42 protein-coding genes and 1 pseudogene (2 of these 43 running past the window's edge) are annotated in these 57,671 nt (G+C 41.1%); 24 read left to right on the forward strand and 19 right to left on the reverse strand.

All coding sequences use genetic code 11. The features are described from left to right. The 3 genes from MSTHT_RS02980 to MSTHT_RS02990 all read left to right on the forward strand — a co-directional run. On the forward strand, nt 1–117 hold the 3' end of the coding sequence (locus MSTHT_RS02980) for a DUF367 family protein (RefSeq protein ID WP_048166502.1). The gene continues 405 nt to the left of window position 1, outside the view; only the last 117 of its 522 coding nucleotides appear in the window; its start codon lies off the left edge, out of view; it ends in the stop codon at nt 115–117. A 35-nt stretch (nt 118–152) separates the two neighbouring features. Beyond that, complete coding sequence (locus MSTHT_RS02985; protein ID WP_048168335.1) at nt 153–644, forward strand: TIGR00725 family protein; 492 nt, start codon at nt 153–155, stop codon at nt 642–644. A gap of 290 nt (nt 645–934) precedes the next feature. Further along, nucleotides 935–3,229 (forward strand): DNA topoisomerase I, encoded by a 2,295-nt coding sequence (locus tag MSTHT_RS02990; RefSeq protein ID WP_048166503.1) that lies wholly within the window; start codon nt 935–937, stop codon nt 3,227–3,229. A 341-nt stretch (nt 3,230–3,570) separates the two neighbouring features. Here MSTHT_RS02990 and MSTHT_RS02995 read toward each other — a convergent pair whose 3' ends face one another. Then, nucleotides 3,571–4,413 carry a hypothetical protein gene (locus MSTHT_RS02995; RefSeq protein ID WP_048166504.1) on the reverse strand — a complete coding sequence of 281 codons (843 nt, stop codon included), beginning with the start codon at nt 4,411–4,413 and terminating at the stop codon, nt 3,571–3,573. A 365-nt stretch (nt 4,414–4,778) separates the two neighbouring features. Here MSTHT_RS02995 and MSTHT_RS03005 point away from each other — a divergent pair, with 365 nt between their 5' ends. Together MSTHT_RS03005 and MSTHT_RS03010 are read left to right on the forward strand one after the other, a co-directional pair. Then, nucleotides 4,779–6,020: an MBL fold metallo-hydrolase gene (locus MSTHT_RS03005; protein WP_048166506.1), complete on the forward strand. Its 1,242-nt coding sequence runs from the start codon at nt 4,779–4,781 to the stop codon at nt 6,018–6,020. A gap of 63 nt (nt 6,021–6,083) precedes the next feature. Then, complete coding sequence (locus MSTHT_RS03010; protein ID WP_048166507.1) at nt 6,084–6,629, forward strand: ferredoxin domain-containing protein; 546 nt, start codon at nt 6,084–6,086, stop codon at nt 6,627–6,629. 173 nt (nt 6,630–6,802) lie between these two features. Here MSTHT_RS03010 and MSTHT_RS03015 read toward each other — a convergent pair whose 3' ends face one another. Continuing rightward, nucleotides 6,803–7,960 carry an LL-diaminopimelate aminotransferase gene (locus MSTHT_RS03015; protein WP_048166508.1) on the reverse strand — a complete coding sequence of 386 codons (1,158 nt, stop codon included), beginning with the start codon at nt 7,958–7,960 and terminating at the stop codon, nt 6,803–6,805. A 374-nt stretch (nt 7,961–8,334) separates the two neighbouring features. On the opposite strand from MSTHT_RS03015, the gene MSTHT_RS03020 reads away from it, so the two are divergent. Further along, complete coding sequence (locus MSTHT_RS03020) at nt 8,335–8,856, forward strand: protein-tyrosine phosphatase family protein (RefSeq protein WP_181952231.1); 522 nt, start codon at nt 8,335–8,337, stop codon at nt 8,854–8,856. Nucleotides 8,857–8,931: 75 nt separating this feature from the next. Here MSTHT_RS03020 and MSTHT_RS03025 read toward each other — a convergent pair whose 3' ends face one another. After that, nucleotides 8,932–9,144 (reverse strand): hypothetical protein, encoded by a 213-nt coding sequence (locus MSTHT_RS03025; protein WP_048166510.1) that lies wholly within the window; start codon nt 9,142–9,144, stop codon nt 8,932–8,934. Between the two features lie 207 nt (nt 9,145–9,351). After that, nucleotides 9,352–9,549, reverse strand: a pseudogene (locus MSTHT_RS15480) (hypothetical protein); the annotation flags it as partial. A 321-nt stretch (nt 9,550–9,870) separates the two neighbouring features. Here MSTHT_RS15480 and MSTHT_RS03030 point away from each other — a divergent pair. Next, the gene (locus tag MSTHT_RS03030) at nt 9,871–11,295 is read left to right on the forward strand and encodes a hypothetical protein (RefSeq protein WP_048166511.1); all 1,425 of its coding nucleotides are present in this window, start codon (nt 9,871–9,873) and stop codon (nt 11,293–11,295) included. Nucleotides 11,296–11,435: 140 nt separating this feature from the next. After that, nucleotides 11,436–12,629: a tetratricopeptide repeat protein gene (locus tag MSTHT_RS03035; protein WP_048166512.1), complete on the forward strand. Its 1,194-nt coding sequence runs from the start codon at nt 11,436–11,438 to the stop codon at nt 12,627–12,629. A gap of 46 nt (nt 12,630–12,675) precedes the next feature. On the opposite strand, the gene MSTHT_RS03040 is transcribed toward MSTHT_RS03035, so the two are convergent. After that, complete coding sequence (locus tag MSTHT_RS03040; RefSeq protein ID WP_048166513.1) at nt 12,676–13,560, reverse strand: type II CAAX prenyl endopeptidase Rce1 family protein; 885 nt, start codon at nt 13,558–13,560, stop codon at nt 12,676–12,678. Nucleotides 13,561–14,089: 529 nt separating this feature from the next. On the opposite strand from MSTHT_RS03040, the gene MSTHT_RS14965 reads away from it, so the two are divergent. Beyond that, entirely contained in the window at nt 14,090–15,721 is a 1,632-nt protein-coding gene (locus MSTHT_RS14965) for a LamG-like jellyroll fold domain-containing protein (RefSeq protein ID WP_231588169.1), read from the forward strand. Next, nucleotides 15,681–16,994 (forward strand): PGF-pre-PGF domain-containing protein, encoded by a 1,314-nt coding sequence (locus MSTHT_RS14970; protein WP_231588170.1) that lies wholly within the window; start codon nt 15,681–15,683, stop codon nt 16,992–16,994. The genes MSTHT_RS14965 and MSTHT_RS14970 overlap by 41 nt, the downstream gene beginning before the upstream one ends. A 428-nt stretch (nt 16,995–17,422) precedes the next feature. On the opposite strand, the gene MSTHT_RS14305 is transcribed toward MSTHT_RS14970, so the two are convergent. The 3 genes from MSTHT_RS14305 to glgP all read right to left on the reverse strand — a co-directional run bounded on the left by MSTHT_RS14305 (nt 17,423) and on the right by glgP (nt 21,465). Then, nucleotides 17,423–17,560, reverse strand: a complete 138-nt coding sequence (locus MSTHT_RS14305; protein WP_156149699.1) for a hypothetical protein — start codon at nt 17,558–17,560, stop codon at nt 17,423–17,425. 32 nt (nt 17,561–17,592) lie between these two features. Further along, entirely contained in the window at nt 17,593–19,047 is a 1,455-nt protein-coding gene (locus tag MSTHT_RS03050) for a right-handed parallel beta-helix repeat-containing protein (RefSeq protein ID WP_048166514.1), read from the reverse strand. A 741-nt stretch (nt 19,048–19,788) separates the two neighbouring features. Continuing rightward, nucleotides 19,789–21,465 (reverse strand): alpha-glucan family phosphorylase, encoded by a 1,677-nt coding sequence (glgP, locus tag MSTHT_RS03055; RefSeq protein ID WP_048166515.1) that lies wholly within the window; start codon nt 21,463–21,465, stop codon nt 19,789–19,791. A gap of 270 nt (nt 21,466–21,735) precedes the next feature. Between glgP and MSTHT_RS03060 the strand changes: the two genes are divergently transcribed. The 3 genes from MSTHT_RS03060 to MSTHT_RS03070 all read left to right on the forward strand — a co-directional run bounded on the left by MSTHT_RS03060 (nt 21,736) and on the right by MSTHT_RS03070 (nt 24,964). After that, entirely contained in the window at nt 21,736–22,647 is a 912-nt protein-coding gene (locus MSTHT_RS03060) for a carotenoid biosynthesis protein (protein ID WP_082086739.1), read from the forward strand. Between the two features lie 267 nt (nt 22,648–22,914). Beyond that, nucleotides 22,915–23,922 (forward strand): GAF domain-containing protein, encoded by a 1,008-nt coding sequence (locus MSTHT_RS03065; RefSeq protein ID WP_048166516.1) that lies wholly within the window; start codon nt 22,915–22,917, stop codon nt 23,920–23,922. Nucleotides 23,923–24,523: 601 nt separating this feature from the next. Beyond that, the gene (locus MSTHT_RS03070) at nt 24,524–24,964 is read left to right on the forward strand and encodes a pyridoxamine 5'-phosphate oxidase family protein (RefSeq protein WP_048168337.1); all 441 of its coding nucleotides are present in this window, start codon (nt 24,524–24,526) and stop codon (nt 24,962–24,964) included. 277 nt (nt 24,965–25,241) lie between these two features. Here the strand turns inward: MSTHT_RS03070 and MSTHT_RS13940 are convergent, their stop codons facing one another. After that, nucleotides 25,242–25,913, reverse strand: a complete 672-nt coding sequence (locus MSTHT_RS13940) for a fasciclin domain-containing protein (RefSeq protein WP_231588171.1) — start codon at nt 25,911–25,913, stop codon at nt 25,242–25,244. Nucleotides 25,914–26,578: 665 nt separating this feature from the next. Here MSTHT_RS13940 and MSTHT_RS03080 point away from each other — a divergent pair. The 3 genes from MSTHT_RS03080 to MSTHT_RS03090 all read left to right on the forward strand — a co-directional run bounded on the left by MSTHT_RS03080 (nt 26,579) and on the right by MSTHT_RS03090 (nt 30,241). Beyond that, a complete protein-coding gene (locus MSTHT_RS03080) occupies nt 26,579–26,791 on the forward strand; it encodes a hypothetical protein (protein WP_048168339.1) in 213 nt (70 codons plus the stop codon). Between the two features lie 229 nt (nt 26,792–27,020). Further along, nucleotides 27,021–27,875, forward strand: coding sequence for a DUF1638 domain-containing protein (locus tag MSTHT_RS03085; RefSeq protein ID WP_048166517.1), 855 nt, complete (start codon nt 27,021–27,023; stop codon nt 27,873–27,875). Between the two features lie 287 nt (nt 27,876–28,162). Continuing rightward, entirely contained in the window at nt 28,163–30,241 is a 2,079-nt protein-coding gene (locus MSTHT_RS03090; protein WP_148704301.1) for a sensor histidine kinase, read from the forward strand. A gap of 170 nt (nt 30,242–30,411) precedes the next feature. Here MSTHT_RS03090 and MSTHT_RS03095 read toward each other — a convergent pair whose 3' ends face one another. The 8 genes from MSTHT_RS03095 to MSTHT_RS03130 all read right to left on the reverse strand — a co-directional run bounded on the left by MSTHT_RS03095 (nt 30,412) and on the right by MSTHT_RS03130 (nt 42,279). Continuing rightward, the gene (locus MSTHT_RS03095) at nt 30,412–31,068 is read right to left on the reverse strand and encodes a YkgJ family cysteine cluster protein (RefSeq protein ID WP_048166519.1); all 657 of its coding nucleotides are present in this window, start codon (nt 31,066–31,068) and stop codon (nt 30,412–30,414) included. A gap of 689 nt (nt 31,069–31,757) precedes the next feature. After that, nucleotides 31,758–32,993: an ABC transporter permease gene (locus MSTHT_RS03100; protein WP_048168340.1), complete on the reverse strand. Its 1,236-nt coding sequence runs from the start codon at nt 32,991–32,993 to the stop codon at nt 31,758–31,760. A 36-nt stretch (nt 32,994–33,029) separates the two neighbouring features. Then, the gene (locus tag MSTHT_RS03105) at nt 33,030–34,412 is read right to left on the reverse strand and encodes a COG1361 S-layer family protein (RefSeq protein WP_048166520.1); all 1,383 of its coding nucleotides are present in this window, start codon (nt 34,410–34,412) and stop codon (nt 33,030–33,032) included. Then, the gene (locus MSTHT_RS03110; RefSeq protein ID WP_181952230.1) at nt 34,409–35,365 is read right to left on the reverse strand and encodes an ABC transporter ATP-binding protein; all 957 of its coding nucleotides are present in this window, start codon (nt 35,363–35,365) and stop codon (nt 34,409–34,411) included. The genes MSTHT_RS03105 and MSTHT_RS03110 overlap by 4 nt, the downstream gene beginning before the upstream one ends. Nucleotides 35,366–36,086: 721 nt before the next feature. Next, complete coding sequence (locus tag MSTHT_RS03115) at nt 36,087–37,448, reverse strand: helix-turn-helix transcriptional regulator (protein ID WP_048166521.1); 1,362 nt, start codon at nt 37,446–37,448, stop codon at nt 36,087–36,089. A gap of 161 nt (nt 37,449–37,609) precedes the next feature. Beyond that, entirely contained in the window at nt 37,610–38,692 is a 1,083-nt protein-coding gene (locus tag MSTHT_RS03120; RefSeq protein WP_052721818.1) for a hypothetical protein, read from the reverse strand. Between the two features lie 772 nt (nt 38,693–39,464). Then, on the reverse strand, nt 39,465–41,108 hold the full coding sequence (locus MSTHT_RS03125) for a HEAT repeat domain-containing protein (RefSeq protein WP_048166522.1): 1,644 nt from the start codon (nt 41,106–41,108) through the stop codon (nt 39,465–39,467). A 472-nt stretch (nt 41,109–41,580) separates the two neighbouring features. Then, nucleotides 41,581–42,279 carry a hypothetical protein gene (locus MSTHT_RS03130; RefSeq protein ID WP_048166523.1) on the reverse strand — a complete coding sequence of 233 codons (699 nt, stop codon included), beginning with the start codon at nt 42,277–42,279 and terminating at the stop codon, nt 41,581–41,583. 215 nt (nt 42,280–42,494) lie between these two features. Here MSTHT_RS03130 and MSTHT_RS03135 point away from each other — a divergent pair, with 215 nt between their 5' ends. Next, complete coding sequence (locus MSTHT_RS03135) at nt 42,495–43,238, forward strand: carbonic anhydrase (protein WP_052721819.1); 744 nt, start codon at nt 42,495–42,497, stop codon at nt 43,236–43,238. A 362-nt stretch (nt 43,239–43,600) separates the two neighbouring features. Continuing rightward, nucleotides 43,601–44,830: a TolB family protein gene (locus MSTHT_RS03140; RefSeq protein WP_082086741.1), complete on the forward strand. Its 1,230-nt coding sequence runs from the start codon at nt 43,601–43,603 to the stop codon at nt 44,828–44,830. A 266-nt stretch (nt 44,831–45,096) separates the two neighbouring features. Here the strand turns inward: MSTHT_RS03140 and pncB are convergent, their stop codons facing one another. After that, nucleotides 45,097–46,302 (reverse strand): nicotinate phosphoribosyltransferase, encoded by a 1,206-nt coding sequence (pncB, locus tag MSTHT_RS03145; RefSeq protein ID WP_048166524.1) that lies wholly within the window; start codon nt 46,300–46,302, stop codon nt 45,097–45,099. 590 nt (nt 46,303–46,892) lie between these two features. Between pncB and MSTHT_RS03150 the strand changes: the two genes are divergently transcribed. The 6 genes from MSTHT_RS03150 to MSTHT_RS03175 all read left to right on the forward strand — a co-directional run bounded on the left by MSTHT_RS03150 (nt 46,893) and on the right by MSTHT_RS03175 (nt 56,323). Continuing rightward, entirely contained in the window at nt 46,893–47,396 is a 504-nt protein-coding gene (locus MSTHT_RS03150) for a type 1 glutamine amidotransferase domain-containing protein (RefSeq protein WP_048166525.1), read from the forward strand. Nucleotides 47,397–47,624: 228 nt separating this feature from the next. Further along, entirely contained in the window at nt 47,625–48,755 is a 1,131-nt protein-coding gene (locus tag MSTHT_RS03155; RefSeq protein ID WP_048166526.1) for a serine/threonine-protein kinase RIO2, read from the forward strand. A 298-nt stretch (nt 48,756–49,053) separates the two neighbouring features. Then, nucleotides 49,054–51,036 (forward strand): DUF460 domain-containing protein, encoded by a 1,983-nt coding sequence (locus MSTHT_RS03160; protein ID WP_048166527.1) that lies wholly within the window; start codon nt 49,054–49,056, stop codon nt 51,034–51,036. A gap of 200 nt (nt 51,037–51,236) precedes the next feature. Continuing rightward, nucleotides 51,237–51,998: a UPF0280 family protein gene (locus MSTHT_RS03165; protein ID WP_048166528.1), complete on the forward strand. Its 762-nt coding sequence runs from the start codon at nt 51,237–51,239 to the stop codon at nt 51,996–51,998. Between the two features lie 333 nt (nt 51,999–52,331). Then, nucleotides 52,332–55,526: a PocR ligand-binding domain-containing protein gene (locus MSTHT_RS03170; RefSeq protein WP_082086742.1), complete on the forward strand. Its 3,195-nt coding sequence runs from the start codon at nt 52,332–52,334 to the stop codon at nt 55,524–55,526. 167 nt (nt 55,527–55,693) lie between these two features. Further along, entirely contained in the window at nt 55,694–56,323 is a 630-nt protein-coding gene (locus MSTHT_RS03175; RefSeq protein ID WP_231588172.1) for a cysteine hydrolase family protein, read from the forward strand. Between the two features lie 95 nt (nt 56,324–56,418). Here the strand turns inward: MSTHT_RS03175 and MSTHT_RS03180 are convergent, their stop codons facing one another. Continuing rightward, on the reverse strand, nt 56,419–57,671 hold the 3' portion of the coding sequence (locus tag MSTHT_RS03180; RefSeq protein ID WP_231588173.1) for a M3 family oligoendopeptidase. 718 nt of this gene lie beyond the right edge of the window; 1,253 of the gene's 1,971 nt are visible here — the last part of the coding sequence; its start codon lies off the right edge, out of view; the stop codon is at nt 56,419–56,421.

A 57,671-nucleotide genomic window follows, 5' to 3' on the forward strand; every position in this document is an offset into this window, starting at 1 on the left:
CTTTCCAAGTTTAACTGGGGACATAGCTTTCTCGAGCTTAATAAGGAGCCGCTCGAAGAGTATGCAAGCGCGAAGAATAGCGCTGAGATTGTGGAAATCCAGAGTCATTATATTTGATTATCCCTGAAGAACATCTGCCAGGTGGAGAAACGGTGAAAAGAGTGACCAGAAAACAGATTGGAGTTATAGGTGCAGGAGCTTGCTGCAGCGAAACAAGGCTCCTTGCAGAAATGGTAGGAAGAGAAGTAGCAAAGCGAGGGGCAGTTTTACTCTGTGGAGGTCTGGGAGGAGTTATGGAGGCTGCAGCATACGGAGCAAAGCAGGAAGGAGGGATAACTCTTGGAATTCTGCCCGGAACCCGGAGAGAGGAAGCAAATCCCTGGATAGATCTTGCGGTCGTCAGTGGAATGGGACATGCCAGAAACGCGCTCATAGCCCAGTCTTCGGATGCTTTGATCGCGGTCAGTGGGGAATACGGAACACTTTCCGAGATAGCTCTCGGCCTGAAAATGGGAAAGCCTGTGGTCGTGCTTGAACCAAACTGGGAAATCAAAGGTGTTCACAGAGCGAAGAGTCCTGAAGAAGCTGTAGAACTCGCTTTCAGGCTAATTAAAGGTAACTTAAAAACTGAAAAGATTGCCTGAGAGAAATCCATGAAAGCTCAAGATATTAAAAGGGAATTAACTGGAAAAGGGCTCAAGAGAGGCTATAATGGAGAAATGATTTTCGCTCAAGCCTTTTTTTAAAAGGCTTGTGATAAAGAGTTATATGCCTAATTTTAATTACGGATGACAGCATATCTTGAGAGTCGATCCAAAAATTTATATCACAAAAGGAAACTTCATGAATTGAGGGGCAGGCTTTATCTCAGACTGGCAGGAGTTTTGGGGTAAACTAATTATCACTTAGAAAATAAAGTATACCGGAGTTTTAGATGCACCTTATCGTAACGGAAAAAAATATAGCAGCAAAGAGGATTGCTGCGATTCTGGCTCCAAAGAATCCGAAAAAGGATAGAGTCAGCGGAGTGGACGTGTACCGGTACGAGACCGTGTCCTCCGATGGGAAAAAGCAGGAGACTGCTGTTATAGGATTGTCGGGCCATATTGTAGGGATAGATTTTCCCAAGGAGTACAATAACTGGCAGAAGGTCGATGCTAAAGCCCTTATTGATGCCGAGATCGTAACAACTCCTATTAACCGGAAGATTGTAACTGCCCTGAGAAGCCTGGGAAAAAAGGCAAGCAGGGTTACAATTGCCACTGACTACGACCGAGAAGGCGAACTGATAGGAGTTGAAGCACTCAATATTATAAAAAAGGTAAATCCAGATGTTCCTTTTGACCGGGTCCGCTACAGTGCAATAACCCCAAAAGCAATAGAAGTTGCTTTTTCAAACCCGACAAATGTAGATTTCAATCTCGCGGATGCAGGCCATTCAAGGCAGGTCATAGACCTTGTATGGGGTGCAGCTCTCACCCGCTACATTTCTCTTGCTGCAGGCAGGCTTGGGAAAATGTTTCTCTCGGTAGGCAGAGTACAGTCGCCTACGCTTTCTCTTATTGTTGACAGGGAAAAAGAAAGGAATATTTTTGTCCCGACTCCTTACTGGGAGATCCATGTCGAACTTCAAAATGCTAAAGGAGAGACTTTTTCAGCTCAGCACTCAACCCGCCGCTTCTTGGATAAAAAGGAGGCAGAAAAGGTCTTCAAGAAACTGGGAAAACAGGCGAAGTTAAAAGAAATTGAGAAAGGGAAAAAGACGGATCAGCCGCCGATTCCTTTCAATACAACAGGTTTCATAAGCGCAGCTAATTCAATCGGGCTTAGTCCCGCAAATGCGATGCGCATAGCCGAATCCCTTTACACTAACGGTTATATCTCATACCCGAGAACTGACAATACGGTTTATCCTGATACCCTTGACCTGAAAGCCCAGATTGAGATTTTCAGGGAGGGTCCTTTTAAAGAATACGCAAACGCCCTGCTTGAGAAAGCCGAACTTTCCCCCACGCGAGGCAAAAAAGAGACTACTGACCATCCACCGATTTTTCCGGTTTCCCTTGCAAAAAAGACCGACTTAAAAGAGGATGAATGGAAGGTTTATGAGCTTGTAGTCAGGCGGTTTTTTGCAACTTTCGCCGGACCGAGCGAATGGGAAACCATGCGTTTGAAACTTGATATTCAGGGGGAGGAATTCAGAGCAAACGGAGCAAGGCTTGTAGAGCCGGGCTGGAGATGGTACTATCCTTACAATGCGCCTGAAGACAGGCTCTTACCCGAACTCCGCGAAGGCGATTCCCTGGAAGTTATAAAGAAAGAGATACTGGACAAAGAAACCCAGCCTCCGGGCCGCTACGGGCAGGGAAAGCTTATCAATATTATGGAGGAGCTGGGGCTTGGGACAAAAGCCACCAGGCACGAGATAATCAGCAAGCTTTATTCCAGAGCTTACATTCACGGAAATCCGGTACAGCCCACGAATACATCTTTTGCAGTAGTGGATACCCTTGAGAAATATTCTCCTGCCATCACAAAGCCGGACATGACAAGGCAGCTTGAAGAAAACATGGACCTGATTGCTGAGGGCAAGATCAAAGAGGCTGAGGTGCTTGAGGAATCGCGGAAGATGTTAAAGCAGGTCTTCTCAGAACTTGACAAAAACCGGGACAAAATCGTGGAATCCCTCCAGGCAGGCCTCAGGGAAGACAAGATTATAGGCATCTGCTCAGGCTGTGGAAACGAACTTATGATCCGGCGTTCAAAAAGAGGAGGCCGTTTTATAGGCTGCAGCAACTATCCAAACTGTACCTTTTCCCTCCCCCTGCCAAAAAGCGGACAGATCGTGGTCATTGACAAAATGTGTGAAACCCACGGCTTGCACCATATCCGCATAATCAATTCAGGTAAACGTCCCTGGGATCTCGGCTGCCCACAGTGCAATTTCATAGAATGGCAGAAAATCCAAGAGGAAGAGCAGGCTCAGCAGCCGAAAAAAGAGCGCCCGAAATCAATCCAGGATCTCGAAGGTGTGGGAAAAGCCACAGCCGGGAAACTGGAAGAAGCCGGAATTACAAGCGTGGAAGCCCTGGCAGAAGCCGATCCTGTAGAACTTGCAAGAACAATCAAGACCAGCGTAAAAAAGGTTAAAAACTGGCAGGTTTCATGTAACGGCACAGTTAAAGACACCGGCACTGTTGAGGACAGCAGCGCAATTGAAGACGCGTGAAAATAGTCTTTGACGTCAGCTTTTTCACTGTTGGCTGTTTTCAGAGTGGGTTATAAATTCGAATTTCAATTCAACCGATTATAATTTGAACCTTAATTCTTGATCCGTACAACCTTATTTGCCTTATCTGGTCGTTTTTATTACGCTCGACGGAGGAGAGCGGCTTTTACAGAAAATAGAGAAAAAAAGAAAAGCATAATAGAAAGGTTCCTTAGCTGAATAGGTCATGGAAATGTGGACTTCTATAATATGAAATCAGAGAGATTTTATACCCAGAAGTTGTAATGTTAACACTAAGAAACTAAATCAGATTTAAATCAACTTTATGATTAACTTCTCAATTACTTATACTTTCTTTTTTCAAAAGTTAAAGCTATAGTTGTAATTGCAATAATTGCTAGTACAAAGCCTCTAAACGGCAATTTTTGAGTTGAACCATTTATTGTATTGTTTTCTAGATCAGCAACATGAATATTTTCTTTAACATTTGAATTTTTGATATTGTCTAATATACTCTTCCTATTAGAGCTATCTGTCTCATACTCTATACTATTTGAACTATTATAGTCTGCTTCATGGCTGTTTATCGGGAAAGTCCCGTTAAGAGATGGTTGTTCTTCAACCCCACAATAAACGAATTCCTCATTTTCATGTTTTTTTACGTCATCAGAACTATAAACAACAAGAACTACTTTTCCATCTACTGTTTTGTTAGTTAGCTCAATTGCATAACAGATATTCTCTATCTCAATTTGTCCGATAACAACCTCGTCCGATACAGCAAATCCTGCACTACTGTTTTCTTCTCCAATAACTTTTCCACGGTATGTATTAATTTTTGCTGCTGGTATAATATAAGTTCCAGTTTCGTTCTCTATGAAAACTTTAGCATCATCACTTAATATGTGAGTATTCTCAAGTTCCAGATCAAACTCTTTCCCAAGCAGCTTCAACTTTACTTTACCATCAGCAACGTCGTTTAGAAAAACATCAGGATTTGAAGTAACTGTCTCAAAATTATCCAGTATTTCGGCAAAACGAAGAGAATCTTTGTCATAACTTATATTTTCTAAAATATCTGAACTGGAATCAGTTGCTAGTGCGGTTCCTGGTAAAATTAAGGTATTCATCAGCAGTGCTACAACAAGAAACGTATATGCTCTAAACTTTGTCCCTACTATCATTCATTTACCTTCTCTTTGCTCAAGATAAAGAATTAAAAAAGTCTGAATATTCAAAATGGAATTACGCCTCCTAGCAAGTTGGGCTTAAATTTACTTTGCAACTTTTTTAATTAATACATTGTATCTACCCGTATTCTTTATGAATTTTATTGTGATTTTTCTGTCAATCATAGATTAGAAATAATTACATATTTGAGGATTAGAGATTGAATGAGAATCGAAAAGTTACTTGACAATTTTCTGATTCTAGAACAAACGAAAAAAATTTCTTATCCCTGGCTCACAGAAGAATTTAACAAATATTATAGCAAATATTATATCAGATATTATAGTAAAGTTTTAATAGATTTTAAGAGGGTTTTATTCTGGAGCTTACTTTTAAAGGCGGATGCAGGGAAGTCGGACGTTCGGGGTTTCTTGTAAATGGGGAGGTTCTGCTGGATTATGGGATAAAGGCAGGAGATATCCCGGAATATCCTCTCAATAGCATGGAGCCGAAGGTTGTGCTTGTTTCACATGGGCACCTTGACCACTGCGGGGCTGTGCCCAACCTGATGTACCAGAATCCCGATGTTTTTATGACCCCGCCGACGGCAGAGTTTACTTTTCTTCTCGGCAGGGACACCCTGAAGCTTGCAGAGAGTACACTTTCAGGCGTACCGCCTTTTGATCCGGATGACCTGCAAAAGCTTGGCAGGCGGACACAGAGAATAGACTATAACAAGCCTTTCAAAAGCCACGGATACAGAATTTGCTTTTACAATGCAGGACACATCCCTGGGGCATCTGGTATCTTCCTAGAATCCGAAGCCGGGGAGAGCCTGTTTTATACCGGGGATTTCAACCTTCAGGAAACAAGGCTAGTGCCCGGGGCGGCTGAATTTCCCGAAGCTGATACGCTTATTCTTGAGAGCACGTATTTCGGGGAGGAACATGTCCCGCGAAAGGAGACTGAAGAAAGGTTCATCGAATCAATACTGGATACTGTGGATAGGGGAGGTACTGCTCTTATCCCTTCTTTTGCAATAGGCAGGACGCAGGAAATACTTATGCTGCTTGATGCTCACGGAATTCAGGCGTATGTGGACGGCATGGGCAGGGATGTGTACAAGATACTTAAAAAGTACCCCGAATATCTGAAGGATCCGAAGCGGCTTGATCGGGCTTTCGAGCATGCTATTCTCGTAAAAGACCATCAGCGGGACTCGATCCTTAAAGAACCTTCAGTCATTGTTACCACGGCTGGGATGCTGAATGGAGGTCCGGTACTGTATTACCTGAGCCGGCTTTACAAAGATCCCAGATCAAAAGTCTTGCTTACAGGCTACCAGGTTGAGGGGACAAACGGCAGGCTGGCTCTTGAGCACGGGTTTATCGAGACCACAGCAGATATCCTTACTCTGAAGCCCAGGGTAGAAAAGTATGACTTTTCCGCCCACAGCGGAGATAGCGAGCTCAAAAAGGTTGTGAAGGATTTTTGCAAAAAAGGCGCTGAGAGAGTCTTTGTAATTCATGGGGATAGAACCGAAGCTTTTGCAGAATGGATTCTGGAAGAGATCGGTGTGGATGCGTATGCACCTGCAAACGGACATACTTTTAGCTTTTAAACGAGAAAAAAGACGTTAAAAACCTGCGAAATATTTAAACCCGGATAGCTCCAATATCTGAGCATGATTCTCAATCCTGAATCCGAAGTGCTTGAAGAACTTGCAAAGAGCATACTCCTGGCTGCACGGACTGCACCCAAAGCCAAGGGAGTAGACGATATTGTAACTGCACTGCTTGAGAAAGAAGACATTGAAGGGCTTGCCTCGGAAATGGAAAGGCTTGCAGATGAAAAAGGATCAAGTTTTGCTTTTCTGAAAAGAGATGCTGCAAATCTTCGAGATGCTGGGGCTGCAATTCTTATAGGGGTTAAAACCAGTGGTGCTGCTGGCCTGGATTGTGGAGCCTGCGGATTTAAAACCTGTGCCGAGATGCTGGACCAGCAGAAAGTAGAAGTGGAGTTCAGGGGTCCTAACTGCATGCTCAAATATGTGGATCTTGGAATTGCAATCGGTGCAGCAGCTGCAAAAGCTAAAGACCTCTGTATAGACAACAGGGTTATGTATTCGATTGGCGCAGCTGCAAGGACGGCGCGCTTGATGGATGCAGATGTCGTTTTTGGAATTCCACTCAGTATAACCGGGAAAAATATATTTTTTGATAGAAAATGAGAGTTTTAAAGGCTTCTAAGCTCTTATAAAGATGATTAAAGCCTTTTAGAATGTTTCAGAGTTTAAGAAAAAGAAGGTAAGAGAGAAGGTACACTTATAAAAAGGAAATTTTCTGGCCATGTATTCCATATGTCTGGCCAGAGCTATTTTTTAAAATCTTTTAAACTCAGCAGTTAGAACTGCAGAGTTTTCATCCTTTCGACAGCTTCTTTAATCCTCTCGACCGGTTTTGTAAGGGCAAACCTGATGTAGCCTTCGCCGGCATCTCCAAACCCGACTCCAGGGGTTGCAACGATTCCGACTTCTTCAAGAAGGAGTTTAGCAAAGCTCATTGAGGTAAAGCCCTTCGGGACAGGTGCCCAGATGTAGAAAGTGGCTTTTGGAGGCTTTACCTCAATCCCCATAGCCCTGAGCCCTTCGATAAGAGCATCGCGCCTTTCCTTATAGATTTTATTTGATTCTTCAACACAGGCCTGGGAGGAGGACAGAGCTGCAATGCCTGCTATCTGGATGGCATCAAAGACGCCTGAATCCACATTGGATTTTACCTTACCGAGCCCCTTTATAAGATCCTTATTTCCAACCGCAAATCCGAGCCTCCAGCCTGTCATATTATAGGTTTTGGAATGCGAATAGAGTTCCATACCAATATCCATTGCCCCATCAGCAGCAAGGAAAGAGGGGGCTTCGTACCCATCATAAGTAATCTGGCAGTAAGCATTGTCGTGCACGGCGATGATATTGTGCTTTTTGCAGAACTCAACAACCTTTTCAAAGAACTGCATGTCCGCAGTTGCAGCCGTCGGGTTGTTTGGATAATTGAAGAAAAACAGCTTTGCCCTTTTAAGGACGTCCTCCGGAATCGAGTCCAGGTCAGGCAGGAAATCATTCTCGGCAGTCAGCGGCAGTGGATACGGCTCTCCACCGGCAAAAAGCGCCCCTATTTTATAAACCGGATACCCCGGATCGGTATAAAGCACAACATCCCCCGGATTGACAAAAGCAAGCGGAATGTGTGCAACCGCTTCCTTTGACCCTATAAGGGAAAGCACTTCAGTGGCAGGTTCGAGCTCAATTCCCTTATATTTCTTACACCAGTCCGCTGCCGCCTTCCTGAAATCCGCCATTCCGGCATAAGAAGGATACTGGTGCGTTTTCGGATCACAAACAGCCTCCCGCATAGCCTCTACAATATGCGGATGCGTCGGCATGTCAGGGTCTCCCACGCCAAGGTCGATCACGTCAACTCCCCTGGCAATTAATTCGTCCCTAGCTTCGTCTATAGCCTCAAAAAGGTATGGGGGTAATGCATTGATTCGGTCAGAATACATTGATAAAGTCACCTGAAGATGATTGGCATGAATAGTTTTCATAGTTACGGTAGTGGGAATATTAAAAGGTATGGGATAAGGAATTATAAGTAGTTGAGTGATTTTTTATTTTAGAAAATCAAATTAATTCAAAATTTTAACTTCTAGTGTTTTAATCTGTTTCTAGAAAAATTAGCCGTAAGATTGGTGACCTGGATTGCCCGTATATTTGTGTCTTCTGCATTTAAGGAACTGGAAGAATGCGTAGATAAATTGTTCAATGAGTAAATGGAAAGAACCCAATTTTAATATTCTAACGTTTTGAGCTCTTTTCTTCCTCAGATCTTCTAACCTGACTAATTAAATTTTATATCTCCAAACCCAATATTCTTCTCATGTCATCCTCATTACTTACTCCCCTCGCAATGCCCATAATCGAAGGCATCCGAATTCCCCTGAATTTCTATGTCGTGCTCAAAGAACCTGCACTTCTGGCTGGCATGTCCTATCCAGCCGTGCGCACCCCCTGGGAGAAAATAGGTGATGCGGGTTTCTCAGGCGTTGTATGTCTCTGTGATTCTGAGGTATCTTATGACCCCTATCCTCTCAAAGTACTTTTTTCTGAGGAACTGGAAGACCTGCACTATGGTAATGCTCCGTATGATCCTGATACGCTGGAACGGCTTGTCAGAAAAGCAGCTGGTGTTGTAAGAAGAGAAATGGATGCAGGAAAAGGTGTTGTTGTCCACTGCGTGGGCGGGATAGGCAGGACTGGCACGGTGATTGGGTGTGTGCTCAGAGATCTTGGTTTTCCAGCGGATGAAGTAATAGATTACCTAGACAGGATAAACAAATCAAGGGGTTTCAGAGGATGGCCTGAAACGGAATGGCAGGCTGAAATGGTACGAAGATATTGATCTTATTCTATTCTATTCTATTCTATTCTATTCTATTCTATTCTATTCTATTCTAGTGTCATTCAATCTTTTTATTCAGGCATTGTAGGCATCATAAAGCTGCCAGACCCATATAATCAGCCATATTAAATATCCAATCCCGAAAATGTGCAAGGCGCTGGTAACGACAAAGGCTATCCAGATGCCCAACGCCTTGAGCAAATCTCCTTTTACAAGCTGACCAAGCCCAGGAATGAAAAAAGAAAATAAAGCTGGAATTCCGTGTGTTTTCTTGCAGTAATAGTTCATAGAGCTTACCTTTTTAAACGCTTAATAGGAGTGAAATATAAGTAATTTTAGTAATTCAAACAATTTTAGTAATTCAAACAATTTGAGTAATTAACTTCTTGAAGTAATTTGAGCAATTAACTTGAAAAATCACTCTCCTTTAAAAAAATCCCCTGTAAAACGACTTTCTTGACCTGTTAACTTGTTTCCTCACGCATTACCTGTTTTTCATGCATTATAAGCATCGTATACCTGTGCAATCCACACAACGAGACCCATCAGTAATCCAATTCCTACAATGCTCATAAATGCACAGATTATCAGGGCTCCCCAGATGCCAAAAGCCTTGGCTACATCGCCCTTTACAAGCTGACCCAGACCCGGGACGAAAAAAGAAAATAGGGCAGGAACACCGTGTTTTTGCTTGCAGTGAACGTTCGTGTAATCGCCTCTATAATTCGCCTATTATATGCCTCTATAATTCACCTATTATAATTCCATTCAAAATAATACTATTAGACAGAGCATATAAATAGCTTGACCCTCGGGTTTTTTCTTTTTAACTTTCTGAAAATATATCCCAAAATTAATATATATTATACTATTAAACTACGAGATATATTTTAACTGCAATCCAAAAAAGAAACCAGTGTTTAACCTAGCTTTTCAGGCGAACTTTCCTGAAAAACATTCCAACCTGCTAGCGGTATGGTTAGTTCTAATTTACAGTTTGTGTGGAGTGTGGTTATGGATAAAGAAGACAGTAAAAAATCAATGTGGGATCGTGTAAAATACATATGGTCCTCATTGCCAGAAGCGATAAGATTAGTTGCTACAATTCTGAGCATAGCCATTGCTCTTAAGGCGCTTTTCCCCGCAGCTGCGCTAGAAATCAGCAGTTTTAATGCAGACCCAGAAATTATCGAGCCTGGTGGATCTTCAGTTTTGAGCTGGGAAGTATCAGGAGCGGACAATATCACAATAGAGCCTGATATAGGTCCTGTAAGTTCGAATGGATCCGTATCTGTATCCCCTTCAGAAACTACAGCTTATAAATTGACAGCTACCGATAAAGAAAAGGAAAAAGTGGCTATGTGTACGGTCACGGTTAGTAATGGCTCGGAAGAGCCCTTAATCATTAACTCATTTGATTCAAATCCCGATTCCATCAAACAGGGCGAAAGTGCAGTCCTGAACTGGCACGTTACCGGGGTTTCAAATGTTACCATAGAGCCTGATATCGGAGTTACTGAACCTACAGGGACACTGAACGTAACCCCTGCCAGTACCACTACATACAAGCTTACAGCCTCAAACGGGGATAAAGAAGATGTTGCTTACTGCACCATTGCTGTTGAGGAAAACGCTTCATCCTCCGAGAATGTCCCGTCTTCAGAGCTTCCATCTTCGGAGGAAAGCCTGACCCCTCAGAAAGATACAGCGCCTCAAGAAAATTCGGCATCTGAGAAAAGTCCGGCGCCTGGAGAGAACCCATCATCAGAAAATCCAGTACCAGTAGAGAACTCTGTTTCTCAAGTAAATGCAGGATCTCAGGAAAATCGGGAATCTCAAGAAAACCTGCCATCCATAGACTCTTTTAATGCAGTTCCAGATGCTATCAGGCAGGGAGAAAATTCAGTTCTAACATGGAGTGTATCCAGGGCTTCGAGAGTTTCAATATATCCCGAAATAGGTACTGTAGGTCCCACTGGAAGCCAGCGTATCTCCCCTGGTGAAACCACGACTTATACCCTGACAGCCACAAATGAATTTGGGAGTGTGGATGCAACCAGAGTCGTATCTGTACAGAAGGCTTCTGCACCTGCTTCTGAGGAACAGGTTTCTACGCCCTCTCCTGAGTTCATTTCAAAACCAGAGCAACTTTCGCCTGCTGATGGTACCGTATTTGACGATTCTACATCAGGGATTACACTGGAATGGAAACCTGTTCCAGGCGCGATAAGCTATACGGTAGAAATCGATGAAAATGATCCGAGTTCCGGTTTATGGCTTTCGGAATCAACCGGATCCAGGATAGAATCCGGCATAACAGGAACGAGCTATTCATTTGAACCTCAGTTTAAGGCACAGGGGCGCTGGCGTGTATGGGCTGTCGGTTCTGATGGTCAGGAAAGTGAGAAAAGCAGCTGGTGGAATTTTAACTACACATGAACCCAGATACATAAGCAATATTAAAAATTTTGCCCAGTATGGTTATATAACCTATGCTAAATATATAACCTGCGGGATGCCGGAAATTTAGATACATAATTCCAATAAAAAACATAAGTAAGTAGAAGATCTGCCAGGATATGATTTACAGAAAACAACCCTTAAATTCCCCCGAATGGGACCCCCCTGCCCCTTCAACAGTCTATATCAAAATAAAAAATATTCCATACGAGACATTTAAAATACGGCTTAACGAGGGGCTGGTTACTACGGAGCTTGAACAGATCAGGTATCGGCTGGAAAGGCGAATTTACTGCTGTGGGATCTGTTCCAAGCATGTTAACGGATACTGTGTTATTAGAAACAGGAAAGTTAAGCCTGAATGGATTTGCAAGGCTTTTATGCCGAAAGAGGAATTTATATACCTTGATGTCAGGCCTGGCTCTGAAGAATCACCAGATTTCAGGTACCTTTCGGAAACCAGGCTTTGGAAAAATCGCCCTGAAGACGAAACTCCGGGAGAAAGCTGCCAGGAACGCACAGAAAGTCTCTATGAGGAAGGAGTGGCTCTTTACAGGCAGGGCAGGCTCAGGCTCGCACTTGAGGCTTTCGATACGATTCTTTCCGAAAATCCCAGGCATTTTCCAGCCCTTTTTCATAAAGGAAATACCCTGTTGAAACTCAAACGCTATGAAGAAGCTCTTGAGACATTTGAAAGAGCTTCACTGATAAATCCGAATCATCCGGGTCTCTGGACCAATAAGGGATTTGTATTCTTGAAGCTCGAGCGTTTCAGGCAGGCACTTGATGCTTTCGAGAAATCTATCCTCCTGAATCCGGTACAGAAAAACGCCTTGGAAGGAAAAGACGCCGTGCTTGCCCGGATGCGCCAGTGTGAAGAAGAGTTAAGAGAATCTGAAAAAGCTCTGGAAAAGAATCCTGAGGATGCAGGCATCTGGTTCGAGAAAGGCAAACTGCATTTAAAGCTCGGAGAGCTTGAGAAATCCGGGGAGGCTTTTGAGAAAGCTCTTGAAGAGAAGCCCGGGAATGCAGAAGCCTGGCATCTCAGGGGAAAAGTACTTTTCGAGACCGGCTCGGAAAAAGCAGCCCTGCACGCATTTGAAAAAGCAACCCGACAGAAACCGGATTTTCCAGACGCCTGGTATGAAAAAGGAAGGGTTTTTCTGAAGCTTGATAACCCGAAGGGTGCGGAAAACGCTTTTAAGATCGCAGCTGCTCTGTGGGAGAGCAAGGGAGCCAAAGCAAAGGCTGAAACAGCCCGCACGAAGGCTAAAAGCCTGGCTTTGGGGAAAGATGAATTTTCCAGGAATTGAGAATTATGTATTAGCAAATATTATTATCAATTAACTGATTTTGTATTCAAATATTATTATCCATTGACTGATTTTTATTCACTGATTCTCCATCAACTAGAGGCATTCTGCTTGCCTGTAATCTATAAGTTCTTATCCCAAGTCCGATTAACAAATAAAGAATTGTAGTGATAATTCCGGCTATTGGGGAAATAAGAATTTCTTTTCCTGCTGCAATACTGATGAAACCTGATATAACTAAAGGATTTATTAGCGAATCCTCTACCATATGCAACACAACGCCCGACCAAATCGATTTTGTTACCCTGAAAAGCTCAATAAACATCACTGCCCAGCATACAATTATCATAATCATGAAAACGGGAATTACAGCTCGGCTGCCCGGTAATACTGCCTGGAGATCGGTTTCAGGTAAAAAGACAAGATAATATGGAAGATGCCAGGTTCCCCAGGTACCGCCAACAATGAGATATATTTTCCAATCGTTTTGATTTAATTTTATTAGTTGAGAAGTTAGATAACTATGTAAAGGGGCGCCGTCAAAAATATTTTTAAAGAAATTAAATAATAGTGTACTGGAAAAAACTATGGTTAGAGTCCTGAGGTCGAAAGTCGATAAGTCAATCCACTTTGCTGTAACTCCGATTATCAGAACGAATGCTGTTACAACAGGAAAAATCAAAACAGCAATCAAGTACCATTTTATGTTTCCTTTGATATTAGGCTTGAAACCAAAATCTTTCCAGCTGCCCTTTGAGAAGATAGTGATTACAACTGCAATCAACATGGGCAATACCAGCCATATCCCCATGCCAAGAGAATTGTCATCTGGTTGCTCGGGAAGAATAGAGTCTACAAGAACACCTATCCAGCCACTGAGAAGAACAAGAATAATAAATATGACAGTATTACGAAGAACTTTTCTATCCAAATAAATTTCCCCATTAAGCAAGTTAAATATTTTTATTGCGAAACATCTCACAATTAAAAACTAAATTGTACTAATGTCCTCGTTTTTTATCCTACCAAGCTCACTGAACGGATTTTTCATGTTTTTCTGTTGGCAGCAGTTATAATAACATTAGCCAGCTTAATGCAAGTGCTCTTACCTGAGAGTATATAATTTTTTCTATTGTATATCCAACAAAATCATGCTGATTTTTTAGTGAGACCATTTGTTCAGAGCATTAAAGGCGCAGTTAACTTAATTACAAATATCAGTAATTTATAATAACTCTAATTAATAATATTTATACTGTTTATTAACCGGGTCAACTTCCCAAAATGCTCGTATAAGGAACAGTAGGAAAATAAAAAATAAGTCGTAACCAGTTAAAAAGAAAAAATTCTTGCTTGTTGATTGAACATGGAGGCTTTGCGCCACAGTGAGAAAAAGAGGTTTTAGACCCTGATAAAGAGGAAAAAATTAGTATTGTCTTCATTAAAAAAGGGGTCTGACAATGGGGTACCATATTCTTAAAACATGTATAAAATATATATTATTTATTATATTTTTAATAAGTCTGGTTGGCAATGCGCATGCAAATACAGACCAACTTGTACATTACAACTGGACTGCAGATAATGGAAATACCATAATTGACAATTCGGGGCATGGGAATAACGGAATAAACAATGGCACTACAACCTTTACTTTGCCAACTGGGGGGACAGCCAGACATTTCAACGGACAAAGCAGAATAACAATACCCAACGATGATCAACTGGCATTTACCGATCCGCATATTACATTTGGGGTATTCTTCCGTTATAATTCCAGCAACCCGGCTGGCAATACATATCTGGTTTCCAGAGGAAATACTGCGTTCAGGATCAGCATTGACCATACAAATTCTATGCTGACATATAGTGTTTATGCCGATGGTCATACTATTCACGCCAGAAGTGGAACCCGCATACAGCCCAACAAAGATTATGAAGCTATTGTCACATATGATGGGTCTCATGCTCAATTATACCTCAATGGACTTGCTAACGGGCTAGGGGTAGATTATGCAGCAGCGGCTTTAGGTCCGAGCTATATAACGGAGAACTGGACAATAGGGTCCTCCTCCGACAATACATACGGGCTAAACGGTACAGTATATGCTTTTCATTTATATAACCGAACACTAAATTCGTCAGAGATATTAGATTTATACGCAAAAGACCTCCGCAGTATACAGCATTTGAGACCAGGAGGCATTGCTCTATCCTGGGACGATTCAGGGCATATTCAATCCTGTTATCGATATTTAGAAATTTTCCAGAAGTATAATGCCACGTGCACAATTAATGTAAATGCTATAAGTACTCGGGCTGAGGCTGCCCGTGAGTTAGAAGAACTGGACGCGCTACATTCGGCAGGATGGGAAATAGCTCTGCACGGGTACAATCACAAAGACTCAGTTAGATTTTTAAGTAATAATACTCCTGCAACATGGTTAGATCAGGAGATATTCCCTAATATCGTAGAAATCACTCGTTATGGCTATCCGGTTTACTCCTTCGCATATCCCTATTCTAGCAGAAATGCAGTTACTGATGCATCAATAGCTCCTTATTTCCGGACAATAAGGACGAGAACCCCCACGTTAGTAAACGGCAATATAAATGAAACAACAGAAGCTTACTATAATTGGGATGATACTCAGCTTCTGTATGGCGTAGAGATTGACGACCAAGCTGTTGGTGCCAGCCTGCCGTCTATAGAAAACGGAATAGACTATGCAATAAAAACTGGAAGCGTGCTAGTACTGTTTGGGCATGCGATTACTCCAAATGTCACCGGACCATACCAGGTCTCAACTGCAAGGCTGGAATCAATCCTGAACTATACCTGTCAAAATGGTGGAGTATTTTATCGTATGGGAGATCTTGGAAACTCATCCTGGAAACAGGTGCCTAGGTTTTCTAATGTGACTGCAAATTTCACTGTCTCTAAAAATCGAATATTTGCCGGGGAAAATGTGACGTTTACAGATTACAGTAAAAACCATACAACCGGACTTCTTGATTTCGGGGACAATTCGCCTGCAAGCAGTGTTACAAATGTTACTCACACATATATCACCTGGTATTTACACATCTAATCTAACGGTAGCAAATGACGTTTCCACAGATTCCATGCTCAAGAAAATCACGGTTGTGCAGGCTGCTGCTCCGGTCCCAGATTTCACCAGTAATTGCACAACAGGACCCAGGCCTTTGACTGTGACTTTCAATGATACATCAACAGGACTTCCGGAAACCTGGTCATGGGATTTCGGGGACGGAAATAAGTCAGCGATCCAGAACCCGACTCATGAGTATTCGAAAGCTGGAAACTATTCAGTTACTTTGACCGTAGCAAACAGAATAGGATCGAACTCTATAAAGAAAGTAGATTACATAACAGTATTGCCACAACCCCCTTCATCTAATTTCTGCTCAAATGTAACGAACGGAGTTATTCCATTAACGGTTCAGTTTAATGACACCAGTACAGGATCTCCGACTGCATGGAGATGGGATTTTGGAGATGGAAATGCTTCATTCGAGCAAAATCCAGTGAATACATATTTTTCAGCAGGAACCTACAACGTTAACCTGATAGTTAGTAATATCGATGGAAGCTCTTCAAAAACGGCTACAATAACAGCATTTGGAAGTGATAATTCAGGCGGAGGGAGAAGCAGTTCAGGCGGATGGGGGAGTGGTTCCCCTGAACCTGCAAAGAATATAAAAGTAAAGGAACTTTCCCAGGCTTACATTACAGGCGGAAAGCCTGTAAGGTTTGAGTTCCAAAGGAACGTTACTGCTATTGTTTATTTAAACTTTGATGCAAAGAAGACGGCTGGCAGGACAACGACTATTGTTGAGATGTTGAAAGATAAATCCACGCTTACACCCAACGCACCCGAAGGCGAAGTCTGCGATTACTTTAATATCTGGGTAGGAAATGGTGGATATGGAAGTGATGAAGAAAATTTCGAAAATGCAGTCATATGTTTCAAAGTTGACAAATCCTGGATTCAGGAGAAAGGCATTGACAAGACTTCAATTTCCCTTAATAGGTACGATGACAAAAAATGGAGTGAACTTCCAGCTATCTTGCTTAGAGAAGATAACAGATACCTGTATTTCACAGCCGAAACCCCTGGATTTTCACCTTTTGCAATAACAGGCAAGCTCATAGCAAAAGAACATTCATTTGAAATTCTGTCTGAGCCTGAAACTAAAAATCCAGAATATCATACGCCGAATATAACAGCAGATGCTGAACACGCTCCAGGGAAAAAGGAAAAAATCGCAGGCATTCCTGGGTTTGAATGGATTTACTGTATTATCGGGCTGCTTGCAGGATTTGTGTATATGAGAAAGTAAATAAACAGAAATAGTTTGAATTAGATTGCAAGGATAATAAATCCTGCTGTCTAATTTTACTATTTAACTAATCATTTTTAGGTTATTCAAGTTTGTCAAGGTCTTGTTTTCAAAATCTGCGCAAGAAATTTATCAGCTCTAGCTTTATTATTTATTGTATCAGACAAAGATATGTTTTTCTCGGAAGAAAACCTTGCCTCTCAGGTTAGTTCAGTGGCAATAGATAGTATTGCTTAGTTTAGTATTGTTTAATTCTTTATTTATTGAGCTTGCCCGCAAAATGGAGTAAAGCCAACATGCAAAAAAATGAATTCTCGGCTTAAGATCTTCACTCATGGCAAGATTGTGCTTCATATCTAATCCGAAACAATAACCATCAAGCAACCGTATTGGAGTATTACCGATGCGGCTGCTATCAAGCAACCGTATCAGAGTATTATGTCCGCAGCAGAATGAATCCTCCGGATATTGCTCATCTGACTTCTCAGATCCTTTCTGGCTGCTGCCCGTGCCATAGGATCGGCATCCGCAGGCAAATCGAACGGTATTGCCAGTAAGTGACTCAACCAGCGCTGCCGGAATAGCCTCAGATAATTTATTAGCACATTCTTCTAAAAGCGGATGATATGATAGTTTGATTGATATCTTTCGGATGCTCCTCTAGAGAGTATCCGGCACCAATGTCCTCATTTAAGAAGAGAGGATCTATATAGATATCAGTAGTTGATGTGCAGTTCAAGTAATTACCTGCAAAGTTATTGTATAGACAGTTATTATCCAGCACAATAGTATGTGTTTCAGGGAGATAATTTATTACTCCATACCCTGTTCCGGCAGGATCTTTACTACGCTGTCTGGTGTTTGCGATAATATTATTGCGGACAATTGTTGTATATCCTGTACCTTTAGGTGAGAGGTCAATGTGACCTGAGTTATTATATGTAGGATAAATGTGAGTGCCACCTGTAGGATACATTTGAATAACTGCACCGTGATACACCCCGTCAAAAGTATTATTTTCGATAAGAGTATCGTAAAATCCGCTTGTTACTATACCTCCAACCCAGTCAATAGTCGGATTTGTACCCGTGCTTTTGAACATATTGGAATAAATATGGACATTCTTCGCGTCATCCCTGGGATAAGATTGAAAACAACCTATCAACCAGATTCCAGGCCCATATGTTTTCTGGATAGTATTATTATATACTTCTATATCATTAACAACACCTGTAGTTTTCTCAATCAGAATTCCAGCGCCGCCTGCACTCCAATGATAAAATGAGTCAATCTCATTATCATAGATTTTTACATGGTTTGAGTTTCTTAACCTGAAACCGCTGTCAGTCCTGACGGTTATATTATTGTCCCAGCCATATACGTACTGGCAATTTTCAGCAAAAAGTCCGTTATGCCCCGTCTTGTTTATACGATTTTTATAAAACGTGATATTATAACCATTGTCTACTTTCAATCCTTCTCCATGCCCATCGTGCATATACATATCATGAACCCGAATATCACTGCAATTGCGGAAGTGTATCATATTATAATATCCGTATCCTTTCTTTTTATCCAGATTATTGTCATGATTTCCATCAATTTCAAATCCTTTTACAGTAACATTATGGATTCCTGTACTGTTTATCTGTGTTATCATGGGCTTAAACACCGGCCAATCCGCGTGGTCTATAAGCTTAATTACAGCCGCAGGATCGCCTTCCAGGATCGTTTCATTTCCAACGAAAACAGTATCTGAAAGAACATAAGTATTGGGACCCTTCAAATAAACCGTTGTGAGCTGCGGGTTTTCTGCAACGTAGGCAAGAGCCTGGTTTATTTCCACCTGGTCATCAATTCCATCACATGTGAAGTTTCCACTTCCATCACCAGCTACCCAAACAATCGAGTTTGACGGTACATCTGGAGGATTGGACTGAATCAGGATGTAAACAATAAGTGCATCAAGCGCAATCAAGAAAACGAAAATTATAATGTAAAACTTTCTTTTTTTCCAGTTTTTCCCCTCATCCCTGGAATGTATCCAAGCCATTTTATCACTCACTTTTAGTTAAGGGTCCCCCTGAATCAGTGGGTAAACTAAGGCAGGAATTAAATAGGGCAATAACCGTCTTTATTTAGTAGACAGCCTCGTAAATAGCCACTAGAACATCGTTATAGAAACAGCTAGCCACTTTTTCTACTGTAAGCCGGTTTCTATAATGGCAAGCCATCTTTCTGACTACAGGAGTAAAGCTAGAATTCTGCAGATAGACTCAGCCCACTATTTTCTCCTTAAAAATCCCAACACCCTGCCGTAATTTTATCATCAGATGCTTTTTTTACCTTATTACTATGAGAGAATGGTTTTTCTCAAGTTCCTCTTATCAATACAGCAGTAAACCTTTCTTTTAAGGCTTTAATCCGCTCAAAATCCAATCTGGATTTCCTTTGTATTAATCAACGTTTCTTTCCATTAATAGTTCGTTAATCTATTCCCATCTCATTATTCATTGATATATATAATTCTTCTCAATCCGGCAAGTTCTCTTTGGAGGTGGAATTTGTGAATAGACTATCAACGTTAAAACTATTAAGAAACATACCAAAACATTTGCATAATTGAAAACATATACAAAAAATAAGGAGCTAATTTAATCAAGGGAATTTTCAAAAAATAAGTTGTGCATTACTCTTGCGCATGCTTTGAGTTTTTTGAGGAAACCTATTGTCTCAAAAAACAATTTAAAAAATAGAACTCAAGCTTACAACCTTCATAACAAACCCCACCCATTTACAAATATGCATGTGTCACATAGCGCCGCATCATCCTGTGGCTATTGAAATAATAAGCTATCATGGCTATGGAATTATTCATTAGTTGAACCCAATCGTCCCTGCGTTCGTAATACATTGGAACTATGATGTAATACAGCTTACTGTAAAGATCGCTAAGTTCGGCTGCTCTTGCTTCTTCTTCGGAAAGCTTTTCATCAGGCTGCGGGCCCATTGCCCAGCCTGTCACACCTTCTATCCAGCCTTCTATCCACCAGCCGTCAAGTACACTGAAATTTACAACACCATTATGGGCAGCCTTCATACCACTTGTGCCGGAGGCTTCGTAGGGGCGGGTTGGGGTGTTCAGCCAGAGATCGACTCCAGAAACCATTTTTGCGGCAAGATCCATATCGTAATTTTCTAGAAAAGCAATTTTTATGTCTTCCCTCAGAATTTCCATGCTTTTGAAGATCTCGCGGATAATCTGCTTCCCTGCCTCGTCATGAGGATGAGCTTTTCCTGAAAAAATAAGCTGAATCCTTCCTCGCCGGTTTATTTTTCTGAGCATATCAAGATCGGATAGAACAAGGGTCGGACGCTTATATGCGGTCATGCGCCGTGCAAAGCCAATCGTCAGAGCTTCATAGTCCATACCCACGCCTGTCCTCCGGTTAACCTCATCAATGAGGGCTTTTTTTGCATTCCGGTGAGCTTCCCATATCTCATTGTCTGGGATTCCGTCTACTCTCACCAGAAGTTCAGGCTCATTTGCCCAACCGGGCAGGTAGTGGTCATACAATTTCCTGAAATAAGGAGAAGTCCAGGTATATGAGTGGATGCCGTTTGTAATCGCCTGTATCTGGTAGCCAGGGAAGAGTTCTTTTGAGACACAGCTGTGCCTCTTTGTAACTCCATTGATGTAGTTCGAGAGGTTAAGAGCAAAAAGACTTGTGTTGAAACGATCTGCTCCTCCAAATCTTCTGAGGGTATCCACATCATTTTTATCTTGAATAAGTTCCTCGACAAGCCCGTAATCAAATTTATCGTGCCCGGCTTCTACAGGGGTATGCGTGGTAAAAATGCAGAGTTCTTTAACCTTCACAGGATCTGTGCCGTTGCGCTTCAGGAGTTCCAGAGCAAGCAAGCTAGAATGTCCTTCATTCATATGGTACTTCCGGATTGTGAAACCCAGGGCTTCAAGCATCCGCACTCCCCCTATACCGAGTACTATTTCTTGCTTCAGCCTGTAGCGCTGGTCTCCCCCATAGAGAAAGTCCGTAATTCTGCGGTCTTCCCATTCGTTTCCCTCGACATCAGTATCAAGGAATATTATGGGTACACAGCCTCCTGTAAGGCTTTTGTAATTATACAGCCAGGCTCTAATTTTAACATCCCGATTCTGGATTTTAACGCTTACCTCTTCTGCTAGAAGCGTCATAAAACGGGCAGGGTTCCACTCTTCAGTATGTTCTATCTGATTTCCAAATGGATCAAGAATCTGCCTGAAATAGCCTTTATTGCTAACCAGCGTTACTGCTACCAGCGGAATGTTCAGGTCTGCAGCCGAGCGAATTGTATCTCCTGCAAGTACACCTAATCCACCCGCATAAGTCGGAATTTCACTGCTAAGCCCGATTTCCATAGAAAAATAAGCAATCTTCTGTCCTTTCAATACTCCTTGAAGGTCATCCATATGCTCAAACTCCGATCTTAATTTTTATAAGTATATCTAAAAAATATCATCGATTGCACCAAGCTAATCCCAAATATGCTGCTATAAAAAATTTTAAGATTTGTCAATTAAACCGAAATCTTATTAAAACAATTAAACCGAAAGCTTCTTAAAATATTCATAACATACCATAGTAACTTATAATATATGAAAACTGTGATAAATATTACAATGAATGAAGCTTATTACAATATTTGATAAAATGAAATATAAAAATTATCCACGGTTATTATGCCCTTGATAAATCTGTACTTTCTTACCTTCGAGGCTCTGATTTTAGTTCTCTTTCTGGTCTGTCTGCATAATGCATGTCAACGAGGTTTCTGGGTAGTCTGGCAACTTCTTGCCGGGGTGTTCTTCGGATTGCTTCTCGAATGGGCTACAATCCAGCAGCTCAATGCTTATGAATACGGAAATTTTCTGGCAATGCTCGGGCCTGTCCCTGCAGTGATTGGGGTGGCATGGGGAACTATTATTTATAGCGTTCGCTCCTTTTCCGATAAAACCAACCTTCCAGAATGGGCACGACCTGTGCTTGATGGTCTGATGGCTCTGAACATCGACCTCTCTGTGGACGCAGTAGCCATCCGCCTGGGCATGTGGGATTGGGGAAAAGGGCTTGATTATCAGTACTTCGGCGTTCCTTATAATAACTTCTGGGCATGGTTCTGGGTTGTGTTCTCATTTTCAGCAAGTCTTCGATTGCTATCAAAGCTCCCTGGCCTCTGGGGACGCTGGTTCTCCCCTGCAGGAGCTATTCTCTGCGGCACTGCAGGTGTGCTTATTACCAATGAGCTAATTACCAGCATTCCCAATGAATTGATACATTATGCTACTATTATTGCAGTTTTAGGAAGCGCTCTGATATTGGTTTTAGTATTACGCCCAGAGGTCTCGACCCAGCCCCATGATGCATTTGTCTTTCTTGTGCCTCTAGGATTTCATGCTTATTTCCTGATAGCAGGGTTAGTCTCAAACGCTATCCTTGACCCACCTTTTCTGCTAGTGGTAAGTATGGCTATGTGCATTATAGCACTTTGGCTTCACCGAAACGCCCTAAATAACTGGTATAGGTCTAATGCTGTGGCTCCTGAAGACACAGGCAGTAGCAGGAAGGAGTATAATACTTTTAAAAAGACCTGAAAATTATATTTTTACATTTTAAAAACCGGCAAATTCCGATTTTATTTATATATTTTTCCCTGGTCGGCTATTTTTGTCATAGATTCCTTCTCATATCATCTCCTGCTAGGTTATAGCTTCCGGGCCACTGCATTCCGATCTTTTTGAAAACTCAAATCACAAACTTTTTAATTTATTGCGTATTTCTATGCTTGGGAAGCAAAAAATGTAAATATACGAAACTTTCTCAGGCTTCCTTTGAAAGATTTTAAAAAATGCAGGGATAAAATGTCTAAAGCGTTTTCGAACTCGGCCAGGAATGGGAATGGCAGGCAAAAAGCCTGTAAATACCTCAACGAAGTAGCATTAAGCAATGCTCTGGAAATGGCAAAGGAGCTGATATCCGTAATTAATAAAGTTCCTGTAACAGTTTTCCTCTGGAGACCGGAAAAGTACTGGCCTGCCGAGTTTGTATCAGAAAATATAAAGCAATTTGGATACACTGTAGAAGAATTTACATCCGGAAAACTCCTTTTTGGCAATATTGTACATCCTGATGATTTGGAAAGGGTTGAAAGAGAGCTCTTAAGAAGGATTGATGAGGATTATGTGGATTTTACCCAGGAGTACCGCATCCTGACAAAATCAGGAGAAATACGCTGGGTTGAAGAAAGAACGTTTATTGAAGCTGATGAGAATGGGGTTGTAAAGTACCTTAAGGGAATAATTCTGGATATTACTGAGCGAAAGCGAAAAGAAAAACTGCTCTACATTCAGAGAGACCTTGGCATTGCCCTCAGCACTTCCAGCTCCCTGAACGAGACCCTCGAGACACTGCTGGATTCCTGCCTTCAAATAGATGAAATCAATGCCGGAGGCATTTATCTAATAGATGAAAAAACTGGAGATATGACGCTTACTGCTTACCGCGGGCTTTCACCTAACTTTGTTAAGTATGGCTCCCATTACAGTGCGAATTCGCCGAACACCAGACTTGTTATGATAGGGCAGCCTGTTTACAAACAGCATATAGACCTTCTTCTTACCTCGAGAGATGATGCACTAAGGCATGAAAACCTCAGAGCTGCCGCAATTATCCCTGTGAGCTCAGGAGATAAAATTATTGCAGCTTTTTATCTCGCCTCAAGCCTCGAATACGAGTTTCCGGATAGCGTGCGCACTGTTATCGAAACCATCGCGATTCAATTTGGAGCCTTCATCTCCCGTATCCGCCTTGAGGAAAAACTGAAAGAATGTAAACAGGAGAAAAAGTTTTTAAATAAGAACGCTATTTAACCGTTCAGCTTTTTCGAAAGGCATTATTGTTATTTGATAAACCTTAATCCTTTTAATAACAGCTATTCTTTTTAATTGTCATTTAATTCTCTTTTAATTATCTTTGATTCCTTTTTCTCTTTTAATTATCCTTGATTCTTTTTTCTCTTTTAATTATCCTTGAATCTTTTTTGAAGTATGCCCCAAAAGGAATAATGGTCTACTTGGTTGAATAAAACAAAGGAACTTAAAAAATACAACTGATATAAGCATAGAGACTATCAGGTAATTTCTTTCAGTCGGGGTTCATTATTTTCCTGTTTTATTCACTGGAGAATTACGAAGTTATAATTATTGATATTCCTGCCGACTGAAGATATAAGTAAAATTTATAAATTTTGTCCCTATAAATTGTATGGGGGGAAAGACAGAATAGTGCAATTTTCCCTTTTATAGTACAGAAATGAAGAATCAGGACAACTGGAAAGATTGCACCATGGATTGGTAGATACATCACGGGTCAGGTAGTATTGCTCAGAATTGTAGCAACCTGGCAAACCTGGTGTAAAGAACCCAATCAAAAGGGGTTTCATTGAAAGTTATAAAATTTTGGTGGGGGATTATGGTAAAAGAGCTTAAAGATAAGATTTATGATTACCTTTCAAACCATTACTACCTGAACCTTGCAACAGTAAGCCCGCAGGGAAGGCCAATGGCCCATACAATGGCATACATATCCGAAGGTGCGGTTGTATATGTGACAACCAATAAAAATACCCGAAAAGTCCAGAATATTATGCACAATCCTTATGTGGCATATACCGTAGATGAGGATGACCCCGATTGGTTTGATATGCAGGCTCTTCAGGTTGAAGGCAAAGCAACAATAATTACGGATGAAGAAAAATTGCGAGAAATCGGGGAAATCATGGTAGCCAAATTTCCTGTCGCTGCAGACATGCCGCCTGACCCGGATAGCATCATGATAAAAATCGAGCCAGAAGTCATATATTACCTGGATTACAGCGTTGAGTTCGGGCACAGAGAACAGGTTAATCTCTGAGACCCTTTTTAATTTTCACAAAAAAACGGTTTAAAATAATCGTTAATACCTGATGAGATCATTTTTTTCGCTCTTGCAGGTGATACTAGAGTATCTCCTGCTCAATTGTCTTAGTATTTGTAAGTAGCAGAGCGGAATAAGAGGCTGACCGGTAAACAGAATAAAAGCTAATAGGCAGTAGAAGCTAATAGACAGGGTGAAAATTTTAAAAATGAAATAAAAAGGATGAAAGGGGCAAAACGTATATCGTTTGATTTCTAATCCCAGCTTCTCATTTTCAGATTCCTGAAGGAATCATTACCTGATCAATTCCGTGGATAACTCCATTTTCTGCAGTGATGTCAGGCTCTACAATGGTTGCATTTCCTATCATTATCTTTCCATCAGCAGTGGCATTCACAGCGAGCTCTCCGGTCTCCAGGGAAGTAAGAGAATTCATGTTTTCAAGAGCATGAACCCTGTATTCCCCACGGACTGTATGATAGGTCAGTAAACGGTTTAATTTCTCCCTGTCATTACGAAGGTCATCAAGCATGCCTTCGGGAAGGCTATTAAAAGCTATGTCAGTAGGAGCGAAAACTGTGTAATAACCTCCTTTATTAAATGTATCCTCAAGCCCTGCATCCCTCACAAGTGAAGCAAATGTAGTATATCCCGCCCCTTCTGCAGCCTGAATTATTGTTTGATTATTTCCCTGAGCCCGGTCTTCAGAAAAGGTTTCATTATCCTTTTCGGGTTCCTCTTCGCCCGGAATTGTGACTTCTCCCCCTTCAATTAGGAAGTCTTCTTTGTGACTGGAGATTAACCCTTCTACGTCAGCTCTAACTTCTGGTTCCGTGACATCTTCCACTGCAGCAGGGGTTGCATCTTTTGCTGGAGCTACGCCTTCCTCCGCGGGATCGGTTTCATTGTCCTGAGCATTTTCTGCACAGCCGGAAATAAATAGCATTCCTGCTAAAAGTAAGACTGCAAGAATTCCAGATTTCCTAATATCTCTTCCCCCCAAATATATATTTAAAAGATATACTTATGATGAAATTTTTATATTTCATTATATTTTCTTTTTATATAATCTTATCTGTTTTTGCAGGAAAGCATCTGTAAAAGTGAAGATAGTAAAGCCGCTGAAGATTGATTTTTTTATGCAGCCTAATAAGGCTAATATTCGGTCATTGAGATATTTAAAAGCTTTAAATACGCTCAGAAAATCCTGCTTATCGGGTTGCAGTTCGGAACGGCTAATCTGAAGGAAATTTATAAATTAAAATGCCAATTTACCTGTACCTTTCACAAAAAGTAGCATTTGTTCTTCATAGATTGGTTACAGAATTTTTAAAAAGATGAGATTACATGCAGCGTTTTATCAGAATCTCAAAAAAGTTCATCTGGATCCCTTATATTAGGTAAAACCCCAAAGTTTTCCCTGCTTTACTTAAAGAATTGTAATTGCCTGTTTCCTGAGAGTTACTAAAATACACAAATCCGACCTTCAATACACAATTCTGACGCTTAAATATATAAATCTGTACTGCACAAATTAATTATAGCCTGTAATAATATCTTTGAGCACGCATAGGTATTTGACACGAGAAGAATATGACCGGAAGTGTCGAAATGGTGAAAAATAAGGGAAAGCCTCCTGTTTTTTGTGAAAAGTACTGTATAATCTGCAAGGGTGCAAGAGAGGGAAATAAACTCTGCAAAGCTATCCAGAATATCGAATTGAAAATCTTCGGGAAAAACGGCTGCATTTGGGGAGCAGCAAGGACAAGGTATTACGGAGTCACTCCTGATAAAAAACTCCCTGGAAATTCAATGAAAAAATAACCAAAAGCAGACCGGCAAAAAGAAATAAGGAATCAGAAATAAGTGCAATGCTATAATGAATTACAAATATAATTCAATAATATACTGAAATAATTCTATAATATACTGAAATAATTCTATAATATACTGAAATAATTCTATAATATACTGAAATAATTCTATAATATACTGAAATAATTCTACAATACACTGGATAGGTTATAGCAGCAATTTTCAGAGTATCCTGAATATGCCTGTACTGAGTATAGTTGCCTGCGGAATGCTCGAAGATGAGCTTGTACATGTATTATCAAATGATCGAGAGTTAAAGCAGTTAATTGTTGTGGAAAATCGGAATAGCTCAGGTTTTCTTCGTAAGCTCAGGGCAAGGAACTGCACTCCAAGGCAGGTTTTCCTTGACCGTGTCCCAATGATCCTTCAGGGTCAATTCAGCCCTAATTTCGGAGTTTCTGCAAGGCTTTTTTCACGTTTTCCGTTTTTAGGAAAGATTTGCAGGAAAAGGAAACTCGAGGAAAAAATAAGCGTTGTTGTGAATCTGCTAAGCTTTGACCTTCATGCTGACCTTGAGGTTTTGAAGAGAGAGGTACACAGGAATATTCGTGAGATGGCTCCTTTCTCGGATAGGATCCTGGTTTTTTACGGCACCTGTGGGCATGCACTTGGAAGACTGGAAGAAGATCTGGCAGATCTCAAGTGCTCTCTTTTTTTCCTCAAAGACAAAAATGGGGAAACCGTAGAAGACTGCATCAGTTTGGCACTCGGAGGAAACGAGGCTTATGCCAGAACAATGGCAGAATTCCGGGGAATGGGAACAATTTACCTGACTCCTATGTGGGCTTCAAACTGGAAGCGGCTAGAGAAGAAGACCGGAAGCCGGGATTTGAACAAACATTACCTGAAGAATCCACTCTATTGCCTGGCTGCAAAAATAGACAGTGGGATTTTAAATGATCCAGAATTTGATATAAATGTTAAAGAATTTGCCCACACTTTTGACATGAGAGTTGTAAATCTCAAAGGAAATGTAGAAATTACTGAACGATCATATCTGAACGCCCGGAATGGTATAGCTGGAAAATATTAACGAAGCTGATTTATATTGAAGCCTGTTTAAATTCAAATTAGCTCTTTTGAAGGAATAATGGGGTAAAAATAAAAAGAGCAGGCTTTAATTGGTCTCAACTTGCCTGAAGTGACTGCTAAAATTTATATACTTATTCATCTTTTTAATATACTAATATATTACTTTTGAAATTCTTTCTAATATCTAGATTCTTTGGGGTGTCCAGAATAGATATCAGTAAAAAGGTTTTTTTAGTAACCCTTTTAATTTTTGCAGTTCTTTCGGCTGCTTTTACTTTCATCTATAGCATGCAGCATTCTAAATTTCTGGAACTTGAGCATGAGGACACACTGGAGAATGTAGAGAGAATACAGAATGCGATTTCAACTGAACAGAAATACATTGATCGTACGGCACATGATTGGGCATGCTGGGATGATACATATAAATTTATCAAAGACAGGAATCTGGAATATATATATAAAAACATACAAGACCAGACCCTTGCAGGAATTAAGATTAATGTGATGATTTTTGTAAACGAATCCGGAGATGTGGTCTATGCAAAATCAATAGATGTTAATACCTCAAAAAGAACCAAGCTTCCGGAGGAGCTTCTTAGCCTGGTCGAAGACGGAACTCTTCTCACAAGGACAGAAAATGAAACCATAAGCGGTTTTGTATTACTCAACGAAAGCCCTATGTTTATTGCCTGTCATCCAATCCTTACATCAAATTCAAAGGGACCTGTGAGGGGCACTTTGATTTTCGGAAAATATTTTGATGAGGCACTTCTAGCTTCTTTTGAAGATGCTACCTGCTATTCACTTACAATGTACAGAACTTATGAAGAACTGCCTGCTGACGTCAGATCACAGATTAAAAACTTTTCGGATTTTCCAGATAGACCCATCATTATACCTGAAAACGAGGAGAGAATAACAGGTTTCTTTGAATTAGAAGATATTTCAGGCAAACCTGCCTTTATTATTAAAGCAGATTTCCCCAGAACACTCTATTTAAATGGTGAGAGAATCCTGAACAATATGTATTTTTTCCTTTTACTAACTGGACTTATGACAGGCATGGGAATTAAATTTGCACTTGACAGGCTGTTCGTCTCAAGAATAATACAAATTGACGATTTCGTTACTCGGGTCAGGTCGGATAAAGATTTTTCCAGAAAGCTGCATCTTAAAGATAATGATGAGCTCTTTCGCCTTTCAAAAGAGATCAACGAGATGTTAGATGAAATTAATCTTGCAGAACAGGAATTAAAAGCGCAGGAACGGGAAAAAAAAGTCCTTCTTGACTCCCTGAATGAACTGGTTATTTTCATAAATCCTCAACACAAGATTATCTGGGCGAATAAGGCTGCCCTTGAATATATGAAAACGGACCTTCAAAAGGCAGTTGGAATGTCCCTTAAGGATATTTCCGGTACAAGCAGCCCGTTGTCCGACTCCCTGGAGCTTGAGCAAATTTTCGTAGAAGGCAAAAAGAAATCAGTAGAATTTACTTCTGTGGACGGCAGGGTCTGGCTGGTTCAGGCAATCCCTGTAACCGAAGATAATGGAAAGATAATAGGAATCCTCGAGACCTGCAGAGATATTACAGAAAATAAAGCTACGGAGACACTCCTTAAAGAAAAGCAAATTGCAGAAGCTGCAAACCGTACCAAGAGCGAGTTTCTAGCAAATATGAGCCACGAATTGAGAACCCCGCTTAATTCGATAATAGGATTCGCGGACCTGCTGTATGAACAGGTATACGGTGAATTGAATGAAAAGCAGCTAAAATCTGTAGGAAATATCTATAAGAGCGGAAAACATCTTCTTAATCTGATAAATAGCATCCTGGATCTCTCAAAAGTAGAAGCAGGAAAAATGGAGCTGTATTATAAACAGTTTGAGCTCGCAAACAAGATTAACACAATAAAAAGTCTTGTGTCTCCCATAGCCGATAAAAAAAATATTCAAATTGAAATCGATATAGACAGCGGCCTTTCTACAATCTGTGCAGATGAAGCCAGATTTGCTCAGGTAATGTATAACCTCGTGGATAACGCTATAAAATTCTCCTTTGAAAACGGGCGTGTAAAAATAGGAGCAAGAAGAAAAGGGGATATGGTAGAAATAACAGTCAGCGACACAGGAATTGGCGTTAAACCTGAAGATCAGAACAAACTTTTCAAGCCCTTCAGCCAGGTTGATCCCTTTTTGTCCAAAAAATACGAGGGGACCGGGCTGGGACTTTCGCTGGTTAAGCAAATTGTCAAGCTACATGGCGGGTATGTATGGTTCAGGAGCAAGCCCAGAGAGGGAAGCACCTTTGCTTTCGCAATTCCGATAGAAGGCAAGAGAGACAGTAGTGAAAATACAGATTAATAAAAACAGGACCGAAATACTGCCGAATGTATAAAGCGAAATAGAATAAAAGGCAGGAAAAAATTCAGGTTAAAATAGAAGGCAACTGGAAAAACTGAAACTGGTTACCCTTTTGCCAGCAGGGAAGTTATGTACTGCAAGTATCTGAACTCAATTTTTCCAGCATAAAGTTAAAAAACGGGCTCTTCAACTTTCTGACCAAAATCAATACACAGGCTGGATGTCTCTATCTCGGATTTCTGCATACTCAACAGTTCTTCCAGCGAAAAAGTTGCATATTTATTTTTCCCTCGCCTGCATCTTTCCAGTTGATCATAATCAAAACTGAGATTATCATAGCTAGTTACATGCCTTAACCATTCTATTGGAATTGCAAGCTTTGATAAAAGGGGTATAGCAGTTTCAAAATAAAGCCTGCATGCCTTTTTTTTCGATAATTTACACCAGTTATCTATCGTAAAATTTATACTGTCGTCTTTAATCGTAAAAACTATAGGATAGATCTTACAGAGTATCGGCTTAAAATCCCGACACTCACATACCTCGTCTTCATTTAAAAACGGGCATATCTTTCCTAATTTTAATACCTGTATTTGAGTTCCATCATCCATTTTGAGCATATCCAGATAGCGAATTCTGAAATCCGCTATGCTCATGCCCATTTTCTCAGCCATATACTCTTCCTCACCAGGCAGCAGTGTACCGATTTTGTTATATTCGCAGGCCCCCCCGCATTCCCTGCAGATATCAAAAGTTATTTGGTTACTACCGCTAAATGTTTTATGGAAGTTTTCGTAAATCTGCATGGGTATTTTCTTGAAGATCAAGCTGAAAACCTCTATAATTTAAGCTAGGTACATAAATAATTTTTCACAATTGATATTTACATTTATGCCCAGTTTATGCTCCTTTTGCCAGGATTAAAAAGTAAGAATTATTCAGGCTGTAGAGCAAAGACCATATTTGATTTTTCCTTCGAAAGATGTATATACTATTAAGTTTTTTTTGATATTTATCTTACTTTTCAAACTTTAAGCTATATAAAAAAACTTATTTATTCTGGCGGAACATCGTTTATATTTTTTAGTGAATAACAGGGAACAAAGGTATCGCAAACTTGAACACTTTTTTATTATGTAGCCCAAAAAAACTCAAGATTGTAATAACATTTGCTAACTATTTCTACATGACTCAAGAGGACAGGCTTGCAGAATAATACGGAAAAAAAAGATAGCAATATAATTGAGAGTGAAAAATATCCAGAATTTCTGCAAACAGGAACTGATTCCCATAGGTCCTCATTGCCTCATATCAGATCCTTATAGCTACATATCAGATCCTTATTGCCTCATATCAGATTCTGATTGCCTCATATCGGATCCTTATGCTCCAATCAGGTACAGTCCAATTCAGAGACTGGAGTGTTAAAAATAAATCCTAGGGAAACAGCTCTAATTCTCACTCCCCGGCTCGAGTTTTTTCTCTAATATTAAGCTAACAGGTTATCAGTTAAAGGTTATTCATATCTCAGGGCATCTACAGGTTTCAGCCTGGAAGCCCTGTAAGCTGGAACAGCTCCTGAGACAATGCCTATAACAATGGCAAGGACAAGGCCAAAGAGCATGAGGTGAGGTGAGAGCGAGATGCCTGAGTCCCCCCCGGATCTCATCATGGTCATGCCAAGTAACGGAAATAGAGTTGAGATAAAAGCTCCAAGCATAACTCCAAAAATCCCTCCAACAAAACCAACCATTGCAGAGTTAAAGACAAAGATCATAAGGATATCACGGTTTTTCGCCCCTATCGCTTTCATAGTACCGATCTCTTTTGTTTTCTCAAGGACAGAGGTAAACATCGTATTTGCAATTCCTACAGCTCCTACAATCAGTGATACCGCAGCAATTGCTCCCAGGAAAAGGGTTATGGAGGACGTCATTTCGGTAACAGACTCAGCCATGGATTTTGACGCAGTTACGGAAAAGTCCATTTCATCTTCCCGCATAATATGCCTTGAAACCATGAGCTTATTGGTAATATCTTCCATTACAGTATCTACAATGTCTTCATTCTGTACTTTTACCATGATTGTATCAAAAACGCCTTTTTCTGCATCCTCGATAATGTCTACTGCCCCATCAATAGGCATGTAAATATTTCTGTCCTCAAAACCGCCTTCCTCGGTCAGAATACCAACAACACGCACGGACTTACCATTTATTTTTATTATCTGATTGACCCCTATGTCCCTGTCATAAACTCCGCTGGCAACCTCACTCCCTATTACTGCCACATACCTGTCAGCCGGCTCAAGCAATCTTCCTGACTGCGTCTCCAAGGTAGTCATGTATCTCCAGACCTGAGGATCCACACCCGTTATCGAGAGTGTAGCATTCTCTCCTGCATAATCCACTTCTTCACTGCCTGAAATTTCCCCCGCTATATACTGTATGCCCTCTATACCCTGAAGTGCGTCAAGATCATCTTCTGTCAGTTCGGAATCCTTAACTAAATCCCCTCCTCCAGGTCCGGGCATATTTGACATCGCTCTGGTGTACCCCGGGGTTATAGCTATTTTTGTCAGATCCATCTCGGAAAGTCTGCTCTGAACCTGTTCTTCCATAGCATCCCCCAGGGAAAGAATGCCCACAACAGCCCCGACCCCTATAACAATCCCTATAATGGTCAGCCAGCTTCGCAGTTTGCTGTGCAGAAGCATATTCAGGGCCATCTTCGTGTAAGTAGAATTTCGCATACCGAATCCCTTCCTTTCTCTATCAGATAGCTGCATTTAGTCTCTTGTTGCCCCGGAGTCGTATTTCTGGTCCCCAATTCCTTTGTTTCTGGATTTTTTCTCACCTTTTGCCTGTTTTTTCTTGCGGTATATGAATAGCCCAGTTATTGCAACCAATATTAACACGAAATAGGGTGTGTATGAACCGAGGCTACTACTGAGTGCTCGCGGGCCAGTCTCAGTGGCAGTACCCTCTGGTGCGGACATCTGGACTGCAACAGCCTTATCAACCGTTATTCTTTCCCCTTTTGCATCGGTATACTCAATCTGAACTTTTAGCGGAAGAGAAACGGTTGAAACCGAACTTTCATTATCTTCTACTGCAGCCCCACGTGCTTTTGCAATGCTCGGTGATTTTCCCTCACCTGCAGCCTGTGTGCTCGCAACATTAAAAGACGCAATTGTATAGTCTCCTTTCTCAAGATTTCCGACAATCGATGAAGAACTTCCTGTTACCCTGTAGCCTTCCTGTTCAGGAACGGATACTTTCACGGAATATGCTATATTGTTGCCCACGTTTGCAACTGAGAGAGAAATCTTTCCAGGGTCACTTTCCGAGAAAGAAACATCGAAATCGGTTTCCCCGCCTACAAAGAGCCCTGCAGTTGTCTGGATGCTCTTTGCATTCGACTCATAATCTTCAAAGCTAAGATTCACATCCAGGGTATAAAGTCCAGGGTTAGCGTTTACGTCTGCCATGACTGAGTAAGACACAGTTACAGAATCCCCAGGTTCCAGATATTTGACATATTTTGTATTATCCGAATATACAGGCAGGATAACCCCTTTGGGGTCTTTCCAGGAAATTACCATATTTTTCAGGGGCGAATTTCCAGTATTCGTTATTATGAATTCCAGAGGCTCTTCCTTTGCCAGATCAATATTTGCTTTGTTTATGGTAACAATCTGAGCGTACTCTTTACCCCTTACCTCGAGCTGGATGGTCTTTGTGGTTTTAATCGTTTTTGACGAAGATCCACCCTTTTGGGCAGTTGTGACGATATTGAGGTCATATGTGCCTTCGGAAGCATTGGAATCAGTCATGAGCTTGAATTTAAGAACGGCTGCATCATTATCTTCCTGCCGGGCATTCAGATAGGAGATTTGCTTTTCAAGCGGTTCTCCTGAAACCTTACTGAAAGGGTATTGAGGCTCGATTGCAGCATTAATATTCTTCAGATCATTACTTCCTACGTTCTGTACGCTGACAGTAAGTTCGACCGGTTCCCCTGGGCGTGCAGCATCAGGATTCTGGTTAGTCACGTTTGCCTGAACGGACGAGGAATTTATCAGTCCGCTTGCAGCAAAAGCTGTACCTGCTCCCAGCATCAGCACTGATAAATATAAAATCAAGAGCGTTAACAAAGAAAATTTTTTCATATTATTCCCTCCGGTTTATCTCGCATGCATTCCTCTATTTTTTCTATCTGACCATCCCTGATGTACACAATTCTTGTAGCATACTTTACAAGCTCCAGGTCATGGGTCACAATGATGATTGTCTTACCTTCCTTTTTGTTCAAACCGTCAAGAAACTCCAGAATATAATTCCCTGTCTTGCTGTCCAGATTTCCTGTTGGCTCATCCGCCAGGATTATAGGTGGATTCACTGCAAGGGAGCGAGCTATTGCTACCCTCTGCCTCTGCCCGCCTGAAAGCTGGGAAGGAAGGTTATGCTTTTTGTTTGAGAGCCCTACAATCTCAAGCAGGTATGCAGCTTTTTTGCGGGCTGTATGTGGGTCTTCTTCCTGGAATTCCAGAGGCAGTAGCACATTCTCCAGAGTGTTCAGAGTGGGAATAAGGTTAAAACTCTGGAAAATGAAACCTATCATCTGCCCCCTGATTCTGGCAAGCTCGGATTCCTCAAGTTCCGAGATATCACATGAGTTCAGGAAAACCGTGCCCTTTGAAGGCAAATCCAGGCAGCCTATCAGATTCATAATTGTGCTTTTTCCACTTCCGCTCGGACCAAGGACTACGAGGAACTCTCCTTCATAAATCTCAAGATTTATTCCCCTGAGGGCTGCAAAATCGGACTCTCCCATCGGGTAGATTTTCCATACATCATTCAGTTTGATAAGTGGAACTTTCCTGTTCTCGGAGACATTCTCTGCATCCAGACTTTTGACAGAAGCATTATTGACAAAAGCATTATTGGCAGAAGCACTGCAAGAACTGCTGTAAGGATTGTTTTTTAGAGTCTCCCCCGAGTCGTCCATTTCAGAATCAATATCAGATTCATCGTAGAAATCTGCAGCTTTCTCAAGCGAATTCAGAAGATTTAAGGCATTTAATTTCGTTTTAAATGCCCCTATTATTTCTGTAAGCGTCATTATACTCCTCTAAATCATGTCCTGCCTCATCAGGGCAGCTTAATAATTCGGTTTTCTGTTCAAACTTTGCCTGAATCTCCTGTTTAAAAGCCTCTTCCGATTTTAGCCTGAAACACCCTTACTTTGGTATCCTGCGTTCTTGAGGCTAGCCTGAAATGCTCTTACTGTGATATTCCGCGTTTTTGAGACACCTGCAAATGCAGATGCCTTTTGTTGTGGTGTGTAGGTCTTTTGACTGCTCCTTTTATTCATGTCAGTTTCTTAGGAGAAGGCAGTCAACCCCTTCATTGGCATTTAATAATAAAAGGATACTTAACCACAAAAAGAGAGATTAGAGAATAAATTTATTAATGAAGCTTTTCCAGGAGCTTTAACTCCGTTTCATTCCCTAAAAGCTCTCTAAATTCTTGTTAAATCCCTTCTAAAGGGTTATATTCATATTAAACGTAAATCCGCCTTTCCAAGATCATAAGGTCGGTTTGTTCTTTATGCCAGTTTTTCTGTTAAGAAACTATGAGGCAGTTTGATCTTAACCTGGTTCACGTTTTAATTCAGCCAAAAGCAGGAATATTAACAAAAATAGATATTAAACAAAAACTGTCAGGTCTGGAAAAAAGTAGATACGACAATACAGGAAAGTAAACAAACTAATAGAGAAAAAGTCGGTTATTTAAAAATTCGTGAGTTTTTAAGAGGCTGAAAAAAGTATCCTACCTGAGTTTTAGCGCTCTTCATCTTTCAGGATTACAATGTTTCCTCGCCCACGCTTGAATTTCTCAATCAGCTCTCTTCTTTCCAGGTCTGCAAGCATGAGGCTGACCTTTCCTTCGGAGTATTTCAATCTGCTGCGCAGGTCTTTCTGTGTAATCCTGCCACCCTGACTTCGGATTATGTCCATGACCTCCTGGAGGTCTGCGGGAAGCGAGTGCTTCTTTCTGGGAGCAGAAGTTTCATTTTCAGAGATTACTGAAGGCTTATCCCCAGTTTTCTCAGAGGATATCGCCTGTTTTTCTCCCTGAGGTTCAGATCTTATCGGTTCGGTTTCATTTACCCTGGACTCAACTTTAACTTCTGTTTGTTCTGCAGTCACCTTCTTTTCCGGAATTTCGGGTAATAATTTTTTTAATGGTGATTTTACCGGTTCTCTTACTGGCTCTTTCTCCAGTTCTTTTACCGGTTTTTTTAATGGCTCCTTCGGAGATTGTATTACCGGATCACTCATAGGCTCTATCACAGGATCTGCTACCGATTCTGTTGCAGATATTTTTTCTGAGGGCTTTACATTAGATTCCTGTGCTTGGAAATCCTGGCTTATTCCTAGCTCCAAGTCTTCAGGGGCAGCTTCTATTCCTCCATTTACACTTTTATGGGAAAACTCTGTTCTTTTAGCGGGAGCCTTTGCCGTGAGTTCGACCTTAGCATGCTCGGAGAGATTTTTGGTCGTATGCCTTTTTCTGGGAATATATTCCCCTTCATCAGGCTTATTTTCCTCTATCTTCTTACCCTTTCTAGCAAATCTGTAACCTGTTATAAGCAGGAAAAAAAGTAAAAGAGCTGTCAGCAGATAATTTATACTCAAAGAGCCGGCTCCTCTGGCTGGATCAATATTGCCTGAATTATCTTTACCAGAACCTGTTTGACCTGTGGCTATCTCGGTTACAGGGCTTATATCATTCGAGGACGAGTTTACCGCTCCATTGTTCAGGCCCTTTGAAGATCCATCTACTCCTGAACTGTCCATGAGCTCATCAGAATAGATCGGGAGAAGCAGGAGGTCACGTACATACGTTCCGTCGTCTTTAATTTCAACTGATTCTTCTGCCGAATAAATAAGGGTGCTGTTTTGATAATACCTGGCTTTAATAGTGTAGTCCCCTGGCATCAGATCAAAAGAATACATGCCATACCTTGCCACCATAGACTGCGAGGGCGTGGAATTTACCTCAACCACGGCATTCTCAAGAGGCTCGAAGGTATCCCAGCCGTATACTGCACCGTGGATTGTAGCCGTGCTGTCCGCTAAGACAGGTCCAACTAAAGCAAGTACAGCAGCAATACAAACAATAAAGAGCCTCAGATTCATTTCAGGCAAACCCAGACTTGCATATTAATTTTCTATCTTTCCAGGCGTTTTTAATATTCTTTTTCGAGGTTTATGGGCTCTCTGGAAGAAAGCATCTCCTGCTTTCTGTTCTCCAGATAAGTCCTGCTGGTGTCCGATATTACTTCTTTGCTTGCGCCCGATTATTGTGCCATTGCCTTTCTATCTGGTCCGCGCCCAGTATTGTTATCCTTCCTATCAGGCCCATATTCTTTAATATCATTCTCTTCCTCTATACTGCGTTCTCCATGACCAGGTTCTTCTTCAAAGAGAGGTCTCCCCCAGACCTCTTTCCTTACCGCCCCTTCATTATCCTGAACGCTATATGTACCGTTACCTTGGAAAGCTGCATAACCCTCGCCATCTGCTGTGAGGGTAATGTTTTCATTGATTAACATTATAGTCTTATGAGAGCCGGAGACCTTTACATCGGCAGAATTGACATGATACAGGAGCACCTTATCATGCATATCGGTTTTTTCCTCAAATGTGTAATCCCCTTCGATATCAATTTCTGAGTCGCTGGAAAGATCCCCTATTGCCATGTCTCCTTTTTCCAGGTGCATATTAAGGGTGAAACTGCCCATGAGGATAGCTTTTCCTTCTCCTGCTGCAGTGAGCCTGGATGTGCTGTTAAGTTCCTCACTCCCAGGCATCAGCAGCTGCACCTCATCGAAAATATTTTTGAGAACATAATTAGCCTCAATCATGCTTTCCTGCGACCTTATCAGATACTCCCTTTCCATGTCTTCGGATGAACCATTGTATCCATCAGAACTCTTGACTGAGCTGTTATTTTCATCAGCTGCGGCTGCGGCTGCGAGGGCTTGATATTGCTTTGCTTCTTCTACAAGAAGGTTGTATTCTTCAAGCAATGCTTCAAGTCTGGTAACGTCTTCCCCCTCGGCTTTATATCGCTCAATTACGCTTTTGAGCCGCACTGAGATGATTTCTGCCTTCTGGATATTGCTATCAAGAAGGGATGCCGCATCTCTCAGCTTATGGACAGACCTTGAATGAGGTTCACCTGGAGGAGTATCATGTGGATGCAAACCCAGCATTCCAGGCTCCTCACGATCCAGAAGCCCTGCATAAGGGCAAAAAATAGCCCTGTAAAACTCTTCTGAAGCTCTGGGAGCAGGATGCTGGTTCTCTGCATCAACACAGCCTGAGATAACGATAATCCCTGCAAGTATAAGGAGCAGAGACAGAAATTTGGTTTTCATACTGAGCACGTCCTTTGGAAAGAACTGATTGCTGGACTGTACTTTTTATTCAAGTCCTTATATTTAATGCTGGTTATTTTCAAAGTTTTCTCGGAGTTGATAAAATCTTCCTATAGGATTTTGAATCTATAAATATTTTGAAAAGCTTTCAGAGATATCAACTTGGTGCTGAAGATTGTATGCATATATTTCTTCAATACTTTACCTTTTTTACATGTGTAGTAGAGTAATTTATTCTGAACATACTATAGGCGGATGATATTGCTCGATATCGTGCTAACTGAAGATGCTATATCTGGATTTAAAAATAAAAGGATACTTATCTTCTCAATAGGATTATTGGATTGAGTTTATCATTCAGAGTTAAAGAGAGATTGTTTTTGAATTTAATTCTTTATAACCTGTAATTTCTCGGTTTTTAAGTGTTTACTCCCTTCTTAATAATCTCCAATGGGTAACTTTATCTTATTTTGAAAAATCTTCTCAATTTAAACAGGTCTGTGCTTTTCTAAGTTATAGAGGATAGAAGAATATTTTAGAAACAGAAGAACGCTCAAAAGAGAGGGCACAAAAATAAAGAGAGATTTATACAATTATACAGGGGGATTGTCAGAAAATAAAATAAAGAGATATTTATACAGGGAAAAATTGCCAGAAAACAGAAAAAACCCTGCAAAACAGAAAAGTCTGTAAAGCAGGAAAATTCTAAAATCTTGAGTCTGTCAACTATCTCAGGTCTGTAACCTATGAACAGCCGATGAAACGGCGCTTTTCAACACTTCATTTTCAGTTCCATCCCACAAAAAGGACAGAAATTAGGAGCAATGGGTAGATTCAAATTTCCTGAACAGTAAGGGCAGGTCATCATCCCGGCACCTTTTCTCTTTGCGGGAACGGGGTTTTGATGGGGTCTGGACTTTTCGCTCCCTTTAACAGAAATTGAGAGTTCAAGCTCCTTAAGAGAACCTGTGTTACGAATATTGCCTGAAAGCTTTGAGGTTTTAATCCGAGTTTCAGAATTACAGCCTTTCAGGCAGCCCTTCAGGACAGGCTCCTCATCAGGGATTTCGGCTTTTTCCGTAGCATTTGCCAGTAATGGACTGGATTTATTAATTCTTTCTAGAGCCTTCAATGCAGCCCTTCTTACGCAGGCATCGGAACTTTCACTGGCTCTGACAAGTCCTGAAACTGCCTCAGGGGTACCAATTTTCTCAAGTGATCCAATCGCAGTTTTTTGTATCAGACTTTCAGGATTTTCAACAATCTCTATCAGTTCTGGAACAGCCTGCTGCGCTTTGAGATCCCCAAGTGCTGAAGCCGCAGCTTCTCTAACCGCGATTTTGGGGTCCTTAAGGGCTTTCAAAAGCCCTAATATCGCCTCATTAGTGCCTGCTTTTCTAAGACCCACAACTGCCGATTCCCTTACTGAACTGTCGGGGTCATTAAGAGCTTTCAACAACCCTTCTACGGCTTCAGGGGTCCCGCTTTTTCCAAGGGCACAAGTAATCGCCTTCCTTACAGAGTTCTCATAGATATCGAAAGCTTTAATCAACCCACGGACTGCTTCAGGAGAACCAATATCTCCAAGGGCTTCAGCAGCCCTGCTTCTTAGATACCAGTCCGGATCATCCAGGGCTTTTAAAAGCCCCGAGACCGCCTCAGGCGTTCTTATCTTCCAGAGAGCCTCAATAGAAGCTTTCCTCACATCCCTGCTAGGAGCTTCAAGAGCCTTGATAAGTTCAGGCACCGATGTTGACACATTTATGATCTTACAAAGAGTTTCGGATGCTGCTTCTTGCACAGGCTGCCTCGGGTCCTTGAGGGTCTCCATCAGCTCATCAAGCACATCGGATTTTCCTCTTTTTCCCAGGGTTTTGGATGCATGCTTCCTTACTTTAGTATCTGAGCTTTTAATTGCTTTTACCAGACAGAGAGCAGCTTCATAGGTATCGATTTTTCCGAGAGCTATTATTGAAATTCTTTTCAGAGAATCATCCGGATAATCCAGAGCTTTCTCAAGACCGGAGATTGCTTCTAAGGAACCTATCCTCATCAGAGCTTTCACTGCCTCTTTTTGAACAAATCTGTCCTTGTCCCCGAATCCTTTAACGATACCTGAAATAGCCTCAGGTGTGCCTATTTTCTCAAGGGAGGCAATGGCTGTTTTTTTAACAGGACTTTGAGGGTCATCAAGTGCCTTTACAAGGCTAGGAACAACCTCAGGGACATTGAATTTTCCCAGGGCTTCCGCGGCGGCTGCTCTTACCTTTGGGTTTGAATCATCCAGCGCTTCAATCAGCGCGGGGATAGCACTAGTGTCTCCTAACTTTCCAAGTTCTTCGGCAGCAGCCGCTCTATTTCCTGCAAAAACCGAGCGTTCCAATTTCTTAATCAGATCTTTTATTTTCTCATCCATTCTCCTATTATCCCCCATCAGTGTAAAGCTTCATCCTGAGTTGTGTAAAGTGAGATTTTAATAAAATACAGCCCAATGGACTTGAAATAAATAAAACGTTGTTAGGTCTGCTAATCTAAAACCGACGTTCTTGCCGGATTTTTTTGACATGCTGATTGCATAATTCGGAGACAGCTTAACCCAACTATTGAACTTGGGCTTGAAAAATTGCATATACCCCTCTTGACGCTATAAACCCAACCCTAACATCCTACATTCTTAAATATATTACGTCCTAACATATAAAAACTTTTAGTTTGTCAATATGAATAATATGTAACTGTAGATTGCTATAAGGCTACAGTGCTACTCTAAAAAATGGGAGCTTTGAAGGTAGTGTAAAAAGGGAAAACTTTGATATTAAAAATCACAAAATTAAAAAGTGAGATAAATTAAAAAGAAAAAGATAAGTAAAGAATTTTTACCACAAATCTCAATAAAGAGAGACTGTAAGCGAAGGGAAGTAATAGTGAGCTGCGAGCAGAATTAACAGGCCCGATGCCGGAACTGTGAAATTATCGTCTATATTCTCTATCCTTTCCACAAATGAACAGACAATTCCTGCAAAAATACCGGCAAAACCCATTTTTGCGCCGATAATTACACACAGCACGAGCATGCCTGCAGTGCCTTCCCAGGCTTTTGTCCTCTTGTTATATTTAAGATTCCTTATTATGCCTGTGATCCCATCTCCGTATGCCATGAAAAGCACCGGAATCACTCCAAGCCAGAAGCTCCTGTCAATGAACCAAGTGAAAAATACCACCAATCCCCAGCTCAATGTAAAATCCACATCGTAAAGATTTTCAGGGTCCTGAAACCAGTACATTCTCCTGTTGAGCTTATGAGGCAGATAAGTCATAAGAGCAAGTCCAAAAGCAGTGGCTGCTGGCAATATCGGCTCATGGGCAATAAAAGGAAGCAGCATTGCTGTCAATCCACCTGCCAGGAAATGAATAACTTTTCTTGAGAAGTACATTGAAGAATTAATTGATCTGCCTTTTTTCAAAGCAAATTCATATGCCTTTTTTGAGAGAACCAGAATCACAAACAGGTTCCAAACTGCGAGGACCGCAAATATTGGCAGGTCTGCCCATATAGTTTCCCATGAGATTTGAAACAGAGGGAGCATAACATATCAAATATCTTTTAAATATATATTTTTTTTGAATATTCGAGTGTTTTCCAGCAGAATTATCAGACTCGACTTTAGGATTACAGAGTTTGAGTACAGAATATTACTCTTGACTTTGATAATCACCTGTTTTTATATTTTTATATTTTCCCAAATAAAAATAGAAATGTCTATATATTTCATAATCTTCATACTGTCAATGGAGGAACTCTATGATGTTTAATAAGCAGATCTTTACAATTCTTATCCTTTCTCTTTCACTTGCTCTTGCAGGGAGCGGGTGCATCTCCGAAGGAGCAGAGGATAATGTCGCACAGGAAATAACCGTGGATGAGTTTTCGAATATCAGAGAGAATCCGGTAACACCATGGAATCCCGAACCATCAGCACCTGTGATTGATCCCACAGCCTATATTGACCCCCAGGCTTCAGTCATAGGAGAGGTGACAATAGGTGCCAACGTTATGGTTTCCCCCATGGCATCTATTAGGAGTGACGAAGGAATGCCAATTTTCGTAGGAGACAGAAGCAATGTCCAGGATGGAGTTGTGCTTCATGCCCTTGAGACAATAAATGAAGAAGGCGAACCTATAGAAGACAACATTGTTGAAGTTGATGGCAAGGAATACGCAGTCTATATAGGAAATAATGTTTCGCTTGCTCATCAATCCCAGGTTCATGGTCCGGCGGCAGTAGGCGATGATACATTTATCGGTATGCAGGCTTTCGTTTTCAAGTCAAAGGTAGGGAACAACTGTGTACTTGAGCCGAGATCGGCAGCAATCGGTGTAACCATTCCTGACGGCAGGTATATCCCGGCAGGCATGGTTGTCACTTCGCAGGCCGAAGCCGATAAGCTGCCAGAGGTCACCGATGATTACGCATACAGCCATACTAACGAAGCCGTAGTATATGTAAACGTCCACCTTGCCGAGGGTTATAAAGAAACTTCATAATACGATGAGCTTGAAGCATAGAAGATCCGGATAAAAAATAAACTAATTAAAACAAAGAAAGCAAATTAGCTCAAATAAGGGAAATCAACTGGTAAAAATCAGGACTTTAATTAACCTGATGTTTACCCGGAATTCAGGTATTCTTCCTTTCCGGGTAAATTTCCCTTTTGCTTTCGGATTCTTTCCCCAGACTAACAAAAATAGAATTTTCCGGCTAATTCTCCTAGAATTCGATGTTTAATATATAAACTTAATTCTAAATTCGGTTCAGGATGTATAATATGAACTAGGGTTTCTATATATTATTTAACCGGATATTTATATTGATAAAAGTAATTTTTTTAAGTTAACAGTGATAATTAATGAAAATAATGCGTAGATATCTATCTTGGTTTTTAACTCTTGTACTCCTTACCCTGCCTGCAGATGCAGAACCTATTAACGTATCCGAGTATGGAAATTTTACTGGGGAACCGGGATGGAACACAACACAGAATACTTCACATAATTATTTTTATTCTGATTCGGGTTTAGTTTGCGTTGTTATCGGAGAGGCAGAAGGCATTGGAGAAGAGATCTATGCGGATGACTTTATAGAAAATATTACTTTTCTTACTGACAGCCCGGAATCGGAATTATTCCCTACATGGACTCCCGATGGGAATAATATCATGTATATGGTTCACAGGGATGAAGCCGGAAATAATGAATCGTATGTAATGAAATCAAATGGAAGCGAGATTGAGCGAACAGGAATAGGGGAAGGAAACCTTACTGGCTTTAACGATATAAATCCCAGTGGTACAGAACTAATTATAACAAAAACAATTAATTCCCAGCAAGGGCTCTACCTAGTAAGTCTGGAAAACGGGACAGTAAGCCCTATTGCAGATGATCCTGACAAATCTGAAGGCTGGGGGGCATGGTGTCGCCTGGGAAAGAAAATCGTATATACTCAGAAATCCGGGGATTCCCCTTCACAGCTCTGGATAGTTGATAGGGATGGAAGCAATAAAACTCGGCTCGGGACTTCCGAAAACGTAGGAATGGGAAAAGACTGGTGTCCTCTTGGATTAAAAATCATTTACAGTGCCAGAAACTCAAAAGAAAAGCCTGATCTCTGGGTAATAGATTGGTATGGGACAAACCAGACTCAACTTACCGATACTCCATATGGGGAATGGAATCCCTCCTTTAGCCCTGATGGTAAAAAAATAGTATACGTTTCTGATGAAGGGGGAAAGCCTGAGATCTGGATCCGGGATATAGAGGGAAAATACAGAACCAGACTTACAAACAATATCGGCATAATTGATTCGATTCCCAGATGGAGTCCAGATGGCTCAAAAATCATTTTTACAGCACATAATCTGCAGAATACAACGGATAACTCCATAACAAACGGTTCAGATTTCAATATAGAGAATGTTTCAGATAATTCGATAAACACTGGCTCAGACATTGTTGTTATAGAGCTTGAAAACGCATCCGCGGTCTCTCCTTTGCCGGAAGTTACGAGCATCAAAATCCACTCTCCGAGTACAATCCTGGAAAATAGCGCTGTCAATATTCTCCATAACCGTAAAAAATAAAGGGGGAACTCATGTGAAGCTGGATATCTTTTCCTGACTGCGGAGAGATAAAAAAGCTGGAAGGAACAGGTTGCAGCGTAAAAATTCATCGCAAAGGAAGCCTGATCAAAAAGAATGTCGTGAAAAAATCTAGATTATACGTGTCTATTTCTTTAATTTTCCTTTTCTATGCATTTCGCTTTTATTTCATGCCTATTTTCCGTTTTCTGCTTTTCTCTTTCCTTTTTAATCTATCTTCATTTTAACTTTTAATATTTAACGCATAATTATTCATCAAGCCCTTTTCTTCCGAAAATGTAATTCGCAACCCGAATGGCATCTCTATCTCCTGTTTCCTTTTCAGGAGAATCGCTCAGTTTTACAACAGGAATGCCGTCAATGCTGTGCAACTTTATCACCATGTTAAGAGGAGGGCTTTCCCGGAAGAAATCCGAATTATTGGTAAGGCTTGTGCCAATGCCGAAACTGCAGTTAATTTTGCCTTCACAATATCTTTTAAGCTGAATTGCCATATCCGTATTAAGGGCATCACTGAAAACAATTAACTTTTTCATGGGGTCAATACCCATTTTCCGATAATGTTCTATCACAGCATCCACAAAGTCATAAGGGTCTCCACTGTCGTGCCTGAAACCATCGTAAATTTTTGATAACCTCAGATCCATATCTTTAAAGAAAGCTTTTGAGCCAAATGTATCAGTTAATGCAATTGCCAGGTCACCATTATAGACATTTACCCAGTTATCAAAAGCGAAACGGTTAGCATATCTTAACCCTACAAGCGCTGACGTGCCCATAATCCACTCATGCCCGACTGTACCTATGGGTTTCAGGTTATATTTTTTGGCAAAATATACATTACTTGTTCCTATAAGGGTTTTTATGCCAGCGAGAGTTTTTATCACACGGTCATGAATTTCAGAACTTCTTCTCCTGCGAGTTCCAAATTCTGAAAAGAGGCAGTTGTTTTCTTCAAGGATTTTCCCCATCTCAAAAATCCTGTTCTCATAAGCAGCTAGAACTGATTCGGGAGTGCGACCATCTTCGGAATCCCCTTTCCATGCTTTTTCAATGATCGTGAAATAGAGTTCTGAAACCGCAGCCATAAGTACGATTTCCCAGAGAATTGTACTGTGCCAGGGACCCTTTATGTGGATATCGAGATCTTTTTCTTCGGTAAGGCAGACTTTTACCTCATGCGGCTTGAAGCGGAAATTTTTAAGATATTCAAGGTACATGGGCTTCAGGTAAGGACAGTGTTCAGAAAGCCAGTTGTACTCTTCTTCCGTTAGCGCTAACTTCGGGAGATCTTCGTTTATGACCCTCTTCAGTTCTTCTACGAATTCCGCAGAAAAACGCTGAGTACCTCGGTTTATAAACCGGTATTCGGCTTGTGCTTTAGGAAAAAGTTCAAGCACTGCAAGCTGCATGGTGAATTTATAAAGGTCGTTATCGAGTATGGATTGTATCACTGAAGGTCTTCCTGTAGCGTTTTAGATCACTTATAAAGCAAACTTGTCTTTTTACACTTCTATTAAATTGCATTTTTAGCTGCAAATATATAACCACTTTATTTTTAAAATTTCTGACCCCCGGGTAGTGCCTGAAAATGAAGTAAAGCTTTCTCTATTAAACATGGGAAATTGTGGATACTTCTTACCGCCAAATAGATAATTACCGGAAAAGAAAATACCTATTCCGGAGATTAATTTTGATAGAATTTGGGGAAATGGAAAGGGAAGTAAAATTCGCAATAAAATGTGTACATAATTGCAGACCTCAAACAGGCTCTTGAAGCAATCTAAACCTGCCAGGCAGGACCGCTTTACCTATTTTATTTTCAAAACCAGACAAGGTATATGTGTTGCAGGAACAATCTTTCATCCGCAAATCAATATAAAATTCAATCTGAAAATTAAATCTGTAAATCAAACCTGTAAAATTCTGAAAAATCGAACTGTAATAGATTCGGAAAGTTAAACCTGTAAATTAAATCTGAGAACTAAATCTATAATATTTAAACGCAAGATAAGCTGTAACATTAAACTCGGGGGGAACTCATATGAAAGCACTTATATTCGGAGCCGATGGTTTTGAAGATCTTGAACTTTTCTACCCATATCACCGCCTGAAAGAAGAAGGAATTACAACGCACATAGCCTCAATGAAGAAGGGTCCGATAAAAGGAAAGCAGGGGTATGAAATCAACGCTGATGTCGCCTTTAAGGACGTAAACCCTGCAGATTACGATATTCTCGTGATCTCCGGAGGAAAAGGACCCGAAAAAATGAGGCTTGATGAGAGCGCTCTTGAGATTGTAAGGCATTTTTTCAAAGAAAACAAACCTGTTGCTGCAATCTGCCACGGTCCTCAGGTTCTTATCTCCGCAGGCGTCATAAAAGGCAGGAAAGCAACCTGCTGGATAGGCATAAGGGATGATATTATAGCTGCAGGAGCACTCTATGAAGACAAAGAGGTTGTCATAGACGGTAACTTAGTATCCTCAAGAAGCCCTGCTGACCTTCATGCCTTTGGAAGAGAGATGATTAAACTGTTGAGTAAATAATAGAAATGCTAAGATAAATGGAAAAGAAGTTTTGAGAAATCAAAGCTTTAATTCCAAAAATTTGTCTCAAATTTTACTTTTTTCTATCCTTCTATACCAAACCGTTAATCTGCAACCCTTTTACGAAAAGGCTTGACCGAAAATACTGTTTTTTATCAAACTTTTTCTTAAAAAACTCGGGCAGGGCAGTTATTATTTAAATACCGTGGGTTATATTGTACTATCAGGATGATAGACGAAGCGTTGAGGGCTTTTAAGGAGCTTGACTCAAAGGATTTCAGAATCCTTACTGGTATTGAAACCGGAATGAAGCATTTTGAATGGGTGCCAATTGAAGAACTGAATAAGTACACCAGACTGCCCTTTGAAAAGCTGGAGTACAGGCTAAGGAAACTTGCCCGGTATAAGCTTGTGGTAAGGACTACCCAGCCATATGAAGGTTATCAGATTTACTTCGAAGGATACGATGCACTTGCTCTCAATGCCCTTGTCAAAAGGAAAAGTATCAGTGCGATAGGGGATGAAATCGGAGTAGGAAAGGAATCAGTCATTTATGAAGCGATCCTGCCGCCCGAGCTTGCAATTGGAGAGCCTGTTCCAGTTGTGATCAAATTTCACAGAGAAGGAAGGACCAGTTTCAAGCAGGTAAAGCGGGTGCGTGAACATTTGGGAGACAGAGAGCATTTTTCCTGGATCTATGCAGCCCGGCTTGCTGCCCAGCGGGAGTATGACATTATGGTTATGCTGTATCCCAAAGTTTCAATCCCGAAGCCTATTGACCATAACAGGCATGCTATAGTCATGGAACTTGCAAAGGGTAGCCTGCTCTCAAAAACGAAACTTCTTGACCCCGAATGGTACCTGGATGAAATCCTCAAGCAGGTGAAGATTACCTATTCCCTGGGAGTCATCCACGCCGATTTAAGTGAATACAATATTTTTGCTTCTGAAGATGGGGTCCAGCTTATCGACTGGCCACAATATATCACTCTTGAACACCCTCACGCTGACGAAATCCTCGAAAGGGACGTTTCAAATATACTGGCTCACTTCTTCCGGAAGTACGGAATTAAAAGAGAGCTTGATGAAACAATCAGGGAGATAAAGAACCAGGCAGCCAGATACACAGAAGGCGAAGAAATTAGGGACCTTAGTACTGTAGAGAAGCTTGATCTTGAAGAAGCCCTGGAAGAAGAGTCCTTTGAAGAGAATATTTTTCAGGATGAGGATTTTGAAGTCGAAAATCTCGAGGCAGAAGAATTTGAAGCTGAGGAATTCGAGGCTGAGGAGATTGAAGCCGAGGAAGCTGAAGCCAAGAAAACTGAAGCCGAGAAAACTGAAACAAAAGACTTAAAATAACAGGATTACGAGAAAGCTGCATCAAAAACAACTGAGTTGACGCTTATATCCCTCAGCTAATGGGTCAGGGTTTTACGCCTCGCAATAAACCGATTTTGTTTTCATCAAAACTCAGATTAAAAAACAGATCTGAAGACAGAGAATTCCAGAATGGGCAAACAATAGAGTATATTCTGACTACTTTGTCTTATAAAAAAGCGTGAGATAACTTTAGAAATCAGATAAATAAATAGATTTATATAGTAAAAAGCAGGTACAGTTAAATATATATTCTACAAAAAATAAAATATAGACGCTCATGCAAAAAAGGATTATCTATGGAATTGATATTGCCCGGGGCTCTTCCAGGGCAAAGGAACTTCCCAGATATGCACTTGCTATCCTAAAGGATGGTGAAGTTTCCCATCAAACTATGCTCCGTCGCCAGAAGATCTTAAACATGATCCAGAAGGAAAGGCCGGAGATAATAGCTGTTGATAATATTTTCGAGCTTGCAGCCGATAGGAAAGAGCTCCTTTCCCTTATGGAACGACTGCCTGAAGGAGTTAAACTTGTTCAGGTCACAGGTGGGCTGCATCCTGAACCGCTTATCAGGCTTGCACGAAAACATGGTTTTTCTTTTGATCCTGAAAACCCGAATGAAGAGGCTGAAGCATGTGCCCGCCTTGCGGACATGGGGGTTGGGTATGAGGTTTCCCTTTTTGAAGACATCACAAAGATTAAAGTCAGCAGAGCCCGTTCCCTTGGAAGGGGAGGCTGGAGCCAGAATCGGTACCGTAGGAAGGTACACGGAGCTGTACTGCAAAGGAGCAGAGAGATAGAAAATATCCTGAGAGATTTATCCAGGGAAAAAGGCATCAGATTCGAAGCCGTAAATGTAAAAGGCTTCGGAGGCTATGTCAGGTCTGAATTCACTGTTTATGCAAAACGCGGAGAGATACCAATACATTCAATGGCAAGTAATGATGCTCAGGTAATTGTAAGAAGCGTTGAACGCGATAAAATTCGGTATGTTCCTCTTAAACCGAAGGACACGAGGCGTAAATTTACAATCGTGGGAATTGACCCTGGAACAACCGTAGGTATAGCCATCCTCTCACTTGACGGAGAGCTTCTCTACTTGAAAAGCTTCAGAGGAATAGCACCCGATGAGGTGGTCAAACTGATTGCAGAATATGGAAAACCTGCAGTCATTGCCAGTGATGTAACTCCTATGCCGAGCTCGGTTGAGAAAATTAGAAGGAGTTTCAATGCTGTGCCTGCAAGTCCTGGGATCGAAGTTTCTGCCGAGGAAAAAATTGCACTTGGGAAGACCTTTGGCTACTCCAATGACCACGAAAGGGATGCACTGACTGCGGCTCTCCTTACTTACAGGAGTTACAAGAATATTTTTACCCGGATTGAAAAGAAAGCTCCGCAGAATGCCGATGTCGAGCTGATAAAATTCCACGTAATCCATGGAGTTCCAATAGAGGCTGCAATTGAAAAAGTCCAGGCTTCAGGTGAGCCTGAGAAATCAAAGCCAAAAGAGCGTGCTGAAAAGCCTGAGGAAAAGGCAATTGATGAAACCCTCCTGAAAATGAGGGAAACTATCCAGCGACAGAGCGAACAGATTCAGCATCTGCAGGAATACCTTGAGGAATTAAAAGAAGAACTGATCGCAAAAGACAGGAAAATCTCAAAACTTGAGTCAAGGCTGAATAGCTTCAAAAAGGAAGCCTACAAAGAAATTCGGAAATCAAAAGAAATCCAGAACCGGGATGAGATCATTGAAAGCTTGAAAAAAGAGGTAAGCAAAAAAAACAAAACCATAAAAGAGCTGCGGCGCAGAAGCAATAAACTGCGTAAAATCCAGAAGATGGAAGTCCGCGGCGAAGGTACAGCTGTCAAAGTCATTGCTGCCTTTACGAAGGAATCCATCGCCGAGACAAAGGAAAAATACGGGCTTAAAACAGGTGATGTGGTCTTTCTGGAAAACCCCAGTGGAGGCGGGGCTGCAACAGCTCAGATTCTTGTAGATGCCGGAGTCCGTGCCGTACTCATTCCAGAGGATATTTCACACGCAGCCAGTGAGACCTTCTTCAAAGGGGATGTGCCGGTTTTAAAAGGCATTCCGCTAGAAAGAGCTGAAGACTTCGCAATGGTTGAACCCGAAACCCTAAAAGCTGCAATCGCAGCCTGGGAAAAAGAAGCCGACGAAAAACGACACAAAGCCAAACAGGACGAACTGCAAAGCCTCTTTGAAGAGTATAAAAGTGAAAGGCGCAGAGGCCTGGTTTAAAAATGTCCTTCTTTTAACCTCCAAACCCATTAACCTAAAGCTCTTGTGCTGAAACCGTTGCACCGCTTAACCTCGCCTCCATGCAGTTTTCGATAAAACCTTTTTTCAAAAGGTTTTCGCTCAAGCCTTTTTTGAAAAGGCTTGTAAGCAAACAATATTTACAGCACCTTTTTTAAGTAATAAATTCTATCTGGATCAACATGTCATATCCCGTAAAAAAGCCAGCTGAAAAACCTGACCATACCCCGATTAAAGAACATTTCCAGCTCAAGGAAACCATAGTTACTATTGCGGCTGATGACCAGGCTCATATCGAAGCTGCAAAAGAAGCGATCCGAATCCATAGAGCAGCCCTTGAGACTTACATTCTTTCCGACCCATATTTTCGGCTTACTCTTGAGCCCTATGAATGCCCGAAAAACGCTCCTGAGATTGTAAAGAGAATGGTAAAAGCCGGAAACACTATGGGAATAGGTCCGATGAGTGCGGTTGCAGGTACGATTTCGGCGCTTGCAGTGGAAGCCATGGTTGATGCGGGGGCAAAATATGCAATTGTCGACAACGGAGGAGATATCGCACTTATTAACGACAAGCCTGTGGTGGTAGGGATTTATGCTGGACAATCTCCCATTAAAAATCTAGGTCTAATATTCGAGCCCCGACACTCGATTACAGGAGTATGCACTTCAGCAGGAACGGTTGGACCTTCAATCAGCTTTGGGATGGCGGATGCAGCAGTTGTGCTCTCAGACGATGTTTCCCTTGCAGATGCAGCTGCAACCGCTCTTGGGAATGAGGTAGGCATAGGCAAGGAATCCGTAGAGGCTTCTTTCAGAGTCGTGAAGGAGATTCCGGGATTAAGAGGGGCAGTTGTGATTCAGGGAGAATACATTGGCATGTGGGGTCAGTTGCCAAAAATTACAAGGGCTGATATCAGGTACGAACATATAACTAAAGCGTAAGTATTCTAAAATGGATACTCACATGAAACTTCTCAGGGCTTTTTTTAATTTGATTCTGCAAGAAGCCAGGCAAAAATATTAATACAATATCAGATTTATTTCTAAATAAATATAAATACTAATATAATATCAGATTTATTTATAAATAAATATTAAAATTACAAAGCAGACCGACCCTGTTTTTGTAGGTATTCTATAAAATATTCTGCTAATTTACCCATTCTGCTATTTACAAGTATATCTGAAAAACTGTCTCATCTCAAAAACTAAATTACATGCTAGCAATTAAATAAATATCAAAAGGTTATCATTAATTGTGGGGAAAGATATGGAATGAGTGAAAAACTGAGAAGATCTGGTATTGATATTATTGGAGATCTGCCCTGGGGAATACATTTTTGTCAATTCTATCGGACAAAGGATGATTTGACGGAAGTACTTATTCCTTATTTCAAAGCAGGACTGGGGAGTAATGAATTTTGCCTGTGGATCACAGCAGAACCGCTAAGTGCTGAAGAAGCAGAAGAAGCCTTAAGGAAAGCTGTTCCTGACTTTGATGTTTATCTCAAAAATGGTCAGATAGAAATTATTCCCCACAATTACTGGTATGCAAAAGAAGATATTCTTGACTCGGAGAGAGCTTTAAATGGCTGGGTTGAAAAACTCAGTCAAGCCCAGGAAAATGGCTATGAAGGAGTGAGATTTAGCTGGAACACTTCCTGGCTGAAAAAGGAGGATTGGGGGAATTTTGTTGATTATGAGAGAAAAACGAATGATGTTGTTAGCAACTACCGTATAATATCTTTATGTACCTATTCTCTTGATGCACACGATGTAACAGAAGCCATAGCTATTGCCGCAAATCACCAGTTCAGTCTGGTTAAAAAGGAAGGAAAATGGGAGCAGGTAGATAACTCCGGAAGGAAAAATCTCAACTGGCATAAGAGAATCGAGGATACTTCACCCCAGAATAAGCAGAGTATCAGGTTGAAGCCGGTAAATTTGCTCTCACATGATAAGGAGACGATAAACCTGGAGTTTGCCGATATTATTGATACCCAGGCTATACAGTCTCTTATAGAAGATTTTTATAAACTTATTCACATTCCCATTGGTCTGAACGATCTCAAAGGCAATGTTCTGGTAGGTGTCGGATGGCAGGACATCTGCACGAAATTCCACAGAATTCATCCTGAAACCCGCAAGCACTGCATGGAAAGCGACACAAAACTGTCTTCAGGTGTTTCTCCTGGCGAGTCTAAGATGTATAAGTGCAAGAATAACATGTGGGATATAGTGACTCCCATTATGGTGGGCGGTCAGCATGTAGGTTATGTCTTCTCAGGGCAATTCTTTTTTGAGGATGAGCCTCCTAACTACGAGCTTTTCCGAGCCCAGGCAAGGAAATACGGCTTCAATGAGGAAGAATACCTTGCAGCGCTTGAGAAAGTTCCACGCTTGAGCAGGGAGGCTGTGAAAACAAGCATGTCCTTCCTCATGACGCTTGCCAATATGATCTCGCAGCTAAGCTATAACAATATAAAGCTAGCTAAATCGCTGGCTGTACGCAGTAAGCTTATTGACGCACAGCAGGAAAGTGAGAAACGTGAGCGAGCTCGCTCAGATGAGCTGGCAGTATTACTGGATACTGTCCCTGTAGCTGTGTATATTACACAAGATCCCCAGGCACTTAAGATAACTGGCAACCGGCTCTCCTATGAATGGTTAGGGATTCCTGTGGGTACAAATTTATCCAAATCCGCTCCTGAAGGCGAGAAACCCGAGATGTTTAAGTTATTCAAGAATGGGGTGGAGATCCAGCCTGAAAAAATGCCGTCACAGATGGCAGCTAGAGGAATAGAGATAGACAACTGCGAGCTGGATATCTTATCTTCTGACGGCAAAATACGGCACGTATTGGGCAATGCCAGACCTCTGCGTGACGAGCAGGGAAACCTGCGCGGATCAATTTCTGCATTCATAGATATTACAGAACGCAAAAAAGCAGAAGAAGCACTGGTTAGAAGTGAGAACAAGTTCCGAACGCTGGCTGAGAATTCCCCTGACGTTATTGTTCGCTATGATAGACAAAAGCGCCACATATATGTTAATCCTGCTGCTGAAGAACCTACTGGTTACCCTCCGGAAGAAATCATTGGAAAAACCGGCAGTGAACTGGGAATGGACTCTGAGATAGTAAAATTCTGGGAAGAACATATTGAAAAAGTTTTCATTACAGGTAAACCTGAAGAAATCGAATTCCAATATGAATCACCTGATGGAAAAAAATATTATTTTAATACCAGAATAGTGCCCGAGTTTATTGATGGTGAAGTGATCTCAGCTCTTGCTATCTCGCGGGATATTACAGATATAAAAAAAGCAGAAATCGGGTTGAAAGAAACACTTGATAATCTGGAAAAATTAGTTGAAAAAAGGACTGAAGAACTCGAAAAAGCTTATGTCTCGTTAAAAGAAAGCGAAAAAGGTCTTGCTGAAGCTCAAATGATGGCTCATATAGGAAGCTGGGAATGGAATTTTAAGGCTGATAAAGCATACTGGTCTGAGGAGATGTATCGTATATTCGGGCGAGATCCTGAAAAACTGGCACCGTCTTATAATGAGTATCTAAGTTATATACATCCCGATGATCGAGAATATGTGGATAATACCCTTAGAGAAGCCACAAATTCGAAATTCTCCAGTATTGAGTACAGGATTTTCCGGGACAACGGAGAAGAAAGGATAGTCCAGATGCAGTCTGATGTTATTTTTGATGAGAAAAATGCTCCAATTAAAGTAAAAGGAATAGTTCAGGATATTACTGAACGCAAAAAAGCCGAAAAAGCTCTTTTGAGCCTTGAAATTGCTCGCAAAAAGGAGATTCATCACAGGATTAAAAATAACCTGCAGGTAATCTCTTCTCTCCTGGATCTTCAGGCTGAAAATCTCAGTAACAAGAAATGCGTTGAAGAATCTGATGTTCTTAACGCTTTTCAGGAAAGCCAGGATAGAATAATGTCTATTGCCCTGATTCATGAAGAGCTGCATGAAGGTGGAGGAGACAATACACTGCATTTTTCACAGTACCTTGAAAAGCTCGTTGAGAATCTTTTCCAGACATACAGCCTTGGAAATGCCGATATTAACTTAAAGATTGATCTTGAAGACAATATCTTCTTTGATATGGATATTGCTGTCCCACTGGGAATAATTGTCAATGAGCTTGTTTCCAATTCATTAAAATATGCATTTCCAGACAGGAAGAAAGGAGAAATTCGGATTAAATTATTCAAAGAAGCAGAAGCCGAAAATTCAGCCGACAATAATAAAGAAATTACTGGAAAAGGTGCAGAGTATACCCTGATTATCTCAGATAACGGAGTGGGCATTCCTGAAGAGATTCGTTTGGAAAATTCGGATACTCTTGGTCTACAACTTGTAAATATTCTTGTAGATCAGTTAAACGGCGAAATTGAGTTAAAAAGGGATAATGGTACGGAATTTGACATAAAAATAAAGGTATAGGAAAGATAAGTGTTTTTCTATTACTTTGCAGTCCCGAATGAGCTTCTCAATCCCTGGCAGCTATAGAATTTAAAAGGCTAAGTCTAAGAAAGCTGTACTGCAGTTCCAAAATAGATTTATGTTATTCGTACAGTAATTTACAGATAGAGGAAAAAATACAGATAAGATTGACAAAGAATGAGCCTGGCATGGGGTCAGTAGAAGAAGGTGGAACTTTGAAAGCTCTGGTTATTATAGATATGACTAACGATTTTGTGTATGACACATACGAATATGAAGGGACTTTATATGAGGGAAAACTTGTAGCTCCGATGGGAAAAACGATAGTTGACAATATAGCCAGGCTGGTAATAAAGGCAGTAAAAGGGGGAACAGTCAGCGTCTTCAGGCTTCCGAAAGATCATGCTAGCGCTTTTATGAATCCCGAACTCGAACTGAAAATTGCAGAGCTTGGAATTGATGAAGTCTTCATAACAGGTCTGGTTGATGAAGTCTGCATATACATTAACAGCATGGGTTTCCTTGAGAGGGGCTTTAAAACAAATATTGTAAAAGGGTGTACAGCACCTTTCAATGAAGAAAAAGGGAGAGAAGCCTTCAGGGAACTTACGAAATGCGGTGCAAAAATGGTTGACGATATTCCGGACGACATAAAAGTTATCCTACTTCTTGAGGACGAGCACGATGAAAACTCTGAAGAAATAAAATCAGGAACCTGGCCGCCCCATAATATGAGAGGGACACCAGGTGCCCTGACCGTAAAACCAATTAGGGACGCGCTTGAGGAAAGGATATAAGAGCAATAAAGCCCTTACTGGCTTTTTCTCATTTCTCTTTATACTTTTTCTTCGTATTCGGGTTACCATTTCTTTAAGTATAATTTTTTTCAGGTTTACTCTTCTGCCAGTTTATGCAATTCTTTAATCCTTGACTCGACAACATCCATGGCATCTTCAAAAAGCTGCCTGTTGATTTCGATCCCGAAGTGTTTCCTGAGTTTTGCTTCAGGAGGCATTGTGGAGCCTGCCGAAAGGTACGCTATATAGTTTTTATTGAAAATTTCAGGATCTTTCCTGTACTGTTTGAAGAGAGCGAGGGTTATTGCCTTCGAAACCGCGTAATTGAAGGTATAGTAGTTGCTTGTCAGGTAAATATGGTTGATGTAGGTCCATTCCGCAGAATCTTCAGGGTAATACTCAACTGAAGGGCTCCTGTACTCTTTTGATAGACTTGTCCAGATTGCATTGAGTTCTGCTCCGGTTACGTTTTCTTTTTCTGCACACAGCTTATGCGCTTTATATTCGAATTCCGTGATTAGCGGCTGCCTGGTAAAGAAGTTCTGGTAATCATCGATTTGCTGGGAAAGCACGGCAATTGCGGTAGCCCTATCCGAAGTCTCAACAACGTGATCAACAAAAAGTTCTTCGTTAAAAGTGGAAGGGATCTCCATCTCATAGATCGTGCCTGAGCAGTAAAGGTAATCCACGGAATTGCTCATTAGATAGAAATTAAAAGCGTGCCCCAGCTCATGTGTCAGAGTTTTCTGGTCTTTTAAAAGACCGTCGTAGTTCATAAAGATAAGGGGCGGAGCTTTAAGGGCGCAGGAGTCGGTACAGTAGCCTCCTGGCTGTTTTCCGTGTTCAGGGTCAGGATATACGTCTATGAAGCTGCCTGTTACCATTTTTAAAAAGATTTCTTTAAAACTCGGGTCCATCCTAGAATAGGATTTCTGAACTTCTTTTAAGGCATCTATGTAAGCATACTTTTTCCCGGGCTGATCTGTCAACTGCAACATAAGATCGTATGGTTTTAGCACATCAACCCCTAGTTTTTTCCTCCTGAATTCGTTATAGTCCTCAAATACCCCTTTTTTCTGCTTGAAAACTGTGTTCATGTCATCAATCTGAGCATGGGTGAGATAGGAATTATACAGGGTATAATCATAGTAGTCCGCGTATTTTAGCTCCTTTGCAACAAGATCATCAAGCCGGGATTTCCTTGAATAAAGAGCTGCCATTGAATCGGACTCATTTATCAGGTGATAGAACCTCTTTTCATAACACCTTCTCCTGTTTTCCCGGCTTGGATCGGTTGAAAGCAGGGTATTATAAGACTGAGAATTGATGGAAAATTTCTCTCCGTTCT

The organism is Methanosarcina thermophila TM-1, assembly GCF_000969885.1.
In the GTDB taxonomy this organism is placed as follows: Archaea; Halobacteriota; Methanosarcinia; order Methanosarcinales; family Methanosarcinaceae; genus Methanosarcina; species Methanosarcina thermophila.

Excerpts from the sequence above, each read along its gene's own strand:
- MSTHT_RS03160 (WP_048166527.1), top strand. The coding sequence starts at position 49,054 with ATGCAAAAAAGGATTATCTATGGAATTGATATTGCCCGGGGCTCTTCC.
- MSTHT_RS03090 (WP_148704301.1), top strand. The coding sequence starts at position 28,163 with ATGCAGCATTCTAAATTTCTGGAACTTGAGCATGAGGACACACTGGAG.
- MSTHT_RS14970 (WP_231588170.1), top strand. The coding sequence starts at position 15,681 with ATGTTACTCACACATATATCACCTGGTATTTACACATCTAATCTAACG.
- MSTHT_RS03035 (WP_048166512.1), top strand. The coding sequence starts at position 11,436 with ATGATTTACAGAAAACAACCCTTAAATTCCCCCGAATGGGACCCCCCT.
- MSTHT_RS03165 (WP_048166528.1), top strand. The coding sequence starts at position 51,237 with ATGTCATATCCCGTAAAAAAGCCAGCTGAAAAACCTGACCATACCCCG.
- MSTHT_RS03135 (WP_052721819.1), top strand. The coding sequence starts at position 42,495 with ATGATGTTTAATAAGCAGATCTTTACAATTCTTATCCTTTCTCTTTCA.
- MSTHT_RS03155 (WP_048166526.1), top strand. The coding sequence starts at position 47,625 with ATGATAGACGAAGCGTTGAGGGCTTTTAAGGAGCTTGACTCAAAGGAT.
- MSTHT_RS03025 (WP_048166510.1), bottom strand. The coding sequence starts at position 9,144 with ATGAACTATTACTGCAAGAAAACACACGGAATTCCAGCTTTATTTTCT.
- MSTHT_RS02990 (WP_048166503.1), top strand. The coding sequence starts at position 935 with ATGCACCTTATCGTAACGGAAAAAAATATAGCAGCAAAGAGGATTGCT.
- MSTHT_RS03015 (WP_048166508.1), bottom strand. The coding sequence starts at position 7,960 with ATGTATTCTGACCGAATCAATGCATTACCCCCATACCTTTTTGAGGCT.
- MSTHT_RS03030 (WP_048166511.1), top strand. The coding sequence starts at position 9,871 with ATGGATAAAGAAGACAGTAAAAAATCAATGTGGGATCGTGTAAAATAC.
- MSTHT_RS03170 (WP_082086742.1), top strand. The coding sequence starts at position 52,332 with ATGAGTGAAAAACTGAGAAGATCTGGTATTGATATTATTGGAGATCTG.
- MSTHT_RS03125 (WP_048166522.1), bottom strand. The coding sequence starts at position 41,108 with ATGGATGAGAAAATAAAAGATCTGATTAAGAAATTGGAACGCTCGGTT.
- MSTHT_RS03060 (WP_082086739.1), top strand. The coding sequence starts at position 21,736 with ATGCCCTTGATAAATCTGTACTTTCTTACCTTCGAGGCTCTGATTTTA.
- MSTHT_RS14965 (WP_231588169.1), top strand. The coding sequence starts at position 14,090 with ATGGGGTACCATATTCTTAAAACATGTATAAAATATATATTATTTATT.
- MSTHT_RS03150 (WP_048166525.1), top strand. The coding sequence starts at position 46,893 with ATGAAAGCACTTATATTCGGAGCCGATGGTTTTGAAGATCTTGAACTT.
- MSTHT_RS03010 (WP_048166507.1), top strand. The coding sequence starts at position 6,084 with ATGATTCTCAATCCTGAATCCGAAGTGCTTGAAGAACTTGCAAAGAGC.
- MSTHT_RS03100 (WP_048168340.1), bottom strand. The coding sequence starts at position 32,993 with ATGCGAAATTCTACTTACACGAAGATGGCCCTGAATATGCTTCTGCAC.
- MSTHT_RS03050 (WP_048166514.1), bottom strand. The coding sequence starts at position 19,047 with ATGGCTTGGATACATTCCAGGGATGAGGGGAAAAACTGGAAAAAAAGA.
- MSTHT_RS03070 (WP_048168337.1), top strand. The coding sequence starts at position 24,524 with ATGGTAAAAGAGCTTAAAGATAAGATTTATGATTACCTTTCAAACCAT.
- MSTHT_RS03110 (WP_181952230.1), bottom strand. The coding sequence starts at position 35,365 with ATGACGCTTACAGAAATAATAGGGGCATTTAAAACGAAATTAAATGCC.
- MSTHT_RS03140 (WP_082086741.1), top strand. The coding sequence starts at position 43,601 with ATGAAAATAATGCGTAGATATCTATCTTGGTTTTTAACTCTTGTACTC.
- MSTHT_RS03115 (WP_048166521.1), bottom strand. The coding sequence starts at position 37,448 with ATGAATCTGAGGCTCTTTATTGTTTGTATTGCTGCTGTACTTGCTTTA.
- MSTHT_RS02995 (WP_048166504.1), bottom strand. The coding sequence starts at position 4,413 with ATGATAGTAGGGACAAAGTTTAGAGCATATACGTTTCTTGTTGTAGCA.
- MSTHT_RS03080 (WP_048168339.1), top strand. The coding sequence starts at position 26,579 with ATGGTGAAAAATAAGGGAAAGCCTCCTGTTTTTTGTGAAAAGTACTGT.
- MSTHT_RS03130 (WP_048166523.1), bottom strand. The coding sequence starts at position 42,279 with ATGCTCCCTCTGTTTCAAATCTCATGGGAAACTATATGGGCAGACCTG.
- MSTHT_RS03065 (WP_048166516.1), top strand. The coding sequence starts at position 22,915 with ATGTCTAAAGCGTTTTCGAACTCGGCCAGGAATGGGAATGGCAGGCAA.
- glgP (WP_048166515.1), bottom strand. The coding sequence starts at position 21,465 with ATGGATGACCTTCAAGGAGTATTGAAAGGACAGAAGATTGCTTATTTT.
- MSTHT_RS13940 (WP_231588171.1), bottom strand. The coding sequence starts at position 25,913 with ATGCTATTTATTTCCGGCTGTGCAGAAAATGCTCAGGACAATGAAACC.
- MSTHT_RS03085 (WP_048166517.1), top strand. The coding sequence starts at position 27,021 with ATGCCTGTACTGAGTATAGTTGCCTGCGGAATGCTCGAAGATGAGCTT.
- MSTHT_RS03105 (WP_048166520.1), bottom strand. The coding sequence starts at position 34,412 with ATGAAAAAATTTTCTTTGTTAACGCTCTTGATTTTATATTTATCAGTG.
- MSTHT_RS03020 (WP_181952231.1), top strand. The coding sequence starts at position 8,335 with ATGTCATCCTCATTACTTACTCCCCTCGCAATGCCCATAATCGAAGGC.
- MSTHT_RS03120 (WP_052721818.1), bottom strand. The coding sequence starts at position 38,692 with ATGAAAACCAAATTTCTGTCTCTGCTCCTTATACTTGCAGGGATTATC.